General features: G+C 61.1%; 48 protein-coding genes, 1 tRNA gene and 2 rRNA genes. 26 read left to right on the top strand and 25 right to left on the bottom strand.

Features of this window, described 5'->3' with window-relative positions; translation table 11 throughout:
• Nucleotides 1-576: 576 nt before the first annotated feature.
• A complete protein-coding gene (locus AAC029_RS06595) occupies nt 577-1,344 on the top strand; it encodes an ABC transporter ATP-binding protein (RefSeq protein ID WP_339745380.1) in 768 nt (255 codons plus the stop codon).
• A gap of 889 nt (nt 1,345-2,233) precedes the next feature.
• Here AAC029_RS06595 and AAC029_RS06590 read toward each other — a convergent pair.
• The gene (locus tag AAC029_RS06590; RefSeq protein ID WP_339745377.1) at nt 2,234-2,956 is read right to left on the bottom strand and encodes a DUF2793 domain-containing protein; all 723 of its coding nucleotides are present in this window, start codon (nt 2,954-2,956) and stop codon (nt 2,234-2,236) included.
• A gap of 160 nt (nt 2,957-3,116) precedes the next feature.
• Between AAC029_RS06590 and AAC029_RS06585 the strand changes: the two genes are divergently transcribed.
• The 3 genes from AAC029_RS06585 to AAC029_RS06575 are packed head-to-tail and all read left to right on the top strand — an operon-like array spanning nt 3,117 to nt 7,221.
• Entirely contained in the window at nt 3,117-4,550 is a 1,434-nt protein-coding gene (locus AAC029_RS06585; RefSeq protein WP_339745374.1) for a methylmalonyl-CoA mutase family protein, read from the top strand.
• Entirely contained in the window at nt 4,547-6,700 is a 2,154-nt protein-coding gene (gene scpA / locus AAC029_RS06580; protein WP_339745371.1) for a methylmalonyl-CoA mutase, read from the top strand. Before AAC029_RS06585 ends, scpA begins: the two co-directional genes overlap by 4 nt.
• A 38-nt stretch (nt 6,701-6,738) precedes the next feature.
• Entirely contained in the window at nt 6,739-7,221 is a 483-nt protein-coding gene (locus tag AAC029_RS06575) for a hypothetical protein (protein ID WP_339745367.1), read from the top strand.
• A 29-nt stretch (nt 7,222-7,250) separates the two neighbouring features.
• Here AAC029_RS06575 and AAC029_RS06570 read toward each other — a convergent pair whose 3' ends face one another.
• The 3 genes from AAC029_RS06570 to AAC029_RS06560 form a co-directional block, all read right to left on the bottom strand.
• A complete protein-coding gene (locus AAC029_RS06570; RefSeq protein ID WP_339745364.1) occupies nt 7,251-7,808 on the bottom strand; it encodes a hypothetical protein in 558 nt (185 codons plus the stop codon).
• A gap of 3 nt (nt 7,809-7,811) precedes the next feature.
• Nucleotides 7,812-8,846, bottom strand: coding sequence for a hypothetical protein (locus AAC029_RS06565; RefSeq protein ID WP_339745362.1), 1,035 nt, complete (start codon nt 8,844-8,846; stop codon nt 7,812-7,814).
• Nucleotides 8,847-9,078: 232 nt separating this feature from the next.
• Nucleotides 9,079-11,598, bottom strand: a complete 2,520-nt coding sequence (locus tag AAC029_RS06560; protein WP_339745359.1) for a TonB-dependent receptor — start codon at nt 11,596-11,598, stop codon at nt 9,079-9,081.
• 269 nt (nt 11,599-11,867) lie between these two features.
• Here AAC029_RS06560 and AAC029_RS06555 point away from each other — a divergent pair, with 269 nt between their 5' ends.
• The gene (locus AAC029_RS06555; RefSeq protein ID WP_339745356.1) at nt 11,868-13,916 is read left to right on the top strand and encodes a S9 family peptidase; all 2,049 of its coding nucleotides are present in this window, start codon (nt 11,868-11,870) and stop codon (nt 13,914-13,916) included.
• A complete protein-coding gene (locus AAC029_RS06550; protein WP_339745354.1) occupies nt 13,913-14,845 on the top strand; it encodes a carbon-nitrogen hydrolase family protein in 933 nt (310 codons plus the stop codon). The genes AAC029_RS06555 and AAC029_RS06550 overlap by 4 nt, the downstream gene beginning before the upstream one ends.
• On the opposite strand, the gene AAC029_RS06545 is transcribed toward AAC029_RS06550, so the two are convergent.
• Both AAC029_RS06545 and AAC029_RS06540 read right to left on the bottom strand, forming a co-directional pair.
• Nucleotides 14,842-15,471 carry a glutathione S-transferase gene (locus tag AAC029_RS06545; RefSeq protein ID WP_339745351.1) on the bottom strand — a complete coding sequence of 210 codons (630 nt, stop codon included), beginning with the start codon at nt 15,469-15,471 and terminating at the stop codon, nt 14,842-14,844. The two genes, AAC029_RS06550 and AAC029_RS06545, sit on opposite strands and share 4 nt — an antisense overlap.
• A gap of 15 nt (nt 15,472-15,486) precedes the next feature.
• Nucleotides 15,487-17,244, bottom strand: coding sequence for an amidase (locus AAC029_RS06540; RefSeq protein ID WP_339745348.1), 1,758 nt, complete (start codon nt 17,242-17,244; stop codon nt 15,487-15,489).
• 181 nt (nt 17,245-17,425) lie between these two features.
• On the opposite strand from AAC029_RS06540, the gene AAC029_RS06535 reads away from it, so the two are divergent.
• The 4 genes from AAC029_RS06535 to AAC029_RS06520 all read left to right on the top strand — a co-directional run bounded on the left by AAC029_RS06535 (nt 17,426) and on the right by AAC029_RS06520 (nt 20,403).
• Entirely contained in the window at nt 17,426-18,340 is a 915-nt protein-coding gene (locus tag AAC029_RS06535; protein WP_339745345.1) for a hypothetical protein, read from the top strand.
• 60 nt (nt 18,341-18,400) lie between these two features.
• The gene (locus tag AAC029_RS06530) at nt 18,401-19,189 is read left to right on the top strand and encodes a hypothetical protein (RefSeq protein ID WP_339745342.1); all 789 of its coding nucleotides are present in this window, start codon (nt 18,401-18,403) and stop codon (nt 19,187-19,189) included.
• Nucleotides 19,190-19,333: 144 nt separating this feature from the next.
• Nucleotides 19,334-19,660 carry a hypothetical protein gene (locus tag AAC029_RS06525; RefSeq protein ID WP_339745339.1) on the top strand — a complete coding sequence of 109 codons (327 nt, stop codon included), beginning with the start codon at nt 19,334-19,336 and terminating at the stop codon, nt 19,658-19,660.
• 71 nt (nt 19,661-19,731) lie between these two features.
• Nucleotides 19,732-20,403 (top strand): glutathione S-transferase, encoded by a 672-nt coding sequence (locus AAC029_RS06520; protein WP_339745336.1) that lies wholly within the window; start codon nt 19,732-19,734, stop codon nt 20,401-20,403.
• A gap of 22 nt (nt 20,404-20,425) precedes the next feature.
• Here the strand turns inward: AAC029_RS06520 and AAC029_RS06515 are convergent, their stop codons facing one another.
• The 10 genes from AAC029_RS06515 to AAC029_RS06470 all read right to left on the bottom strand — a co-directional run bounded on the left by AAC029_RS06515 (nt 20,426) and on the right by AAC029_RS06470 (nt 35,050).
• The gene (locus tag AAC029_RS06515; RefSeq protein ID WP_339745334.1) at nt 20,426-21,679 is read right to left on the bottom strand and encodes an alpha/beta hydrolase-fold protein; all 1,254 of its coding nucleotides are present in this window, start codon (nt 21,677-21,679) and stop codon (nt 20,426-20,428) included.
• Between the two features lie 89 nt (nt 21,680-21,768).
• On the bottom strand, nt 21,769-23,481 hold the full coding sequence (locus AAC029_RS06510) for a hypothetical protein (RefSeq protein WP_339745332.1): 1,713 nt from the start codon (nt 23,479-23,481) through the stop codon (nt 21,769-21,771).
• Nucleotides 23,482-23,499: 18 nt separating this feature from the next.
• Entirely contained in the window at nt 23,500-25,695 is a 2,196-nt protein-coding gene (locus AAC029_RS06505) for a glycosyl transferase family protein (protein WP_339745330.1), read from the bottom strand.
• Between the two features lie 4 nt (nt 25,696-25,699).
• Nucleotides 25,700-26,902 (bottom strand): UDP-N-acetylglucosamine 2-epimerase (non-hydrolyzing), encoded by a 1,203-nt coding sequence (wecB, locus tag AAC029_RS06500; protein ID WP_339745328.1) that lies wholly within the window; start codon nt 26,900-26,902, stop codon nt 25,700-25,702.
• 190 nt (nt 26,903-27,092) lie between these two features.
• Entirely contained in the window at nt 27,093-27,833 is a 741-nt protein-coding gene (locus AAC029_RS06495; RefSeq protein WP_339745326.1) for a hypothetical protein, read from the bottom strand.
• Between the two features lie 28 nt (nt 27,834-27,861).
• On the bottom strand, nt 27,862-28,635 hold the full coding sequence (locus tag AAC029_RS06490) for a copper resistance protein B (protein WP_339745324.1): 774 nt from the start codon (nt 28,633-28,635) through the stop codon (nt 27,862-27,864).
• Nucleotides 28,622-30,598 (bottom strand): copper resistance system multicopper oxidase, encoded by a 1,977-nt coding sequence (locus AAC029_RS06485; protein ID WP_339745321.1) that lies wholly within the window; start codon nt 30,596-30,598, stop codon nt 28,622-28,624. The genes AAC029_RS06490 and AAC029_RS06485 overlap by 14 nt, the downstream gene beginning before the upstream one ends.
• 40 nt (nt 30,599-30,638) lie before the next feature.
• Nucleotides 30,639-33,002: a heavy metal translocating P-type ATPase gene (locus AAC029_RS06480; RefSeq protein ID WP_339745318.1), complete on the bottom strand. Its 2,364-nt coding sequence runs from the start codon at nt 33,000-33,002 to the stop codon at nt 30,639-30,641.
• A 70-nt stretch (nt 33,003-33,072) separates the two neighbouring features.
• Nucleotides 33,073-33,504, bottom strand: coding sequence for a Cu(I)-responsive transcriptional regulator (gene cueR / locus AAC029_RS06475; RefSeq protein ID WP_339745315.1), 432 nt, complete (start codon nt 33,502-33,504; stop codon nt 33,073-33,075).
• 103 nt (nt 33,505-33,607) lie between these two features.
• Nucleotides 33,608-35,050 (bottom strand): M20/M25/M40 family metallo-hydrolase, encoded by a 1,443-nt coding sequence (locus AAC029_RS06470; RefSeq protein ID WP_339745313.1) that lies wholly within the window; start codon nt 35,048-35,050, stop codon nt 33,608-33,610.
• 94 nt (nt 35,051-35,144) lie between these two features.
• Between AAC029_RS06470 and AAC029_RS06465 the strand changes: the two genes are divergently transcribed.
• Nucleotides 35,145-36,038 (top strand): pirin family protein, encoded by an 894-nt coding sequence (locus AAC029_RS06465; RefSeq protein WP_339745311.1) that lies wholly within the window; start codon nt 35,145-35,147, stop codon nt 36,036-36,038.
• Between the two features lie 26 nt (nt 36,039-36,064).
• Here the strand turns inward: AAC029_RS06465 and AAC029_RS06460 are convergent, their stop codons facing one another.
• Entirely contained in the window at nt 36,065-37,189 is a 1,125-nt protein-coding gene (locus AAC029_RS06460; RefSeq protein WP_339745308.1) for a DUF2891 domain-containing protein, read from the bottom strand.
• A gap of 231 nt (nt 37,190-37,420) precedes the next feature.
• On the opposite strand from AAC029_RS06460, the gene AAC029_RS06455 reads away from it, so the two are divergent.
• From AAC029_RS06455 to AAC029_RS06430, 6 genes are all read left to right on the top strand, one after another.
• The gene (locus tag AAC029_RS06455) at nt 37,421-39,046 is read left to right on the top strand and encodes a phosphoenolpyruvate carboxykinase (RefSeq protein WP_339745306.1); all 1,626 of its coding nucleotides are present in this window, start codon (nt 37,421-37,423) and stop codon (nt 39,044-39,046) included.
• A 213-nt stretch (nt 39,047-39,259) separates the two neighbouring features.
• Complete coding sequence (locus tag AAC029_RS06450; protein ID WP_339745303.1) at nt 39,260-39,427, top strand: hypothetical protein; 168 nt, start codon at nt 39,260-39,262, stop codon at nt 39,425-39,427.
• Between the two features lie 93 nt (nt 39,428-39,520).
• Nucleotides 39,521-41,299, top strand: coding sequence for a homoserine dehydrogenase (locus AAC029_RS06445; protein ID WP_339745300.1), 1,779 nt, complete (start codon nt 39,521-39,523; stop codon nt 41,297-41,299).
• On the top strand, nt 41,296-42,240 hold the full coding sequence (locus AAC029_RS06440; RefSeq protein ID WP_339745298.1) for a homoserine kinase: 945 nt from the start codon (nt 41,296-41,298) through the stop codon (nt 42,238-42,240). The genes AAC029_RS06445 and AAC029_RS06440 overlap by 4 nt, the downstream gene beginning before the upstream one ends.
• On the top strand, nt 42,240-43,532 hold the full coding sequence (thrC, locus tag AAC029_RS06435) for a threonine synthase (RefSeq protein WP_339745894.1): 1,293 nt from the start codon (nt 42,240-42,242) through the stop codon (nt 43,530-43,532). The genes AAC029_RS06440 and thrC overlap by 1 nt, the downstream gene beginning before the upstream one ends.
• A 76-nt stretch (nt 43,533-43,608) precedes the next feature.
• A complete protein-coding gene (locus AAC029_RS06430; RefSeq protein WP_339745295.1) occupies nt 43,609-44,109 on the top strand; it encodes a GNAT family N-acetyltransferase in 501 nt (166 codons plus the stop codon).
• A 24-nt stretch (nt 44,110-44,133) separates the two neighbouring features.
• Here AAC029_RS06430 and AAC029_RS06425 read toward each other — a convergent pair whose 3' ends face one another.
• Nucleotides 44,134-44,397, bottom strand: coding sequence for a DksA/TraR family C4-type zinc finger protein (locus tag AAC029_RS06425; RefSeq protein ID WP_339745891.1), 264 nt, complete (start codon nt 44,395-44,397; stop codon nt 44,134-44,136).
• A gap of 92 nt (nt 44,398-44,489) precedes the next feature.
• A complete protein-coding gene (locus AAC029_RS06420; protein ID WP_339745292.1) occupies nt 44,490-45,359 on the bottom strand; it encodes a LysR substrate-binding domain-containing protein in 870 nt (289 codons plus the stop codon).
• Nucleotides 45,360-45,531: 172 nt separating this feature from the next.
• On the opposite strand from AAC029_RS06420, the gene AAC029_RS06415 reads away from it, so the two are divergent.
• The 8 genes from AAC029_RS06415 (at nt 45,532) to AAC029_RS06380 (ending at nt 52,227) form a co-directional block, all read left to right on the top strand.
• On the top strand, nt 45,532-46,647 hold the full coding sequence (locus AAC029_RS06415) for an S-(hydroxymethyl)glutathione dehydrogenase/class III alcohol dehydrogenase (protein WP_339745889.1): 1,116 nt from the start codon (nt 45,532-45,534) through the stop codon (nt 46,645-46,647).
• A gap of 56 nt (nt 46,648-46,703) precedes the next feature.
• Nucleotides 46,704-47,537 carry an S-formylglutathione hydrolase gene (gene fghA / locus AAC029_RS06410; protein WP_339745887.1) on the top strand — a complete coding sequence of 278 codons (834 nt, stop codon included), beginning with the start codon at nt 46,704-46,706 and terminating at the stop codon, nt 47,535-47,537.
• A gap of 132 nt (nt 47,538-47,669) precedes the next feature.
• A complete protein-coding gene (locus AAC029_RS06405) occupies nt 47,670-47,951 on the top strand; it encodes a DUF202 domain-containing protein (RefSeq protein WP_339745289.1) in 282 nt (93 codons plus the stop codon).
• A gap of 284 nt (nt 47,952-48,235) precedes the next feature.
• On the top strand, nt 48,236-49,432 hold the full coding sequence (locus tag AAC029_RS06400; RefSeq protein ID WP_339745287.1) for a tyrosine-type recombinase/integrase: 1,197 nt from the start codon (nt 48,236-48,238) through the stop codon (nt 49,430-49,432).
• The gene (locus AAC029_RS06395; protein WP_339745284.1) at nt 49,425-50,159 is read left to right on the top strand and encodes a hypothetical protein; all 735 of its coding nucleotides are present in this window, start codon (nt 49,425-49,427) and stop codon (nt 50,157-50,159) included. The genes AAC029_RS06400 and AAC029_RS06395 overlap by 8 nt, the downstream gene beginning before the upstream one ends.
• Before the next feature lie 95 nt (nt 50,160-50,254).
• Nucleotides 50,255-50,491 carry a helix-turn-helix domain-containing protein gene (locus AAC029_RS06390; RefSeq protein WP_339745281.1) on the top strand — a complete coding sequence of 79 codons (237 nt, stop codon included), beginning with the start codon at nt 50,255-50,257 and terminating at the stop codon, nt 50,489-50,491.
• 180 nt (nt 50,492-50,671) lie between these two features.
• Entirely contained in the window at nt 50,672-51,028 is a 357-nt protein-coding gene (locus AAC029_RS06385) for a DUF736 domain-containing protein (protein ID WP_339745278.1), read from the top strand.
• A gap of 62 nt (nt 51,029-51,090) precedes the next feature.
• The gene (locus AAC029_RS06380) at nt 51,091-52,227 is read left to right on the top strand and encodes a hypothetical protein (RefSeq protein WP_339745275.1); all 1,137 of its coding nucleotides are present in this window, start codon (nt 51,091-51,093) and stop codon (nt 52,225-52,227) included.
• A 13-nt stretch (nt 52,228-52,240) separates the two neighbouring features.
• Here AAC029_RS06380 and AAC029_RS06375 read toward each other — a convergent pair whose 3' ends face one another.
• The 4 genes from AAC029_RS06375 to AAC029_RS06360 all read right to left on the bottom strand — a co-directional run bounded on the left by AAC029_RS06375 (nt 52,241) and on the right by AAC029_RS06360 (nt 55,640).
• Entirely contained in the window at nt 52,241-53,062 is an 822-nt protein-coding gene (locus tag AAC029_RS06375) for a hypothetical protein (RefSeq protein WP_339745272.1), read from the bottom strand.
• 226 nt (nt 53,063-53,288) lie between these two features.
• Nucleotides 53,289-53,963, bottom strand: coding sequence for an HNH endonuclease (locus tag AAC029_RS06370; protein ID WP_339745269.1), 675 nt, complete (start codon nt 53,961-53,963; stop codon nt 53,289-53,291).
• Entirely contained in the window at nt 53,960-55,255 is a 1,296-nt protein-coding gene (locus AAC029_RS06365; RefSeq protein WP_339745266.1) for an AAA family ATPase, read from the bottom strand. Before AAC029_RS06365 ends, AAC029_RS06370 begins: the two co-directional genes overlap by 4 nt.
• A gap of 308 nt (nt 55,256-55,563) precedes the next feature.
• Nucleotides 55,564-55,640: transfer RNA gene (locus tag AAC029_RS06360), tRNA-Met, on the bottom strand.
• 120 nt (nt 55,641-55,760) lie between these two features.
• On the opposite strand from AAC029_RS06360, the gene AAC029_RS06355 reads away from it, so the two are divergent.
• Complete coding sequence (locus tag AAC029_RS06355; RefSeq protein WP_339745263.1) at nt 55,761-57,008, top strand: 2OG-Fe(II) oxygenase; 1,248 nt, start codon at nt 55,761-55,763, stop codon at nt 57,006-57,008.
• A 141-nt stretch (nt 57,009-57,149) separates the two neighbouring features.
• Here the strand turns inward: AAC029_RS06355 and rrf are convergent.
• Nucleotides 57,150-57,264: ribosomal RNA gene (rrf, locus tag AAC029_RS06350) — 5S ribosomal RNA — on the bottom strand.
• Nucleotides 57,265-57,357: 93 nt separating this feature from the next.
• Nucleotides 57,358-57,671, bottom strand: a 23S ribosomal RNA gene (locus tag AAC029_RS06345); the annotation flags it as partial.

Here is a 57,671-nt window from a genome sequence, read left to right as displayed (position 1 = left end):
TGTTGTGTATGTGTCGTTAGGAATATCCATCTGGACATTTCTATCTACAGTCACCGCTGAAAGTCCAAACTACCTCGAAATGGGTCGGGATATTATGTTCACATATAATTTGCCATGGAGTCTTCAGATATTGAGGCGCATATTAGTGCAAATATATATATTGTTGATACACATGGGTGTTTTTCTCGTTGTTGCACTAATCGCCGGTGTGAACTTCACCCCCATCGCCCTGCTATCGGGTGTTGGACTACTCGTTTGCATAGTTTTTGCATACGGATTGGCATTGGGTTTTTCCTCGCTCGGGGTCCGCTATAGAGACCTAGCTCATGCGATCGCGTCAGTAATGGTCTTCTTGTTCTTGTTCACTCCTGTTTTTTGGACAGTTAGCTCTCTTGGCGAGTCACGGATGTCCGTTGCGTTGTTTAATCCAGTATATCATTTAATTGAAATTGTTCGGGCCCCGATAATCGCTCCTGGGACGGCAGGATTGAGTTGGATTGTGGCATGTTGTAGCACAGCGGCCTCACTGATTTGGGGAGTTTTGGTCTATGCGTCACGGCGTCGAGATCTAGCGGCATGGATGCAATGATGGGAATTATAGAGATTGAAAACGTTTCGCTGCAGTACCCTGTTCGTATCGGCGGGCGAGAGCGTTCGATTATGGCCGCAGCAGCGGCGACGGCCTCTTTTGGGCGGATAGCGGGGGACGTTAAGACTGTTCCTCAAATTGAAGCCGTGCGTGATCTGAATCTCTCAATCGCATCCGGGGAGAAAGTAGGCCTTATTGGCCGCAATGGATCGGGGAAGTCGACGGTTCTACGTGCCATCGCCGGTCATCTTTACCCTGCGTCTGGGAGAATGTCTGTCAACGGGGACGTTACAGCGTTGTTTTCACTTGCAGCCGGTGCGAATGGCGACAGAACAGGGCGTGATAACCTTAAGCTAATGGCAAGGTTGTTGAAAATAGCAGCTGCCGATCAAGGGGCTTTCGAGAAAGACGTATTTGAGTTTACAGAGTTGGGTGAGTTTTTTGATTTGCCCATTCGAACCTACTCTGCCGGTATGTTGATACGGTACCTATTTGCCGCCATGACATACTCAGTGTCGGAAATTCTGGTCGTCGATGAAATCATCGGCGCCGGAGACTCTTTCTTTTTCACAAAGGCAAAGGCCCGCGCAGAGCAAATATTCAAAAAGTCAAATGTCTTCGTAATGGCGACGCATTCTGAAGAAATACTGGTTGAAATGTGCGACCGGGCCATACATTTGCACCGGGGCAGGGTCGTCGACGATGGCAAACCTGCCGAGGTATGGAGAAGGTATGCGACGGGCGAGTGCAGTTAGCGGCCGGTCCGAAATTTGGACGAAACATCGGCCCCATTGTGGTTCGCCTCGCGCGTTGAGTCGGGGCTTGTCAGGATTTCGGATCGCCACTTTTGTAGGGATCAAAGTCTGACCCGAAACTCGTTCACCTCCGGAGACTGTTGATCTTGCCGTTGGCCGCAGCCAAATGCTGCTTTCTACACCGTCTGTGCTAAACCTCCCCTGCTTTGACACCAATGCTGACTGGCTTGGGTCGTTCGAACCGGTATCCATCTCATCTAGGAACACGTTGTTCATCGGCCGGCACAAGGGGTGCATATTGTAGATCACGTTCGCCATGATTTTGAGCGTGTTTTGTGCGACGTCGAGGCTCTCACGATCTTGCTGTGAGGCCGACTTGAGTTGCTGCTTCAACTCCTGCCGATGATCTATGAATGCCCGGTTGAAGTCCTCCCGCTTGGGACCGACAATGCCGCCGCCGGGTATGCGAATTGAGACGAGCCCCGTTTGCTGTTCGCCCGGTTCGAATGCCCTTGCGCTGACCACTTCTGGCGCCCTGCCGCTGAGCGAAGTTGCAGCGATGCAGTCGGCCAGCGTGAACCTGAGCGGGTTTTCAGCGGTCAGACGGTTAAGGTCAATCGTGGCCTGCGGTCCTTCACCATAGGCCGCGAGAACTGGAAACAGGTCGTCATCAGGCTTGACCTGCACCAAGGAGCTGGTGCGAGAGCGCAAGTTCTCAGCGGCGGATTTTACAGTCACCCAGAAAGAGGGCGTGCCGGTTGAGCTCGGAGTTGGCTCGTTGTTAACTCTCATAAGGTTGTTCGCTCGGGTCGTTCGTTGTCGCTGATTGTGTCGCAACTACCAGTCTCAAGGCTTCAGCCCGAATGAACAACCTTATGAGGGTTAACACTTAATCGGGCGCCTCCGGCATCCAGGCATGGATGGCCAGGCTCACCGTTCCGCCGGTGAAGCTGCCGCCATTGGCGGTCAGGACGATGGCGGTGTCGGCATAAAAGGCTGTCGGGCCAATGACACCGAGATTGCTGGCCCCTTCTGACACCCCCAGCGAACCACCGAACTTCGACGTCTCGCCGGCAATGCCGCAGTCGAAACTGGTTGCGCCGGTGATGGCTTCAGTGATGCGAACTGAGACGCAGAAGACGATTGAACGTGCCGGTATCATCACACTGGTGACAACACTGGCACCGGTCAGACCAGAGACGCTGTCAGCGATGAGGATGGCGCGGGTTTTGGCACCGCCGGGCGATTGGGCGAGGACGGTGTCGGCACCGGCCAGGATCCAGTTCGAACCGTCAAAGACAACATCGCGTGCCTCATCAAGCACATGCACGCGCCAGCCGGGCTTGGGCGCCATTTCGCTCCAGAAACCATCGCGATAAATCGCCAGCGAACCCACCGCCATCGCTGCCCAGTCATCACCGCTGGCGGCATCGGGGATCAGCCAGCCCTGCCCGTCTTCGGGATCGCCGGGCTGGGCAGCGAGCGTGCGGCTTTGTGCCTGCGCTTGCACCAGCGCATCGAGGCGCAACAGGCTCTCATTCACGGTGACATGTTTTTGCGCCTGGGCCGGCATCACCAGCGGCAGGTCGAGATTGGGTGTAGTCTCCGGCATTATCGGTCTCCATCGCTATTCGTTTCGATTGTGAGACCGGTCCCGGTGCTGTGGGACAGGCGATTTCGCTGTCCATGCCCGCCGCGCGGACTTGACGCGCGGGCCGCGCGCGCCTTTTCTCCGCCCGACACGATGATTGCCTTGCCGCGACAGGATTGCCATGACCGAGACTATCCGCGATTTCGCCGGGGATTTCCCCGCCCAGACGGCCGCCAGCTGGCGGGTCCTGGCCGAGAAAGCCCTGCGCGGCACCGATTTCGAAACCGCGGTCGATCGGCACACGATTGACGGCCTCAAGCGCGGCCCGGTTTTCTTTGATCGCCCTGCAGGCACAGGCGCGGTCGATGCGCTACCGCGCGACGCGAACCTGCCCTGGGGCATGCGCCAGTCCATCGTTGAGGCGAGCCCGGACGAAGCCAATGCCGCGGCGCTCGACGATTTGATCGGCGGTGTGTCGGAACTGGACTTGCGGCTGCAATCAACCGGGCAATTCGGACTCAAAGCCAATGAGATCGACCTGCTCGATGCGGCGCTAAAGGGCGTCGACCTCTCTCTCGCGCCCGTCTATCTCGACAGTCTCGATGGCCAAGGCCATCACGCGCATCTCCTGCTGACCCTGTTTGCCCGACGCCGTCTCGATGGTGAGCATTTGCAAGGCGGGCTCGGCCTGTCGCCCATCGAGCGCGCCGCACGGCAGGGCATCGCGCTGGACGATCAGTGCTTCCCCAAAGCGCGCGCCCTGACCGAGCTGGCCCAGGCAGCCTTCCCGCAGCTCAAAATCTTCCGCGCCGATGCGGCGCTGGCTTTCGAAGCCGGCGGCAGCGAAGTGCAGGAGCTTGCTGTGCTGGCCGCGTCGAGCGCGGCCTATATGCGGGTCATGCTGGAAGCGGGCCTCTCCGCCGACGCGGCGGCGCAGGCAATCGAGGCCCGGTTGGCGGCCGATACCGATATCCACCTGACCATCGCCAAACTGCGCGCCGCGCGGCGTATCTTCGCCCGTATCGCGCAGAGCTTTGGTGCCAGCGAGGCAGCGCAGCGGCTCTCACTGCAAGTCACGACGTCGGGCCGGATGATGAGTGCCAAGGATGCGTGGACCAATATGATCCGTACCGCCTGTGCCGGCTTTGCTGCCGCCGCCGGCGGTGCCGACACCATCACCATCCGCCCCTTCACCGACGCGATTGGCCGCCCGACCGGTCTGGGCCGCCGCGTCGCGCGCAACCTTCACATACTGCTCGCCGAGGAGAGCCATATCGGCAAGGTCACCGACCCGGCCGCCGGCAGCTATCTGCACGAGACTCTGAGTGACGAGTTGGCACAATCAGCTTGGGCCATGTTCCAGGAGATCGAGCGTCGCGGCGGGCTGGTCGAGACCTTCGCCAATGGCTGGCTGCAAGGCGAAATCGCGACCGTGCGCGATAAACGCCTGCAGCAGATCACCAGCGGCGATGACGTCATTCTCGGTGTCACCCAACACCCCGATCCGCACCCCAAACCAGCCGAGACCAATGGAGTATGGCCGGTGCTGAACGCACCGGACGGTGCCCTCACCGCCATTCGCCTGGCGACCCGTTTCGAGGGAGCGACATCATGAGTCATACACCCGATTTCACCACGCTCGACCTCGGCCCCGCCCTGCCTGCCTCCGCGGCGAAGGGCGAGGACTGGACGCCGGCGGAAGGCATCGCCATCCACACCGCCTACGGCCCGGCCGATAGCGACAGCCTCGACTTCATCCACACCGTCCCTGGTGCCGCCCCCTTCGTGCGCGGGCCCTACCCGACCATGTTCCTGCAGCGCCCCTGGACGATCCGGCAATATGCCGGTTTCTCGACGGCGGAAGATTCCAACGCCTTCTATCGCCGCAATCTCGCAGCCGGCCAGAAAGGCCTTTCGGTCGCCTTTGATCTGGCGACGCATCGCGGTTATGACAGTGACCACCCACGCGTCGCCGGCGATGTCGGCATGGCGGGCGTGGCGATTGATTCCATCTATGACATGCGCACCCTGTTCGACGGCATTCCGCTCGATCAGATGAGCGTCTCGATGACGATGAATGGCGCGGTTCTGCCGATCCTGGCGCTGTATATAGTCGCCGCCGAGGAACAGGGCGTGAAGCCGGAACAGCTCTCCGGCACGATTCAGAACGACATCCTCAAGGAGTTCATGGTCCGCAACACCTATATCTATCCTCCGCGCCCATCGATGCGGATCATCTCGGATATTTTCGACTACACCTCGACGCATATGCCGAAATACAATTCGATCTCGATCTCCGGCTATCACATGCAGGAGGCTGGCGCCCCGGCCGATCTCGAGCTCGCCTACACCATTGCCGACGGGCTGGAATATATCGCCACCGGCATTGAAGCGGGCATGGATGTCGACACTTTCGCGCCGCGCCTCTCCTTCTTCTTCGGCATTGGCATGAATGTCTTCATGGAGATCGCCAAGCTGCGCGCCGCGCGGCTTTTGTGGGCCAAGCTGGTGAAGGAACGCTTTGATCCGAAAAGCGAAAAATCGATCTGCCTGCGCACCCATTGCCAGACATCCGGTTGGTCGCTGACGGCGCAGGACGTGTTCAATAATGTCGGCCGCACGGCGCTGGAAGCCATCGCCGCCGTCGATGGCCACACCCAGTCCCTGCACACCAATTCGCTAGACGAGGCGCTGGCCCTGCCGACCGATTTCTCGGCCCGGATCGCGCGCAATACCCAGATCCTTCTGGCCAGCGAGGCCCATGCCTGCGACGCGATCGACCCCTGGGGTGGCAGTCATTATGTCGAACGCCTGACCCATGACCTCGCCGCGCGGGCAATGGATCACATCGCCGAGATCGACGCGCTCGGCGGGATGGCGAAAGCCATCGAGGCCGGCGTGCCGAAGCTTCGGATCGAAGAGGCCGCGGCGCGCACCCAGGCGCTGATCGATAGCGGCCAGCAGACCATCACCGGCATCAATAAATTCCTGCTCGAGGAAGACGAGGACGTGCCCGTCCTCAAGGTCGACAATTATCTGGTGCGCAAGCAGCAGATCGAAAAGCTCGAACGCCTGCGCCAGGAACGTGATCCCGCCAAGCTTGAAGCCGCGCTCGAGGCGCTGGCCGCCTCGGCCGCATCCGGGACAGGCAATCTGCTCGAACTGGCGGTCAATGCGGCGCGCGCCATGGCGACCGTTGGCGAGATCTCCGACGCGATGGAGCGCAGCTTCAAGCGCCATGTCGCCGAGATCAAGGCTGTGACCGGGATCTATGGCCCCGCAGCGGGCGATGACGACAAGGTCCGTCGGGCGCGCGATTGTGCCGCCCGCTTCCTCGACCTCAATGGCCGCAAACCGAAAATCCTGATCGCCAAGCTCGGCCAGGACGGCCATGACCGTGGCCAGAAAGTTGTCGCCTCGGCCTATGCCGATCTCGGCTGGGATGTGGTGATCGGACCGCTCTTCCAGACCCCGGAAGAAGCCGCCACCCTGGCCATCGCCGAAGAGGTCCATGCCGCCGCGGCCTCATCGCTGGCGGCCGGGCATCTCACCCTCGTACCGCAATTACGCGCCGCGCTGTCGGAACAGGGCCGCGATGATATCCTGGTGGTGGTCGGCGGGGTGATCCCGCCCGATGACGAGCCGGTACTGCGCCAGATGGGCGCTGCGGCGGTGTTTCCGCCCGGGACGGTGATCGCCGACAGTGCGTTGATCATGCTGGCGCGGATGGGTGTCGAGGAAGCGGTGGCTCAAGACGAGCAATGACTGTAGCTTGATGGGGCAAGGTATCTGGAGCCGCTGTCATGAAACGCATTCTTCCCCTGCTCGTCCTGCTTCCCGTGCTCGGATTCACCGCCTGCGCCAGCTCGGCCCCGACGCTCTACGCGCCCGCCCATGATGGCCGATACGGCTACTCCGAACGGCAAATCGAACGGGATCGCTTCATGATCCGCTTTGATGCCGGCTCAGACACCAGCGTCGAAGCGGCCCAGGACTTGGCCTTCCGGCGCGCGGCCGAATTCACACTGGAACAGGGTGCTGACTGGTTCGTGGTGGTGCGGACGGATCGCGAGGGCAATGACCGCAACCCGGTCAGCGTCGGAACTTCAGCGAGCTATTCCACCGGCTCGCGCGGATTCTCCAGCCGCGGCATCGGGCTCGGCCTGCGCTACGACACATCTGCGGGGCAAAAATCGGTGACTTTGGAAATCCTGATCCGCACCGGCACGGTGTCGGACGATGCCAATGCCTATGACGCCCGGAGCATTCTCGCACACGCGCGCTGACAAACCGGCCAGAGGCATCAAGCTGGATGTCAGGCCGTCAATTTGCGGGCTTGGCCGACCCAGTCATCGCGGACTATCCGTCCACGACCATTGATGCGGTCATCCCAGCTGGCGATCTCGGTCTCACCCCAAGCCGCGATCTGCGAGATGCGTGTCACGCCGGCCTGTTTCAGACTGGTTGCGGCCTTGGGGCCCAAGCCCTTGATCGCGGTCAAATCGTCTTCGACAACAGCGTCGACCGGCGCCGGGCTCTTCGGTGCGACGACCGGCTTCGCTTCAGCGGGCTTGGCCTTTGCCTTGGCAACAGGCTTGGCAGCAACCGGTTGAACCTTGTCCTCGGGCATATCGGCATGGCCGGTCTTGACCGCGGCAGCCGGCACCCGGTTGGCGGCAGTGGCGCGCGCTTCTGCTTCGCCGAGACGGCGCGCGAGATTGTCGTTCTCACGGCGCAAGGCAATGATGTCGGCGAGCGCCTTGTCGGTCTCGGCGCTACGCGCCTGGCCGCTCCAGACCTTCCATCCGGTCAGAATCCCGAACCCGAAGGCCGCCAAAATCAAAAACCCAATCTGCCAAACCAGCCAGAACATCCCTCAACCCTCAATCGATGAAACTGAAAATGTGATTGCCTGCTGCCGGTCATCGGCCAGCGCGACAATGATACGCGCTTCGTCCGCCGAGCCGCCAGCGAGCAGCGAGCGAACATGAGCCGCGCGTTGGCGCGCCAATTCCGCGCCGCCCTCGGCAATATTGATGGTCACAGAGAGCCGCGCATTAGTCGGGCAAGACGACAAGGTGCGACCAAGCCGACGCAAGGCGATTTCCGTCAGCGGACTGGCCGCAATGCCAGCCGTGTCGAAACGCAATTCATCAGTGCCCTGTGCGGCCCGAATGACCGCAGCGCAGGCCTGAATATCGGGGACATGCACGATCGCCGGGGCCCCGGCCGGAATCACGATCGAGGCGGCCCGGAAAGGCGCAGGCATCGTCAAAAGCGCGTCGGCGACCGAGCGGGCAATCTGTGGATTTTCCGCCTCGCCATACAGCCCACCCTGGGCGCCGTTGAGGACGATCGCACCGCGTTCGAGCCGGGCGAGCTGGCCGAGCAATCGCTTGGCCGCTTCTTCCCATTCCGCCGCCGGCGCGCCGCCTGGGATCAGGGTCAGATCGGAATCCGCGCCATTATGAAAGCTGGCCGTTGCGAACCGGGCGATGGCATCGCGGGCCGCGGCATCGGTCGCGTCGCCGCGGATCAGGACACGGCCATTGACCGCGACATCGGCGCGGAAAGAAAAGCCACGATCTGTCCGGGCATCCGTCGTGTCGTCGATCACCCGGGTGACGCCGCCAGCAATGCGTCCACCTGACCAGGTCGAGCTGGCAACCACATCAAGCGCGATTTCCCGCGCCGTATCATTCGGCGCCGCGCCAGTGAGCGTCGCTTCCTGGCCGCGAAAGTGGACGTGCGCCCACTCCATTTCGCGCCGGTCGAGCGCTGCACGCGCATTGTCTTCCAGCCGCACTTGCAGGCTTGAGACCGAGAATGGGCCGACCGAGATGGCAAGTGCCACGGTCAAGAGGACACCAGCCAAGGCAATGAGCAGAATTTTTCGGGCACGCAGGGTCATGGCAAAATCATCAATGTTCGAACCGGCAGGGAACCGAATCATATGAACCTTTTCAATCATGGTATCGCGGCCAATTCAGGGCAGGCACCCCAAAGCCAGGCCATGATTACAGATTGTGCAGCTTGCGCACAATGCAAGGCTTGAACATACCGCGCTGTGGCACCGCAACACTCGCAAAAGAAAGGGCCGGGCGATGCCGCCCGGCCCCTTCCTGCACAAGGCTGTAGATGGCCTAACGGCGGGCGCGGAGCGTCAGGCCCCATGTCCGTGGCGTACCGAGGAAGGCGTTAAAGGAACCCGGCTGGAAGGGTCCGTCAAAACCAACCTGGATATAATTCTCGTCCGTCAGATTACGGCCCCACAATTCCAGCGACCAGGATTCATCGGCGGAGCCGATGCCGACCCGGGCGTTGAACAGGGTATAGGCGCCCTGGACTTTCTCTGGATCAAGATCGGAACCGGTATTCTGTTCCGAGAGGTAGCGCGCATCAAGATGAGCCAACCACGTCATATCCTGCCCAAAGGTGCCGTTATAAGTCGCGGAACCCGAGGCATACCACTCCGGGGCCAGCGAGAAGTTCTGGCCCGACAGGCGATCAACATCAGGCGTGCCGGTCGGTGCGAATTCGTTATAGGTCGCATCGGCATAGGTGACACCGCCCTGCATGGTCAGGCCCGGCATCGATTCCGGCAACCACAACAATTCCATCTCGGCACCCTGGGTCGACGCGCCATCGATCGAGGTCACGAAGAAGGCGATACCGTTGAAGGTATTGAGCTGATAGGTGTCGAATTCGGACCTGAACAGATAAAAGTTGGCCAACAGCGTGTCATTGGCCCACTCGGTCTTGATACCGATTTCAAAGCTATCGACGGTCTCCGGATCAAACCGCGCCGGATAGGACGTCGGGTCAGCGAGCACGGACGTGAAGTTCACAGCGCTGTCACCGGCCTGGGTGAAACGATCCAGATTGAAACCGCCCGCCTTATAGCCGTGCGAATAGGTCCCATACATCAAGAGGTCGTCATTGAAGCGGTGCGACAGCGAAAGCAGGCCGGAGAATTCGTTCTCCTCAAGCGACTGCGTGTTGTCGATTCGCGAGAAAACGTCGCGCGAGAACGGCAGACAGGTGAAGGTTCCGAACTGCACGAGACTGGCGACCGGCACGCCCGAGCCGAGTGAGAACCCGCCCAGGATCGCCTGGCTCAGAGGAGTCGAAAAATCGAGTGCATCACCAAACACCGCTTCCCAGACATCACAAGCCGGAACATTGCTGTCAGCAAAGTCGAAGTTCGCAGTCTTCTCTGTCCTCGTGTGACGCAGACCGAATGTCAGATCCGTCGAATCGGTGAGGTGCCAGGTATTGTGCGTAAAGAGGCTAAAGCTCGTGCCGTCCTGGGTGAAGGTATCGCCGAGCGGATTGCCGCCCCCCAGTGGCGCACCGGCGCCCGGAGCGAGTGGGACATAGCCGGGAATGAAGGCGCCACCGAGACCGTTGGCGAGCAAATTGACCAGGCCGGGATTGCCACCCAGCAAGCCGAGATAGGCCGAGAAGTCGGAGCCCATCTGGATCGCGTCTGTGCGGACCAGGTCTTCGCTGGAATAGTAGGAACCGACCATCCAGTCGAAATTCTCGCTGGAGCCCGAGAAGCGTAGCTCGAAGGTCGTATTGCCGAAATCGAAGGCGTTGTTGCCAGCATCACGGAAGACGATATCGGCACCCGTGAAATCGGTGTCCTGGCCGGAATTCAGATTATAGGTCCGGTCGGACAGGATCGCCGTCATGTCGAAATTATCGAACTGCCAGTTCAACTCACCACTATATCCATGATCGATGATGTTCTGACCCGTGCCGCGATTGGACTGGATGACCCGGCTGAACGGATCCTCGCTACCCGGCATTGGCCGGCCACCTGGCACGAGCGCATTGATCGCTGCCGCTGTCGGGCCGGAGACGATGCTCGGGGCACCGCAACAATTCTCTTCACGCTTGGTGAGGTCACCAGTCAGCAGAAGGTTTACATTTTCGGTGAAATCAATCAGCAGCTGGCCGCGGAAGGTGTAGAAGTCCTGATCGCCGTCCTCGGTCTCGGTGCGTGGGCCGCCAAAGGTCTGGACGCTCTGGTAGCCGTCCCGCTCGCGGATACCGCCATACAGGCGCAGCGCCATGCTGTCATCAAGCGCACCGGTCATGCCACCGGACACACCCCAACCCGAGGCTTCACCGCCGATATAGTCGAGCTGGATGTGGGAACTGAAATCATATTCCGGCCGCTTGGTGACGACATTGATGATGCCCGCCGTGGTGTTGGCGCCGAACAGCGTGCCCTGTGGTCCACGCAGCACTTCGATGCGCTCGAGTTCACCCAGATCGTTGAAGCCAACGCCGTTGCGGGCCCGTGGCACACCGTCAATGACGATACCAACAGAGGATTCCAGACCGGGATTGTCGCCAACCGTACCAATGCCACGAATCCGTGCGGTCGTCACAAATTCGTTCGAAGTTGAGGTGACGTTGAGGCCGGGCGAAATGATCGCCAAATCCTTGAGATCGTGAACGCCAGCATTCAGCAGCAGCTCTTCATTGTAAGCGGTAACCGCAACGGGCACATCCTGGATGCCCTGTTCGCGCTTCTGCGCGGTGACAGTAATCACGTCCACGCTGCGGCTTTCCTGCGCCATAGCCTGCGCACTGGTCAGCGCAAAAATTGAGACTGCAGCGAACAGGATCGTTTTCTGGGTCGATGACATTACTTTAGCTCCCTCCCGAGCACCGGCGATTTTCCGCCAGCCGTTTTCAATGGCCGCTTTGCGCGTCCTGCCCAAACATTGCGTGATATCGCGCTTCAGGTGAAGCGAAAAAACGGACCCAATCGCCGATACCGATCCGAAATCGTACCGGAAACTCGAATTTCCCCGGAGTGTGGCCTGGCGGTCACATGCGCCCGGGTCGGATTACATCTTGGCCTGCGTGGAAAAACCGGGTCTGATGCGTGGGATATCTGTTGCGGGGGTGATTTGTGTTCAAGATTTTCTGGATAATGCTGGCCATCGCCAGTTCGAGCAGTGCGCTGGCCCAGTCGGAGACCCCGCTTCAGCCTCGCGACATCTTTGCCCTTGAGGCGGCCTCAGACCCGCAGATATCGCCGGACGGCCGCATGATCGCCTATGTCCGTCGCAGCAATGACATCGCCACCGATCAGACCCAATCCCATATCTGGCTGATCGCGAGCGATGGCAGCGACCACCGGCCGCTCGGCAATGGTGGCAATGAGGGACGTACGCCGCGCTGGTCGCCCGACAGCCAAGCGCTCGCCTACCTGCAGGCCGATGGCGAATATATTGGCATCTATGTTCATGCGCAGACCACCGGCAGCGATGTCGAGATTGCTCGTGTTCGTGGCGGCGTCTCCGGTTTGGCCTGGTCGCCTGACGGAACGCGGCTGGCCTGGGCCGGCTTTGTCGGCGAGCAGCGCGTTCAAGCCGCTGCCCTGCCGCCGCGCGAGGCCGATATGGAATGGGCCGCCAGCGCTATGGTCGAAGACCGGCTCGTCTTCCGCTTCGACGGCGTCGGTGACCTGCCACTTGGCCGTCAGCAAATATTCGTCGTCGATGCGACCGGTGGCACGCCGGTGCAACTCACCACCGATCCGCTTGGTGCCAGCAGCGATTTCGTCTGGTCGGTTGACGGCGATGCGATCCTGTTCTCCTCCGACCGCCGCGAGAACAGCGAAACGTTGGCGCCCGATCCGGAAATTTACCGGCTGGCTCTTACCGATTCCAGCCTGACGGCCCTGACCGACCGCGAAGGCCCCGACCTCGCGCCACGCCCCTCGCCCGATGGGAGCTTGCTTGCCTATCTCGGCTATGACGACCATCGCATGGGCTATGACAACGTGCTGCTCTATGTCGCCAATGCTGATGGTAGTGCACCACACGCCCTTTCCGCCTCGCTCGACCGCTCGGTCTCCAATCCGCAGTGGAATACCGCTGGCGACGCGCTCTACGTCCAGTTTGAAGACCAAGGCCAAACGGTGATCGCCTCAATCGACCTGGGCGGTCACATCGAACGCCTCGCCACGGGCCTCGGCCCCGAGACCCTCAGCCGGCCCTATGCGGGCGGCACGTTTACCGTTTCACGCGACGGCCGTATCGCAGCGACCGTCAGTACGGCGCAACGCCCGTCCGATGTGGCAACCGCCGCCGCAGGCGAATCCCTGCACAATCTGACACGTCTCAATGCCGACCTGCTCGCCGACCGCACGCTGTCGGATGCCGAAACCGTACACTGGAATTCTCCGGCCGACGGGCGCGAGATCGAGGGCTGGGTGCTGTATCCGCCCGGCTTCGATCCGCAGGTGCAGTATCCGATGATCCTCGAAATCCATGGTGGCCCCTTCGCCGCCTATGGACCGGTCTTCTCCGGTGAACTGCAATTGATGGCCGCAGCCGGCTATGTCGTGCTCTACGCCAATCCACGCGGCTCAACGAGCTATGGCTATGAATTCGCCAATCTGATCCACCATGCCTATCCCGGCCAAGACTATGACGATCTGATCGGCGGCGTGGAGATGATGGTCTCGCGCGGCTTCGTCGACCCTGATCGCCTGTTCGTCACCGGCGGCTCCGGCGGCGGCACACTGACCGCGTGGATCATCGGCTCGACGGATCGCTTTGCCGCCGCCGCCGTCGTCAAGCCGGTCATCAACTGGGCGAGCTTCGTGCTCTACTCCGATCTGCCGCAATTCTTCTATCGCTACTGGTTCGCCAGCGCGCCGTGGGAGGACCCGATGGAGTATTGGCGCCGGTCGCCGCTTTCCCGGGTTGGGAATGTCTCAACCCCGACTCTGGTGATGGTCGGCGGCGCCGATGTCCGCACCCCGCGCGCCGAGGCCGAGCAATATTACTCCGCCCTGCGCCTGCGCGGTGTCCCCTCACGTCTGGTGATCATCCCCGACGCCTTTCACGGCATAGCAAATTCAAGGCCGAGCCGGTTGTTGGGCAAGACGGCCGAAATCCTGCGCTGGTTCGACACCTATGATCCCGCCAGGGAGGCAGGCGTGGAATGACCGCACTCCGGCTCGCTGCCATCCAGGCTGCCCCGGTCCAGTTCGACAAGGCGGCGTCGGTTGAGAAGGCCTGTGGCCTGATCGCCGAAGCTGGGCGTCTGGGTGCCACGGTTGCGGCCTTCGGCGAAACCTGGCTGCCCGGCTACCCCTTCTTCATCGAAGCACCAGTCGGCGATCTCTGGTGGGAAGCCGCCGCCCTTTATCTCGAGAACGCCATCACTCTGCCGGGCCCGGAAACCGACGCATTGTGCGCTGCAGCCAGGGCTGCCGGCATTGATGTGGTGATCGGCATTGCCGAACTCGATCCGGCAACGCGCGGCAGCATCTATGCCAGCCTGGTGTTCATCAGTCGCGAGGGCACCATTCTCGGCCGCCACCGCAAGCTCAAGCCAACCCATCACGAGCGCTCGATCTGGGCCGATGGCGACGCGCAGGGTCTGCAGGTCTACGCACGTGAATATGGCCGTCTGTCAGGGCTCAATTGCTGGGAGCACAATATCGTGCTGCCCGGCTTTGCCCTGATTTCCCAGGGCACACAGATCCATGTCGCCGCCTGGCCGGGCCATGAACCGGCCAATGCGCCCAGCAATCCGGTCTGGTCGCGCCAGCTTCTGCTGTCGCGCGCCTTCGCCAGCCAGGCGGGTGCCTATGTCATCGCTGCCGCCGGGCTGCGCCTCGACGCGCACGTGCCCGAACGCTTCAAATCCCTGAATACATTCGAGCATACCGGCCAGAGCTTCATCATCGATCCGCGTGGTGAAGTGATTGCCGGGCCTGCCGAGGGCGAAACCATCCTGATCGCCGAGGCGGATCTGGCCGAAGTGCGCAAGGCCAAGCTGGCCTGCGATCCGGCCGGCCATTACGCCCGGCCGGACCTGTTCGAGCTCAAACTGCATGGCCAGACCATCTACCCACCCAAATCTGATTAGGCAGACACGCTCGGACGCTTGGAAATCGCCTCGCGCCAATTGGCCAGATGCACCAGTTCCGGTGCAGGCTTGAGCTTCACCCAAGCGGCGAAATCGACGAAGACATAACCCGCGATATCGGCGGCACTGAAACCATCGCCCGCCAGGTAATTCGCCTCGCCCAATCGCCGGTCCATGACGGTGAAGAAAGCTTCTGCCCGCTTGCGGCCTCGCTGGGCCAGGGCCGGGATTTGTTCATACTGATCCGGCCCGGGAATCGCGGCGCCTTTGAAGAATTCCGACGTGTTGCGCAGGGCTTCAGCGGCACCCATGAAGCCGTCCCACTCGACCCGTGCCAGCCATTCGGCGACCAGGGCCTTTTCCACCGGATCACGGCCCAGCAAAGACGGCTCCGGGCAGATTTCCTCCAGATAACGCGCGATCGAGGCGTTGTCGCACAACACCGTACCGTCATCGAGCGCCAGCGCCGGCACCGTGCAACGCGGATTGATCGAGCGGAAGGGCGCCTCGAACTGGGCTTTGGCGCCGAGATCAACTTGCACCGTTTCGATCTCGAGCCCCTTCTCGGCGATGAAGATGCGCGAGCGTCGCGGACTGGGTGCCGTCTTGCAGTCGTAGAATTTCATCGGAATTTCCGTTCTTTAGCTAAAATTCGGTGGCCGCTCACCGGAGACCGCAAGTCGCGCCTCCAGTTCGCGCCCCAGCGCGATGATCCGGCCTTCCTCGAACAGCGGTGCCCACAGGCTCGTCGTCTGCGGCACCCGGTGCATAGACGTATCGGAGCCGTCGCCGAAACTGCCCCGCGTTGGCCGCTCGGCAAATCCTGATCTGAAAGCCAGTTGCGGATGGCCGGTGAAATTGGTGATGACGAGCAGGGATGCGGCGAAATTCGGTGCGATCACTGCATCGAGCCCCTCGAACACCTCGTGCATCACTGCCATCACCTGGCGCCGGAAGCGGTCGACATTGATGAAATCAACCGCCGAGATGAAACGCGCCCGACGCCAAGTATTCGGCCAAGCATCGGGCTCCTGCCAGACCAGACTGTCATCCTGTCCACTCAAGGTCAGCTGTTCGAACGCCGCCGCCGATTCGGCTTCAACGACTGAAAACAGGGCGTCATAGGGTAAATCGGGCAGGCTGATCTCGACCAGTTCGACGCCGGCGTCACGGGCGGCCTGTAGTGCGGCGCGGTCGGCATCGCTGCCGCCCTCGAACCAGGCCGGGTTCCAGCCGACGCGCATGCCACGCACGCTGGCACCGGCATCGCAATCAAACCCCATCGGGATCGAGCCCGGATCGGCCGCATCCTCGCCATTGATCGCCGCCAGCACGAAGGCGGTATCCTCGACACCGCGGGCGATGGCGCCAATCTTGTCGAGCGACCAGCACAGCGCCATCGCGCCAGACCGCGAAACGCGGCCGAAGGTCGGACGCAATCCGGTCGCGCCGCAGCGGTTCGAGGGCGAGACAATCGAGCCGAGGGTTTCGGTACCGATACTGAATCCGACCAAGCCTGCCGCAGTCGCCGAGGCCGAGCCCGCGCTGGATCCCGACGAGCCCTCCTGGATATTCCACGGATTGCGCGTGATGCCGCCAAACCAGCGCTCACCATAGGCCAGCGCACCATTGGTTGTCTTGCCGAGCAGGACGGCCCCAGCCTCACGCAGGAGGGTCGTCACGTGCGCATCGTTCTCGGCAACGCGGTCACGCCAGGGCGTCGCGCCCCAAGTGGCGCGCACGCCGGCGACATCGATGATATCCTTCATGCCGTAGGGAATGCCATGCAACGGGCCGCGTGATTGGCCAGCAGCGGTTTCGCGGTCGCATTGATCAGCCTGACTACGAGCGATCTCGGGTGTCACGGTGATGAAGCATTCCAAGGTGGGTGCATGCCGGGCGATTCGGTCCAGGTAGATATCGGTCAGGCGGCGCGAACTCAGTGCCCCGCTGGCGATCCATTTCGAGAGTTTCCAGACCGGCGCATAGGCGATCGACACCGCGTCGGCAGGCAGGCCGCCCGCGCTGGCGTCCGATCGGCGCAACCCCTCACTCTGCTCGCGATAGGCTTGCCCGGGCAGGCGCGGATCGAAAACGCAGGCGGGAGCCAGCCCATTGGGCAGGTCCGCCGTGCGCAGGCGTGTCACCCGTTCGAGCCAGTCATCGATTTCGATCACCAGCTGCTGCCGCTCGGCATCGGTGTATTCAACCGCGAGCAGGCGTTCGGCGGCGCGCACATTGTCTGCCGAGATTGCGGCCGGCGATGTCTCGGGCGCTACCGGGGAATCGGGAGTGCTCACAGATTGGCGGGCAGCCGACGCTGCCGGAAATCCGGCGGCGACAGCGACGAGCGCGCTCCCCATCAAGAGATCGCGCCGCGAAGCGAGTGTATTGGCCAAAGCTCTTCCCCCTGTTTTGGACCCCCAAATCTGCTGCCTATTGCCGGTTCGGGCAAGAGCCATGCGGCGGACTTGCCTCAATTGATCCACAAATCGCCGGGATATGCCCAATTCGCTGCCACAATTCACAATTAACCCTAGGGTCAGCGTCGAACCGGCGCGACATAATGGAGGGGAGGCCATGCCCTTAGACAATCAAACGGATCCCGGCTTGCGGGGATTGACCGAACTGCCGTCGGATCTCGCGAATTTCCGCGATGTCCGCGCACCGTCGGAAATGATTCAACTCGGCCGTACGCTTGCTCTGGCGAGCGCGCGCCATCAAGACCTGCTGAAATTTCGCCGCACCTGGGGCGGCGCCGTTGAGGATCCTGAACTCGGTGCCGAGACGACCGTCAAGCCGATTGACCGCGCCGCGATCTATCCGACCTCCCATATCCTGCACTTTTCCGTGCTCGCCTCGCTGGTGCTGTTCGAAGGCTTGGCGAATGCGTATTTCTTCTCGACCGGTTCTGATCTCGGCCTGCTCGGTGGTTGGCTGCAAGCCATCACCGTCTCCTTCACCAATGTGATCGCGGCCTTTTTCCTGATCGGCTTTCTCGGCCTGCGTCACATGTCCAACCCGCACAAGCTGTGGCTGGCCGTGCCGGCCGCCATCGGCACCATCATTGCCGTCATTGCGCTCGGCCTGCTCAATCTGACGGCGGCCCATTTCCGCGATCTGCTTGAGCTCAACGCGGCAACGCTGGCCATGGGCGCGAGCGATGTCACCGGTCTGGTTCTGGCTCCGGTCAGCGCCGCTCTCGCCGACCCGTTCGGGATCGAGACGCTGGAAGCCCTGCTTTTGCTGGTACTTGGCGTGACCTTTGCCGTCATCGCCGCCTTCAAGGGCCGCACCTTCGACGATGCCATCCCTGGCTATGGTGGTGTGACCCGCCGGCTCGAAACAGCATCGGCTGCGCTCGAGAAAGCGCTTGAGTCTGGCTGGAAAGATGCCAAGAAGCTGAGCGAGCACGAATTGGAAAAACTTGTCGATGCCAAGGATTTGCTCGATGAAATCTGTCGCGATCTGGCGGGACCGAGCAACAGGCAGTAGGCTGCCAATTATGAATGGTCCGGGGCTGGGCCATAGCGCAGATATGCGACGGAGGGGGCCATGACCGGACGCGACGCACTTGGAATGTTCAATCTACTGATTGTGTTCGCCGTTTTGGCCGCAATCAGCTATGCCGCCTTCATCCTGAAGCCACCCGTCTATGACAGCCAGACGCTGTGTCTGGCTGGCACGGTGCCGCCGCACCGCGTGGTGGTGATCGACAAGACGGATCTGTATTCGCCGCAGCAGGCCGCCGCTATCGAGGCCTTGATCCTCAACCAGCGCGACCAACTCGCCGTCGGCGAACGCCTCTCGCTCTACGAGCTCAATGAGAGCGGGCAACTGCGCAATACCAACAGCTTCTCGCTGTGCAATCCGGGCGCTGGCGAGCAGGTCAATCCGCTCTACCGCAATCCCGACCGGGTGCAGGCGCGCTATGATGCCCTGTTCGCCGAGCCGCTTGATCGCGCCCTCGCCGACCTCGTCCTGCCCAAGGACGCGCCCAACAGCCCGATTATCGAAGCCCTCGCCCGGCTCGGCCAGGACCCCGGTTTCGACCGCACCGTGCCGGGACGCAATATCGTGCTGGTGTCGGACATGCTGCAAAATTCGGCCGTTTTCACCGTCTATCGCCGCCGGCTGGGCAATCTGGCCGACCGCGTTCCGGAGCCTGAAGTCGTCGCCGATGCGATTCGCGAAACCTATGGCGACAGCCTGCGCGGCGTCCGGCTCGATATCCGGCTGATCCCGCGTGGCAATTGGGAAGCCGAACAGCATGGCGCACTGATGCAGTATTGGGACGATGTCTTCGCCATGCTCGGCGTCCAAGCCAGCTGGCACGAGCTTTAGACCTTCCGTTCAACACAGGCAGTGCGAGCGGGTTTTCCACAAGCCAGCACGGCCACTCATAGCTTATGCGTATCGCGCCAGCACAATCGAACCCACTGTATATTGTGGCATCATGCCATCGACACGCAACTGGTAGAGGTTTCCATGGCCGCACCCGCCCTCTTGCACGATGCCGACTGGATATGGTCGCGCGAGCTGAATAATCCGGTTCTCGACGAGGATATTTTGAGCTTTTGTGCCCGGTCGCCGCATCTGGTCGAACTCGCCTTCACCCTTGCAGATCACGGCCACACCCATGTTGGCCATGTCGCGCGGTTGACCGAATTTACCCTCACCGACCTTGCCGATGGCGATCCCTCGCTGGCGCGCGACCTGCGGCTGCGTCTGCAGAAATGCGGTCTCGACACCGCCATGGTGCTGCAGGGCTGGAATGCGCCCGTGAATACGGGTGATGCCGAGCAATTCGACTAGCTGCCTGTTGCGTTTGAAACCAGCTGGCGTATTGCCTCTCACTGGTTTCGTTAAACGCCAGGGGCTGCCCGATGATTACTGTCCACCATCTCAACAATTCACGCTCGCAGCGCATTTTGTGGCTGCTCGAGGAACTCGGTCTCGAATACGAGATCAAGAAATACATGCGCGATCCCGCCACCATGCGAGCCCCCGCGGATCTCACCGCCATTCACCCGCTCGGCAAATCGCCCGTCATCACAGATGGCGATGTGACCGTCGCTGAATCCGGTGCCATCGTCGAATACCTGGTCGACACCTATGGCCCCGCCCTCAAGCCTGAAGCCGGGAGCGAAGCCTATCGGCGCTATGTCTACTGGCTGCATTTCTCCGAGGGCTCGCTGATGCCGCCCCTGTTGATGAAATTGCTGATGAACCAGATCAAGGCCGCGCCGGCGCCCTTCTTCGTCAAACCGATTGCCAAACAGATCGCCGGCCGCGTCGAGGAGCGCTTCATCGGCCCCGAGCTGGTCAAACTCTTCGCCTATATCGAGGCCGAGCTGACCGCGCATGAATGGTTTGCCGGTGACATGTTCAGCGGCGCCGACATCCAGATGAGCTTCCCGCTCGAAGCCGCCGCCGCACGCGGTGGACTGGACAAGTCACAGGTCAAGATCCAGGCCTATGTCGACCGCATCCATGCCCGCCCTGCCTATCAGCGTGCGCTGGAGCGTGGCGGCGAGTATGGGATTATTGGGGGCTAGTCTGGACAGGAGGGGCCGGGTGTCACTCCGGTGCGCGACCCCTGTCAGCGAAAAGCTCGGTGAGGTCTTGCACCAGCATCGCCGTCGGCAGCCCGGAACCATGACCGCCAGGCCGATAGGTTTCGCGCACCTGATAGCCGTGCTCCGCCAGCGTCCGCGCTGAAACCCGGGACGAGTACTGGAAACTCGCCTCGTAATAGCCCGCTGAAAAGCTAAAGCTGGCCGAGGCCTCGTCGGCCGGACCGATCTCTCTGAGAGGCCGCCAGCCCGGCGAGCTGGGCCAGGCGGTTGCGAAGACTTCCGGGTGCAGGAGGCCCGCCGAAAGGGCAAAGGCGCCGCCGCTGGAATGACCTTGCACAATCCTGTCACGCCGGTCGATCGACACCGAGAACTCCTGCTCGGCATAGCGCGTCAGCTCATTGGCAAAGAAGTCCATATGTTGCGAAAACCGGTCTTCCTCCGCGTAGAAGCCCTGCAAATAGTCGGCATTGCGCCAGTCCACGTCCGAGCCGGACCGGTCCTCGACAATGCCGCCCGCGCCCGAAAGCGCGCCGACCAGCACAATGGGCGGGATCAGGCCCGCATCGATCATCGGCTCGACGATACGCGCGTAATAGGCAACGACCGCCCCATCAGCCAGAAACACCGCCGGGTAGGCGCCGCCCTCGTGGTGACCTTCGGGGAGGTAGACTTCGACGCGCCGGGTTTCCTGCAGGGCATCGCTCCACACTTCGCGATCAATCACCTGCCCGGCGATATCCGGTTTCAAGGTGGGCGCGTCGGGGGCCGCCGATCCGCGCCAGAAAACGAGGTCGTCGTTGGAGAATGAAGGGCCGGTCAAACCAGGCGGTATGAACATCAGGATCGCCGAGTCGATTTCGCTTGCCCGGAATTGCGCCGCCCAGAGATCGCTATCGCCGATCCGCTCCAGATTGGCGCGAACATCCGGCCACGCCCCAACTGACTCCGCGTCGGAACGCGCAACCAGGGTCAGGGTCGACGGTCCTGTCAGAACGGCAAAGTTCCGCTCACCCAGAGCGGCTGCGACAGCCGCCGGGTCGAGGTCTGGAGCCGGCAACTGGCAAAGCATTTGCGCAATTTCCAGACGGAGCACCAGATCGGCGTCATCGCCGGGGTCAAATGCATCGAGCTCACTGCAATCGTGGACGTTATTGAGACTGAGTGTAGCCGCCTCCGGTGCGACTTCAGACGTCTCCGGGACGTCCGCGCACGCGCACAGGGACGCCGCCATCATAACCGCTGCCACTCGCTTCATCCGACGTCTCCAGCAAAGACGCGAGCTTGGCATCGGCTTCGGTCAAAAACAACCTGAAGCTTTATTGCCCTAGAATAAGCGAATTACCGCTAAAAGCTGAACACCATCCGGGCCACCAAGGCATCGCCGCCGCTTTCGACGTCGTACAGATACTCCACGTCGAAATCGACGCGGCGGCGATAAGCGTGGTGGTCATCGCCGTCGAACCAGTGTGAAACCGAGATGCCCGGCCCGGCTTCGAACCGATCTTGGCTGCCATATTGGTCGTCGGAATACTGGGCGACGGCGGTGACATAGGGCGTGACGGTCCAGCCCTCGGCGGTGCGGAAACGGCGGCCCTGGCGCACTTGCGCATAGGCGCCGAAATATTCGTTGTCGCCGGGGATATAGGCGAGATCGGCATAGACACTGGTGTAATTCCAGCTCGCGGCATCCGGCCGCCAATCATAGCCATTGGTCCAGCCATAGCTGGCGCGCAGCATCCAGTCATCGCGGGCATTATCCCCCAGCGCGACGAGGCGTTCGCCCGACAGGTTGAAATCGACCGCCTGGAACGGCTTCCAGCGGGCGCCGATCCCGAGCTGGGCGGTGTCGGTGTCGAGGCTGAATGTGCCCGGCTCCATATTGGCATAGCCGCGAGCGAAGGCGGTGATGCCGGTGCCGTTTTCGTAGAGCGCATCGGGACGCCATGTAAATTCGGCGCCGAGTGAGGAGGAACTGGCGCTGTCCTGCAAACCGCCCGACAGGCTGACGCCCTCATTGCGATAGCTGGTATAGGCAAAGCCGGAGGTGCGGCGTTCCAGCTCGGTGACTTCGCGGCGGACACGGTAGAGATGAGCTTCATCGCCGCCCTGCGCCTGCAGCAGATCAATCACACCGCTGAAGGCCGCAGCGGCCTCGGATTCCTGACCGGCATCCTTATAGGCATAGGCCTGATCTTCACGAATCCCGGCATTGCCGGGCTGCAGCGCGATGACTTGTCCGAATTGTCGAGCTGCCTCGGCATTTTCGCCAATCCCGCGCAGGGCATAGGCGAGCGAGAGACGGACATCGGTATTGGCGGGGTTCTGGGCCAAAACGGCGCGGAATTCGCTGATCGCGGCGCGCGGCTGATGGGCCGCTTGCAGCATCAGGCCATGGTCAAACCGGCGCCAACCCTGATCATCGATGGCGATGGCGCGCGCCATGTATTGCGCCGCCATCTCCGGCTGGCTCTCGCGCAGCACCTGGGCCTGTTCGTCATAATATTGCGCCAGCTGGGCACCTTCAAACTCACCCGGTCGGACCTGCCACAGACGCGCCTGGGCATCGCTGGTGCGGCCACTGAGTCGGGATGCCCGGGCGGCCTGCAATTTGTCGGAAGGTGCATCGCTGATCTGGGCGGCATAGTCCCAACCGATCAGAGAGCGGTCCCAATCGCCCTGCGCTTCGGCCTGATAGCCCAGTGATCGCAGCGCGAAAAGCTGCCCCTCGGTATCGAGCTGGGCGCGCCGGCGCACCACCTCCCACAAATCGCTGACGGCTCGCGCGCTATCGCCGGCCTCGATGGCGCAATTGGCCGCGTCGAGATAATCGCTGGCGCGGCCGAGCACCGAGCCGAGCTCTTCCCAGATCGGCATCGCCTCGCTGCACCGCCCCTGCGCATTGAGCTCGAAAGCCCGGTCACGCGCGGCGGCGATCTCTTCGGCGGTCAGATCGGCACCCGCCGTCGTCACCCAGCCAATGGCCGCCGCCGAAGCGCCGAGCAACATCGCGACACGGGTAAAGCGGCCGCGGCCTTTGGGTTTTGCTGTAGCAGACATGACAGGCTTCCTTTCCGCTCAGGGCGCCGGAGCGCCGGAAGCGAGTTCCGGTTGGCTGTCGGTGAGGATTTTCCAACCCGCATCCGACACTATGCCCGATTCCCGGGCGATTCTGATGAAATCAAACGGGGCCTCGCCCGCCGCGCTGACGCGGCGAATCCCCATCCAGATGGCGGCTATCTGGTCGTCATCGGCTAGGCCGAGCCGCTTGAGAATGCGGGCCGCGCGAAGATCCGGCTCCAGCGGTGCCCGATCCCAGGCGAAACGCAGACCGAAAGCGACATCGCTCGCAGGTGCGATCACAAACTCGATCGCCGGTTTGATCGCCGCCCTGAGTTCTGCTTCAGCTTCGGCACCAAGCGGTTCGATGAGCGCCAATTTGAGGCCGGTGCGCGAGATGTTGAGCGGGAATACCGAGAATTTGCGGGCCAGGTCGAGACGGATCGCATCACGGGCCTCGTCGGCGATCTGCAGCGGATCAAAAGCCTCGACCGGATAGCGCGAGATCTCGCTCCAGGCGGTGGCAATTTCCTCCTCGGTCGCATGACCGGCCTTGACCAGCACCCTCGCCAGTCCCAGGCCTTTGGCTGCGGCCTCGGCTTCGGCGGCGACCAGGGTGGCGTCATTGACGATGCCGTAGAATTTGAGCGCATCGCCGAGCGTATTGCCCTGGCCGCTGATCTCCGCCATCGAGGGATAGGCGTGCATCGTCTTGTCCCAGGTGATGCGCTCACCGGTCACCATATGGACCACGAAACGGCGTGCTGCCCGCATTGAGGCGAGAAAGCCGACATAATTGCCAACCACCATCCGAACGGGCGACAGGATGGCGTGTTTCAGCCCGTGCGCCGAGGCGGTGAAGATGACGCGATGAACCACACGATTGATCAGGAACAGGAAGTTGATCATCACCAGCGTCCAGACCCAGCTATGCGGGTCGATCAGCGGCGGCAAAGTCCCGACCGAGGGCACCAGCTTGGTGACGATCCAGTAGAGCGCCCACTGGAAGACGATGGCATAGGCCAGCATCCCGGTCGGCGCGGTCCAAATCGCCTTGCGATCGCGATACAGGAAATAGCGGTGTGAAAACGGGCCGATCCAGCCCAGCTGCTTCCAGCCGAGATAGGAAATCCCCAGCATCCAGCGCGATTTCTGTTTCACCGAAACCGACAGGCTGTCGGGGAAATATTCCCGCGTCCCAACCAGCTCGCGGCGGTAAAGCGTGCGCATTCCACTGCCATGGCGGCGCTTGATTTCACCCACCGGAACCTTGGCCCAAAAGCGCACAAATTCGGATTTCAGACCCGCTTGGAACAGGCGGTGACCGACATCATAGTCTTCCGTCAGGCTATCGGTATTGAAGGGCTGGTTGTCGCGCTCCTGGCACAATAGCTCGATACACCAGCGCGAGAACGACGTCGCGACACCGGCCGAGGGCACCAGCCGCGTCATCGCCGAGCGGGCGATCAGATCCTTGCCATGCCATTCGGCAAACTCGTCCATGTAATGACACGGGATCAGTTCATTCCATTTGCGCGGCATCGACAGCACCGGCAATTGCACCATGTCGGAGCGGTCGAGATAGGCATTGACCACTTTGAAGGAGAGCGGGTGGATGACGTCTTCGGAATCCTGCATCGCGAAGGCGTCGTAATGCACGCCGACCTTCTTTTCGTGGGCAAAGATGTTCTGGATCATCCAGTTGAGACAATCAGCCTTCGAAGTCGGTCCGGGATGACCAACCATGGCGCGCACGACCTGTTTGTGCTGGCGTGCGATGCGGTCGACTTCGGCGATTGTGTCGGGATCATTCGGGTAGCAGCCAACGAAAATATCGTAATTGCCGTATTCCAGCGAGCTGAGCGTATTCATCAGCATGCGCGCGATGACATCGCTCTCCTGCCAGGCCGGCACCATAATGGCGAAACGCTTTTCTGGCGCTTCCATGATCGTCTTGGTGCTGGGCACAAAGCGGAAGGGCCGCGTCAGGACGCGCTGACCCTGCAGCACCCAGAAATACAGGTCGAGAAAAGCGTCATCGGTCGAGGAGATGAAGATCGCGATGGCGGCATAGATCGTCGCCCAGCTCAGACCGGTCCAGTAGATGCGGGCTATCGTGGCGCCGTCCAGCCCCATCGCCCAGTCCATAATCGACAGCCAGGCGCCCGCGCCGAAAGTCTGGATTGCCGCTAATATTTCGCCCCAGCCCTCCATGCCATCAAGCTCCGACCTTGATGCGTCTCGCGTCCTGCACCGGCTGGGCGACCGGCTGCAAGCTATCAAGCGGAGCCCTGGATTGCGGCGCTTGCGGTTTGCTCCCGGCACCGAGGAAGCCGGAGACCAGCTGGGCAATGCGGCGACCCGCATGGCCATCGCCAAACGGGTTGGTGGCGCGTGACATGCGGCGCCAAGCACGCGGATTGTCGAGCAATTGGCGTGCATGGGCGAGGATGGTCTCGGTGCGCGATCCGACCAGCCGGGCGACACCAGCCTTGACCGCTTCGCCGCGCTCGGTCTTGTCGCGCAGCACCAGGACGGGAACGCCGAAGCTCGGCGCCTCTTCCTGCACGCCGCCGCTATCGGACAGGATCAGGTGGGCGCGCTTCATCACGGCGACAAAGGCGGGATAGGCCAAGGGTTCGACCAGCTCGATGCGGTCCTGATTGCCCAACAGTGCTTCGATTGGACCGCGAACGCGCGGATTGAGGTGAACCGGAATGACAAAGCGCAGATCGGGATAGCGATCACGCAGCAGCTTGACCGCCGTGCAGACGCCGGAGACACCGCCATCCCAATTCTCGCGCCGGTGGAGGGTCACCAGCACCAGGCGTTCATGGGGCAGCAGACGGTCGAGCGCCTGAGGTCGAATCTCCATCGAGCCGACCAATTGAACCGCATCGATCACCGTATTGCCGGTCATCCGGATCTTGCTGCTTGAGATATTTTCATCGGCGAGATGTTTGGCGGCCGCTCGGGTTGGCGCGAAGTGCAGATCGGCAATTGGCGAAATCAGTTTGCGAAACCCCTCTTCGGGGAAGGGGTGACGCATATCGCCCGAGCGCAAGCCGGCTTCGACATGGCCGACAGGAATATCATTGAGAAAGGCCGCCATCGCACCGGAAAAGGCCGAAGCGGTGTCGCCTTGCACGAGGACGAAGTCCGGGCGGCTGGCCGCGAACTGCTCGCCGAGATCGCGGATCAGCGCGCTCGTCAGACTGGTCAGTGCTTTGCCATTCCAGTCCAGATCAAGCCGGGCGTCAGGCGAGATACCGAAAACATGCATCGCTTGGTCGGCCAAGGACCCATGCTGCCCGGTGGCGATCCATTCGGGCGCCAGATTGGCCGTCTTCAGGAGTGCGGCGCGAACAGGCGCCAATTTGATGACTTCCGGCCGCGTGCCCGCAACGATTGAAACTTTCATGACCCCAGCCCCAGCTGCCCTGGCGCTCCGATGGGTGAAGCGCCGTTCTCATCCCCGGTTGTCCGGGAACAGGTCCTTTGTCGTTCAGGACTGGGGTCGAAAGCGCGCCGCCTTACGGCGATTTAAGGATCAATTAAGGTTATTTCGTCCGGCATGGGGCCAAGGCGGGGCGAGACCGGTCATCGGGCGTTCATGTTCGCCGCTTCGCCTGCTCTTGCTTGAGCGCCATGAGCAGGCTGCGCCGCATCTTGATAAACAAGAGCAGCAGGCCCGCAAACACGGTAACCAAGCTAAACAGGGCAAAGCCCTGGAGCCAGATCGTGTTGAAATTATCGCGGTCCTGATAGCCCATGATGTGGAGCATCCAGAAGAAGTCATAGATGCGCCAGACATCATTGCGCCGGCTGGTGAGCATGCCGGAATTGGCGCCGTAATACAGGCTGGTGCCGTCTGCATCGTCAAAATCGACACGCCAGGCCGGCAGTTCCGCACCACGGTATTCCGTCGTGAAGGCCTCAACATATTCCGCCGAACGCGCCGGCAGATCGCCGAGATGGAATTGCTCGGCCAGTGCAATCGCCGTCGCCTCGGAGATTGGCGTCAGGCTCTCACCGGTATGAGCGTCGATCAAATGACTGGCGCCGGCATAATCGGCGACCTGGTACACCGCACGTCCGGCCCAGGGCATCAATTCGACAGTCTTGACGACATCGGGGAGTGCCGCCGCTTCGGCGGCGACAGCCGGAGTAATCAGGTCGGCAAGATCGAGTTCGACGATCTGAACCGGCGCCACGTTCTGATCGCCATGCACGAAATCGATATCGAGCAGGCTCATCACCACCCCGCCCGTCACCCAGATCACAATCTGAATGCCGACGAACAGCGCCAGCCATTTATGGATCCGTGCGGTCCAACGCAAAACTGCGGTCATGAGAGCCCCTTTTTGACTTTAGCCGAAACTAAAACCAGAAACGGATGCCTGCGGCAATCACTCGATCACTGGTCGAATCGCCCCGCAGCCGGGCGAAATCGGCTGTACCCCCCTGCAAATCATGCCACTCAACCCCGATATAGGGTGCAAATTCGCGGCGAATTTCGTAGCGCAGCCGCAGGCCGACTTCCGTTGCCGTCAAGCCGGACCCCAGACCCTGTTCGGTGACATCGCCTGCGGCGAATTGCAGCTCGGCGCGCGGCTGCAGGATGAGGCGCTGTGTCAACAACAACTCGTAATCGGCGTCGATCCGCGCCGTCAGGTCGCCAGCATCGCTAACGAAAGCGGCGGCATTCACCTCGAACCAATATGGTGCCAACCCCTGCACCCCAAGCACGCCATAGCTGGTCGACGGACCGGCTCCAAAATCATGGCGCACGCCCATTTGCAGGTCGAAAAACGGCGCAATGGCACGACTGTAGAGGGCCTGAATCTCGGCGGTATCAAGCCGCGCCGCGTCGAAGGAATACTCGCCCTGGGTCTTGACCCAGAATTTGCGCTCATCTCCGCCAACCCAGCCCTGGGCGTCCCAGAGCAAAACATCGTCAGCCCCACCGCTAAGATGCTCAAACCGGTCGAACCGCATCATTGAGTGCACCGAGCTCATATTGTCGAGCACGCGCTGGCGCGCGGCAGCCATGCGCGCCGGGTCGGCATCGACCGGATTACCCTGACGGGCCTCGGCGGCAGGAAGGATCACCAAGGCGAGCAAGCTTGCGGCCAGAATATTAGATCTGATCATTATAGTCTCCATTGTCCGGGCGAACCGAGACGACTTGAAACATGCCGGCTTCCATATGGAACAGCAGATGGCAGTGAAAGGCCCACTCCCCCAGCGCATCCGCATTGATATCAACGGAGAGACGCTCGGCGGGTTTCACGACGATGGTGTGTTTGCGCGGCTTGTTGGAAGTCTCGCCATTGACGAGGTCGAAAAACATGCCGTGCAAATGGATTGGATGCGGCATCATCGTGTCATTGACCAGGGTCAGGCGGACGCGCTCATTGTGATGAAAGACAATCGGCTCGACGAGTGCGGAAAAGCCGACCCCGTCAAAGGACCACATATACCGCTCCATATTTGAGGTCAGATGCACTTCCACCTCGCGCCCAGCCGGGCGCTGGTCCGGATTGGGCTCCAGGCTTTTGAGTTGGGTGTAGACCAGTACGCGGTGCGGCACCTCGGCCAGACCGATCCCGCGCTCGCCGAGCCGGTTCGAGACCATCGCCGGGATCGCCGCCACACCGGGACCTGCCGGGTGGTCATGGCGTTGCGGACCGGTCGCGGCCATCACAGGCGCGGCGCCATGCCCCATGGCGGCGTGATCCATCGCCGGAGCTGGAGCCGGCATCGGCATTTCATGCCCCATCGCCGCATGGTCCATCGCCGGTGCGGGCATCGGCATGGCGTGGCCCATGGCGGCGTGATCCATCGCCGGTGCCGGCGCCGGCATGGCGTGGCCCATGGCGGCGTGGTCCATCGCCGGTGCCGGTGCGGGCGTGCCGTCTCCCATGGCAGCGTGATCCATCGGCGCGCCATCGCCGCCCATGGCGGAATGATCCATCCCCGCCATACCGCCCATGGCACTATGATCCATGCCCATATCGCGCATGCTCAGCAGAGGTCGTTCGCGCAAGGGCGGCACGGCCGCCTGCATGCCGGCGCGCGGTGCCAGCGTGGCGCGGACAAAACCTCCGCGGTCGATGCTCTCAGCCATGATGGTGTAGGCTTGATCGCCGGGCTCAACGATCACGTCATAGGTTTCCGCAACACCGATCTGAAACTCGTCAGTCTCGACCGGCTGGACGGGCAGCCCATCGGCCTCAACCACGGTCATCGGCAGGCCAGGGATACGCAGATTGAAGATTGTCATCGCGGAGGAGTTGATGATGCGCAACCGGACCCGCTCGCCGGGACGGAACAGGCCAGTCCAGTTGTCCTCAGGTCCATGCCCATTGATGAGATAGGTGTAGGCGGCGCCGGTGACATCGGCGATATCGGTCATGTTCATCCGCATTTGGGCCCACATCGTCCGTTGGGCAATTGCCTGATCGAGGCCTTCGCTGCGCGCATCGCGCCAGAAGTCCTGCACGGTGCGGCGCTGGAAATTGTAGACGTCGGAGACCTGTTTCAGCCGATTGAAGACCGCGTGAGCGCCCTCGAAGGTCCAGTCACCGAGCATCAGCACATATTCGCGGTCATACTGGATCGGGTCTTCGCCAGCCGGATCGATAATGATCGGCCCGTAATGGCCCATCTGCTCCTGCAGGCCGGAATGGGAGTGATACCAATACGTGCCCGACTGCTTGACCGGGAAGCGATACTGGAAGGTCTCGCCCGGCGCGATACCTGGAAAGGCCACGCCCGGCACGCCATCCATCTGGAAGGGCAGCAGAATACCGTGCCAGTGAATGGAGCTGTCCTCAGTGAGGCCATTGGTAACGTTGAGTGTGATGTCGTCACCCTCGCGCCAACGCAGCACCGGCGCCGGCAAATGCCCATTGATTGTTATCGCCCGGCTGCGACGACCATCAATCATCACCGGCGTACGGCCGACATTGAGGTCAAAGCGCGTCCCCGAGAGCGCGGGTAGGCCGGCGCTGGTCAGCGGCGCCGCGCTCTGCGCCCAAGCTGGCAACAGCGACGACGCTGCCGCATAACCGCCCACAGCGAGGGTGGTGTTGAGAAATTCACGACGATCCATCTGAGTCACCTTTTGAACAGAGTCCATTTTCATTCCGAATTCAAAGCTTGACGCTGCGCAGACGCAGGGCGTTGGAAATCACCGAGACCGAAGACAGGCTCATCGCTGCGGCTGCAAACATCGGCGAGATCAAAATGCCGAGGAAGGGGTAGAGAACGCCTGCTGCAACAGGCACCCCGGCCGCATTATACACCATCGCGAAAAACAGATTCTGCCGGATGTTGCGCATCGTCGCTTTCGCCAAATGGCGAGCGCGAACGATGCCGGTGAGGTCGCCCTTGACCAGGGTAATCCCGGCACTTTCGATCGCAACATCGGCTCCGGTGCCCATCGCGATCCCGACATCGGACCGCGCCAGTGCGGGAGCGTCATTGACCCCGTCACCAGCCATGGCGACGCGATGGCCGGCAGCCTGGAGATCTTCGATCAGCTTTGCCTTGTCGGCTGGCAGGACCCCAGCATGGAAGTCCTCGATGCCGAGTTGCGCCGCGACGGCTTTCGCCGTGCGCTCATTATCACCGGTCGCCATGATGACATGGATGCCGGCAGCGGCCAAATCCTTCAAGGCGGCCTGTGTCGTCTCCTTGATCGGATCGGCAACGCCGATGAAACCGGCGCAGACGCCGTCGACGGCCAAGAACATAACCGTCTCACCGTTATCGCGGCGCGCATCGGCGGCGGCCACAAGGGCGGCCGGGTCAACCCCGAGATCGCTCATCAGCGCCATATTGCCCAAAGCCAGAGCATGTCCGTCCACACGGCCGGTAATGCCCTTGCCTGTGACCGACTGGAAGTCCTCGACCGGCTGCAGGCTCAGCCCCTTGGCCTCCGCCCCTTTCAGGATCGCCTCGGCGAGCGGGTGCTCCGAACCACGCTCGAGCGCAGCGGCAAAACCCAGCACCCCGTCATCGGAATGACCGGACCCGCTTTGCACACCGACCAGTTTGGGCTTGCCCATCGTCAGCGTGCCTGTCTTGTCGACCAGTAGTGTGTCGACTTTCTCGAAGCGCTCCAGCGCCTCGGCGTCGCGGATCAAGACGCCCGCCTGGGCACCACGCCCGGCGGCGGTCATGATCGACATTGGCGTCGCCAGCCCCAGCGCACAGGGACAGGCAATGATCAGCACCGAGACGGCAGCGATAAGCGCATGCGCCATTGCTGGCGGCGGGGCCCATAACGACCAGCCGATGAAGGCAAGGGCGGCGATGACGATCACGACCGGGACGAACCAGCCAGCAACAATATCGGCGAATTTCTGGATCGGGGCGCGGCTGCGCTGGGCCTTGGCGACCATTTCCACGATCTGGCTGAGCACACTGTCGGCCCCGACGCGGCGCGCCTCGACCACCAGGCCGCCCGAGCCGTTGATCGTGGCACCGGTGACGCTGTCGCCTTCCACCTTTTCAACCGGCAGAGCTTCGCCGGTGAGCATGGATTCATCGACGGAGGAATTACCCGAGATGACCAACCCATCGACCGGGAGTTTTTCACCGGGGCGAACCCGCAAGCGATCGCCGACCATGACGCTTTCGAGCGCAACTTCTTCCTCGCTGCCGTCTTCGCGGATGATTCGCGCCGTCTTTGGCGCCAGATCGAGCAAGGCGCGGATCGCGGATCCGGTGCGTTCACGCGCACTCAGCTCCAGGATTTGGCCCAGCAGTACCAGCACGGTGATCACCGCACCCGCCTCGAAATAGACCGCGACATGGCCGCCCGCATCGCGGAACTCCGCCGGGAAGATTGTCGGGAACACCACGGCGATCAGGCTGTAAATATAGGCCGCGCTGACGCCCATCCCGATCAGGGTGAACATGTTGAGATGGCCCGTGCGCACCGATTGCACTGCGCGTACCATGAACGGCCAGCCAGCCCACAGGATGACCGGCGTTGCCAATACCAGCTCGAGCCACAAGGCCGTGGCCTCGCCGAAAAAGTCGCGCGCAAAGCTGAGTCCGACGAACGGTCCCATCGAGAGCAGGACCAGCGGAACGGTCAGCAGGCTGCCCCAGAAGAAGCGACGACGGAAATCGACCAGTTCCGGATTGGGACCTTCATCGCCTTGGGGCACGCCCATCGGTTCCAACGCCATGCCGCAAATCGGGCAAGTTCCCGGCCCGGTCTGGATGATTTCCGGGTGCATCGGGCAGGTGTATTGCGTGCCAGCAGGGACGTCGGAATCGGCCTGTCGGTGTGCGCCATCGACATAGTGTTGCGGATCAGCGACGAAGCGATCGTGGCAATGGGTCGAGCAGAAATGATAGGTGGTGCTGTCATGCTCGAATTGCGGTTTTCCGGCAGCCTTGTCCACGGTCATGCCGCAGACCGGGTCGGTGGCTGTTTCGCCGTGCGCAGGGTGAGTTCCAGCGCAGCAGGCGGCAGATTTATCGTGGTGATGGGTGGTCATGACCGGTGCCTTCTTCGAGTGATGACAACCGGTGTAATCCTTCCAGTCGCTGGAAGGTCAAGCGGTATTTTCAAACGACCGGCAAGGCCTTACCAGGAGCGGAACAGATCTCCGGCGCAAGTCCCGATAATTCATCCATGATCGGGCAGTCGGGCATGTCATCGCCATGGCAGGCGGAGGCCAGTTTCTGCAGCGTGGCGCGCATCGATTTCAGCTCGGAAATCTTGTCGCCGATCTGGCGAATATGTTGCTGGGCCAAGGCTTTGACCTCGCTGCTGGAGCGCGAGGCATCGCTGTCGAGCGAGAGCAGATGCCGACAGTCTTCGATCGAGAAACCCAGTGCCCGGGCGCGAGCCAGAAAGCCGAGCTTGTGCAGATCCGCTTCGCGATAATCGCGATAGCCATTCTCGGCCCGCAAGGGCGAAAGCAGGTCTATGCTCTCGTAATAGCGGATCGTTTTGGCCGGCAATCCGCTGAGTGATGCGGCGTCCTTGATGTTCATCCTGCGCCTCCTGACCGCACGTGTCGCAAACCTGCCGGCAGACCCCCGTTAGACTATCGGAGGTCTGCCGTTCAGTGACTACTTGCCTGGCGCTGTGTAGCGCCTATTGCTCGGCCGCGTTTTCCTCGACGTCAGACGCCTCGGCGGGCGTACGGAAGTCGACATCCATATTGGCCGCCAGATAGACGAGCGCAACATAGGCGGCGACATTTTGGGCCAGCGCGTCGGGATCGATCTTGTCGAGGGTGTCGTCCGGGGTGTGGTGCAGATTGAAATAATCCATCCCGTCCTGACTCAATCCGACCGTCGGCACGCCATTCATCGCCATCGGGATGATGTCCGGTCCACTCTCGCCGTCCTCATTGCCCCCGCGCAAAATGCCCAGCGGCGCCATGACGCGGCCAATGGCATCGATTGCCGGATTGGCCGCGGCGTCGACATTGGAGACGAATTGCCAGATGCGGCCGGCCCCGAAATCGGACTCAGTGGCCAGTACGTGATTGGGCAATTCGTCGGCATGTTGTTCGGCATAGGCGCGGGCGCCCAGCAGGCCGACTTCCTCGGCACCAAACATCACGACGCGGATGGTGCGACGCGGACGCTCGGGCAGACGGGCGATCAGTTCGGCGGCGGCAACCGAGATCGCGATCCCGGCCCCGTCATCAATGGCGCCCGTGCCGATATCCCAACTGTCGAGATGGCCACCAATCAGCACAATCTCGTCGGGCAATTCGCTGCCGACAATATCCATCACGACATTGCCGCTGGTGACTTCGCCATGCCAGCCGGCGGTTGAGCGGATATGCATCGCCAGTGGCGTGCCGTTCTCATGCAGGCGGCGCAGCTGGTCGGCATCGGGATTGGAGATCGCGATAACCGGAATGCGGGCCCATTCGCCGTCGCGCGAGCTGATCATGCCGGTATGCGGGTTGCGGTGATGGTCCGAGCCAACCGAGCGGACGACGATGGCGTCGGCACCGGCACGTTCAGCATGCTGCCAGCCAATGCGGCGGCGTTGATTGGCGGGGCCATAACCGGCACCGGTCTGGGTGGCGACAAGCGGGTCGCCATCGACGAAGGCGATCTTGCCCTCAAGCGATCCGTCAGCGACGGCCATCAGCGCGGCGACATTGCGGAAATAGACGACGTCGCTGTTGATCGCACCGAGGCGCGGCGAGCGGCCCGAGCCGCCCAGAGCCGCGCCGTGCAGCGCCAGATTATAGGGTGCGGTCATCGAAATTTCGAGTTCGCCGCGATCCCAGAACGGCATGGTGAAGTTTTCCACCGCGACGCGGTCGAAGTTCAGCGAATTACCCAGCGCCTCGCCCCAGGCACGGGCGCGCGCTTCCGCTTCGGACCCGGCCAGGCGCGGTCCGACTTCAGTCGTCAGCGACTCAACAACCGACCAGGCCAGATCGCTGTCGAGCGCCTGGTTGACCAGCACATCGGCCGTTGCGGCCTGTGCCGGCTCGATTTCGAACGTGTCCTGGGCGAACACGCCGCCCGTCAGCATCAAGGCTGCAGCAGCTGCGATAATTGATTTCATGAAGACCTCCCCACACATTGATGCTGGCATAATGAGTATTGAAACGCGCTGCGCAAGCGGTTGCCATCAGTCCAAGCCTGACGGAGGCATCACAATGACGGCCATAATCGAACGGAAAATTGAAGGTCGCACCCGCGATCTCGGCGGTTTCGAGGTCCGGCGCGTGCTGCCGGCGCCGCGCCAGCGCATGGTCGGCCCCTTCATCTTTTTCGACCAGATGGGGCCAGCGGCCTTTGAGCCGGGAACCGGGATTGATGTCCGCCCGCATCCGCATATCGGCCTGGCGACCGTGACTTATCTGTTCGATGGCGCCCTGCGCCACCAGGACAATCTGGGGGTTGATGCCGTCATCCGTCCCGGCGATGTCAACTGGATGACGGCCGGGCGCGGCGTTGTCCACTCCGAACGCACGCCGCCGCCGGAACGCGCCCGCGGCCATCGCATCCACGGCATCCAGACCTGGGTTGCCTTGCCGGCCGATCAGGAAGACGTCGCGCCAGCCTTTCACCATCATGGTGCCGCCAGCCTGCCGGAGTTCGAGCGCGGCGGTGTCCGCTTCCGCCTGATCCTCGGAACAGCCTGGGGGTTTGAGGCGCCGGTCGAGGTGTTCTCGCCAATTTTCTATCTGCACGCCAACATGCCCACCGGCACCGAAGCCAAACTCGATATCGAACACGATGAACGCGCCGTCTATCTCGTCAGCGGCGAGGTCGAGCTCGATGGCGAAATATTGCGGGCCGGCGAAATGGCCGTAATCACAGCCGGTAGCGCGCCGGTGTTGAGCGCCAATGAGTCCAGCATTGTGATGCTGTGCGGCGGCGCTTCCCTGGGCGAACGGCAGATCTTCTGGAATTTCGTCGCCAGCGATGCCGCCCGGCTCGATCAGGCCAAGCGCGACTGGACCGAGGCCGCAGCAGCCGACTTCCCGGCGGACGGGCGCTTCACCCTGCCCGCCACAGAAACCGAACACACACCTCTGCCGAAGTAATAGCTCCGCCTGACTATTCCGCCAGACTATTCTGGCAGGGCGCGCCAGGCCGGCGCTTCCAGCCCGCGCCGGGTCGTCAGATAGGTCGCGAAACTGGCCAGCCAGTGGCCGCCGGCATAGTCGGCACCATCAACCGAGCGGGTCCCGACCTCGGCATGGACCGCCGCTGCCGCCAGCAAGGCGGCACGGCGCGGATCGGTGTGCGGCAAGGCCGAAGCAATCCCCTCAAGCGCCCAGGCGCGGGACAGGTTGACCCCGTCGAGATGGACCAGCTTGCCATCGCTGGCGTCGAGCACGATGCCGGGCGTCAGCCAATCGGAGGCGCCGTCCAGCGGGATATCCGGCAGGAAGCCCTCAAGCCAGACCACATAGTCCGCCTCGGGCATGACGCGCCGCATCAGATCCGCTTCCATCAGGCAGGGTGAGAGAAAATCCTCTCCAGAGGGCTCATAGCTGATCGGGCAATTGCGATCCTCGGCGTGAAACTCAATCGCCTTGGTGACGATCAATCGCTCCAGTTCGACATCGCCGGCCTCGCGGGCCCAATCGAGGCCGAGCGCGAGGGCAAAGGCGGACTGATTGTGGGTTCCGATCCGGATCGGATACGCCAGATTGGGCAACCAGCTCCTGTATCGGTCTGAGACGGTCTGTTCGAGCGGCGCGATCGCGGCGCTCCAGCGGCGGGCGCGCGGATCGTCCCATTCGCGCAATTCAGCGCCAAGCTGGAGCAGCCAGGCCAGGCCATAGGGGCGCTCAAAGGCCGCGCGTCCATCGGCCTCGAAATACGCGATCTCACCGGCGATATGTTCCGGCGTCAGATTGGCATCGAGCGCCGCCGCCGCAGCCTGGGTCAGCTCGCTCTCGGGCATGGTGCGCAACAGGCGCACCAGCAGCCAATGGCCGTGAACCGAGGAGTGCCAATCGAAACAGCCATAAAAGGCCGGATGCAGACTGTGAGGTGGTTGCGCGTCGGCATCGGAGCTAAGCACATGGCTGATCTTGTTCGGGTATTCCCGTTGTACGCAATCGAGCGCCATCGTCATGAAGCGCGCTTCAAGATCAGGCATAGATTGCGCCTCGTCAGCTTGCGCCAGAGCGGTGCCAGCCATGATGGCCGCTGCCGCACAGGAGATTATTGTTTTCGATAACATAGCGGTTTCCGATTTCGATTTCGATTTCTTGCGTGCCTTTTTGGCTTTTCTGGATCAAGCTGATCTGGTACCGCCTCATTTCATGACGGTTCGCCGGAACTGGCAAGACACTTGCGTTGTCCGGAGAAGTTAACGCGTCGCGCCGACCATACGGACCTGATCCGTGGCACGCCGCAGGCGAAAAAGGGCGACCTCTCCGACAGATGAGAGGGCCATTGGGGGTTAGTAAATATGTCGACATCCGAGCGTCACGACGGCGGCCTTGCTGCCATGGGCATTCAGGCCAAGCAGATCCACCTCAACTGGAATGAAGCGCGGCTTTACCAGACCGCGATCCACCGCAATGAAGGCGAGATCGCCGAAGGCGGCGCCCTCGTCGTCAAGACCGGCATCCATACTGGCCGCTCGGCCAAGGACAAGTTCACGGTCCGCGATACCGAAACCGAAGACCAGGTCTGGTGGGACAGTAATGCCCAGATCGACCCGTCGCATTTCGACGCACTCTGGGATGATTTCCGCCAGCATATGACCGGCAAGGAATTGTTCGTGCAGCAGCTGTTTGGCGGCGCCGACAAGGACCATCGTCTGCCCGTTCGGGTCGTCAATGACCTCGCTTGGCACTCACTGTTCATCCGCCATTTGCTGCGCTTGCCGACCGAGGACGAGTATCAGAACTTCCAAGCCGAATTCACCATCATCAACCTGCCCGATTTCAAGGCCGACCCGGCGCGCCATGGCTGCCGCTCGGAGACCGTGATCGGTGTTGATTTCGCCCGCAAGCTGGTGCTGATCGGCGGCACGTCCTATGCCGGCGAGACCAAGAAATCCGTTTTCACCATTCTCAATTATCTGCTGCCGGCCAAAGGCGTGATGCCAATGCATTGCTCGGTCAATGTCGGCAAGGATGATGATGCGGCGATCTTCTTCGGCCTGTCCGGCACCGGCAAGACGACCCTGTCGGCCGATGCCAGCCGCACCCTGGTCGGTGATGATGAGCATGGCTGGTCACCCAATGGCCTGTTCAATTTCGAGGGCGGTTGCTACGCCAAGATGATCAAGCTCTCGGCCGAGGCCGAGCCGGAAATTCACGCCACCACCAAAATGTGGGGCACGGTGCTTGAAAACGTGGTGATGGATCCAATCACCCGCCAGCTCGATCTCGACGACGCCACCCTGGCGGAAAACAGCCGCGGCGCCTATCCGCTCAGCGCGATCCACAATGCCAGCGAGACCGGCACCTGCGGCCATCCAAAAAACCTGGTTATGCTGACCTGTGACGCTTTCGGCATCATGCCACCGATCGCCAAGCTGACCCCGGCCCAGGCGATGTATCACTTCCTCTCGGGCTATACCGCGAAAGTCGCCGGCACCGAAAAGGGCGTCACCGAACCGAGCGCCACCTTCTCGGCCTGTTTCGGCGCCCCCTTCATGCCGCGTCACCCAGCTGAATACGGTGCCCTGCTGCGCGAACTGATCGCGACCCACAATGTCGATTGCTGGCTGGTCAATACCGGGTGGACCGGCGGTGCCTATGGCACCGGCAAGCGGATGCCGATCAAGGCAACCCGCGCCCTGCTCAACGCGGCCCTGGACGGCTCCCTGAAGGAGGCCGCCTTCCGCGAGGACGCCAATTTCGGCTTCATGGTTCCGATTGCCGTCGATGGCGTCGATCCCGCGATCCTCGATCCGCGCTCGACCTGGCAGGACCAGGCCGCCTATGACGCCCAAGCCAGCAAGCTGGTCGGGATGTTCATCGAGAACTTCAAAACCTATGAGAACCACGTCGCGCCCTATGTCCGCGCAGCCGCGCCGCGCGCTGAAAAGGCGAAGAAGACACTGGAAACCGCCGCCGAATAGGCCAAGCCACAGCTTTTTCCAACGAGCCCCGGTCGGCCATCGACCGGGGCTTTTTGCTGCCTGGAGCTCCAGGGAAGCCGCAATCGATGCGCGTGACATTTTCGCTCGCTTGATGCGCCAAATGCAGCTTTGCAACAAAAACCGTTTGACCCATGGCGTTGATTGCGCCTTTCTTGCAAAAGAATTTCACCGCGCCTGATTTTGGGCACGGATTTGCCTGACCGGACCCTGATGACCCTCAATGCCGTAACCCGCCCTGACATGCTGCGCCGCACCGCTTGCGGCGATGGCGTCAACGCGTCTGCCGGTTCGATCATGTCCACTGCCATGACCATTACCATGACCACCTCGACGATGCGGGGGCAGGTTGGCGTGGACTAGCGGTTTTCAACATCCGCATGACACCCCGACCCGCTCCCCCAGGAAGCGGGTTTTTTCTTGCCTGAATTTCAGATCACCCAAAGGACCAGTCCAGTGAACTCTCCAGCCAGACCAGCACCCTTGCCCAAGCTCTGCGTTCTCAAATTCGGCAGTTCGGTGCTGCTCACCGCCGATGATTACGCGCGCGCCGCACATGAAATTTACCGCCACACCCGGGCCGGCGAAAAAGTCGTCGCTGTGGTCTCGGCACTCGACGGCGAAACCGATGCCCTGTTCGAGGTCGGTGATGTCGTCGGGCAGAGCGCAGATGACGCCATGCTGGCGCGATTGGTGCGCTGCGGCGAGTTGAAATCGGCGGCGTTGATGGGCTTGGCGCTGCAACGCGCCGGTGTCGCGGCTGCGGTGCTGGACCCTCATGAAATGGGGCTCAGAGCCGACGGTTCGGCGCTGGATGCCAATCTGACCGGGCTCGATGCCGACCGCGTGCGGGCGTATTTCCAGCGGGCTGATGTCGTGGTCGCGCCGGGCTTTTTCGGTGACGGGCGGGACGGACCGGTGACGCTCGGTCGCGGCGGCACGGATCTGACGGCCGTGATGTTTGCCCATTGGCTCGGAGCCAGCCGGGCGCGCCTGATCAAGGATGTCGACGGTGTCTATACCGATGACCCGGCCCGCGTGCCCGATGCGCAGCGCTTCGACCAGCTTGATTATGCCGAGGCGGCGCGGGTCAGCCGTGGCCTGGTGCAGGACAAGGCGATCCAGGCCGCCCAAGCGCTCGGCGTCGTGATCGAGGTTGCCGGGCTGGGTAAGGCCTTCGCAACGCGGATCGGCCCGGTGGCGCGCAAGCTCGGTGTCCGTCACGCCGCCAGACCCTTGCGGGTAGCCGTGCTCGGCCATGGCTCGGTCGGCGCCGGGGTGTGTGAACACTTGCTGGCCCATCCCGGCCGTTTCCAGCTCAACCCGGTTCTGGTGCGCGATGCCGACGCGCATGCGCGCAGCGGCCTGCAATTTACGACGGATGTGGCCGAAGCGCTGGACGGTGAGCCTGACATTGTCGTCGAGACGATGGGCGGCACCACGATCGCCCGCAGCCTCAGCCAGTCCGTCCTGCGCGACGGCATGCATCTGGTGACCGCCAACAAGGCAGTAATCGCGCTCGACTTTCAGCGCCTGCACGCGCTGGCGACCAAAGCGGGGCGGCAATTGCGCTATTCTGCAGCGGTCGGTGGTGGCGCGCCGATCCTGGAGACGCTCGACCGGGTGAACCAGACCGGCGCAGTCCTGTCGGTGGAGGGCGTGATGAACGGGACGTGCAATTTCATCCTCGGTCGGCTCGCCGAAGGGGCCCTGCTTGCGGATGCGATCGCCGAGGCCCAGGCGCTCGGCTTTGCCGAGGCCGATCCGCGCGGCGATATTGACGGCCATGATGCCGCCGACAAGCTCTCCATCATCATCCAGCACGCTTTTGGCGTCGCGCTCGATCCGCGCGAGATCGCCAAGGAGAGCCTCTCCCACCTGCCAGCACATCGTTTGCAGGCAGCGGCGGAGCAGAATCTGGTGTTCAAACAGGTCGCGTCTTGCACCGCCGGCAGCGATGGCCGCGTCGTCGCCAAGGTCGAATTGCGCGCCCTGCCACGGGACCATCGCCTGGCTCGGCTACGTAATGAAGAAAACGGATTTCTCGTTCAACTTCCCCATGAATCCCTCTATGTGCAGGGCAAGGGTGCCGGCCGCTGGCCGACTGCCGAGGCGGTGTTTGCTGATATCGTCGACATCCAGCGCCGCGTCGATTGCAGCCAAGCGGCCACGACCGGTTCGAAAGCCGGGCTGGCCGCGCAGACCACACGAATGCCGGGGAAAGAAATCGCATGACATCGGCTCCCAGTTCGGCCCGCGCTTCGGCGCCGGCCAGTATCGGCAATGTCGGCGTCGGCTTCGACGTGCTTGGCCTCGCCTTCGATGCCGTGCGTGACAGCGTCACCGCGCATCGGACGACTGAACCCGGCGTCCGGTTGGGCACGGTTTCCGGCCTGGTCGACAGCCTGCCAGCCGAAGTGGAGCGCAATTGCGCCCTCGCCGCTGCGAAGGCTGTGCTCGACGCGGCTGGCGCCCCATTCGGCGTCCGCATCGATATCGACAAGGGCGTGCCGCTGAGCGCCGGCATGGGCGGCTCGGCGGCCTCTGCGGTCGCGGCAGCCGGTGCGGTCAATGCTTTGCTGGTCACGCCGTTTGAGACGCTCGATCTTCTGCTGCCGGCGATGCAGGGCGAGCGGGTCTCGGCCGATCCACCGCCTTGGGACAATGTGATGGCCGCCCTGCTGGGCGGGCTGGTAATCGCGGCCCGGCTCGACCCGCCGCTGATCCGGCGCCTGCCTTTGCCGGCCGGCATTGCCTGCATCCTGTTTCATCCCGACCGCAAAATCGAGACCCAAGACGCCCGCAAACTCCTCTCCGACAGCATCGCCAAAGACATCGCCGTCGAGCATGCCCGCAACATCGCCAGCTTCGTGGCCGGTTGTGCCAGCCACGATCTCGAGCTGATCGCCGCCGGGCTGCGCGATGTCTTTATCGAGCCACAACGCCTGCCGCTCCTGCCCGAACTGACTTCGGTGCAAGCAGCCGCTCTCGCCGCCGGCGCGCTCGGCTGTTCCTTCTCCGGCTCGGGCCCGTCGGTGTTTGCCTGGGTTCCGGATGCGCAGGCAGAGGCTTGCCGCGCGGCGATGGCGGCCGCCTTTGCCGCAGCAGATTGTGCTGCGACGCCCTATCATGCGCCCCTGATCTCGGATGGTTTGCGGCTGGAGGCGGTGTCGTGATGTATCGCAGCACACGCGACGAGGCACCACTGGTCACTGCCGACCAGGCCCTGCGCGCTGGCGTCGCGCCGGATGGCGGGCTCTATCTGCCCGAGGCCCTGCCGCACTTCGAGCCGGGTGATTTCGCCAGCGACCCTGATCTCGGCACGCTGGCCCACCGCCTGCTGACGCCCTTCTTCGCCGGTTCACCATTGTCGGACGGGCTGGCGGGAATCTGCGCTTCGGCGTTTGATTTCTCTGTGCCGCTGGTGACGCCCGACCCGGATCAACCCGCCCTGCAGGTGCTGGAATTGTTTCACGGGCCGACCGGTGCCTTCAAGGATTTCGGTGCCCGCTTCCTGTTTCGCGCCTTCGATGTGATCGCCAGGGCCGATGACCCGATCACAGTCCTCGCGGCGACCTCGGGCGATACCGGCGGTGCAGTTGGTTGTGCCGCCGAGGGCGCGCGCCATGCCCGCGCGGTGATCCTGTTCCCGAAGGGACGGATATCGGCTTTCCAGGAAAGGCAGCTGTGCTGCTGGCGCGAACCGGTGACGGCTCTGCGGGTGAACGCTGATTTCGATGCCTGCCAGCGCCTCGTCAAAACCGCCTTCTCCGACACCGGCCTCAGCGCCCGCCATGGGCTGACTTCGGCCAATTCAATCAGTATCGGACGCCTGCTGCCGCAAATGGCCTATTGGGCCCAAGCCAGCCTTGAGGTCTTTAATCGCACCGGGACCAAGCCCGGCCTGATCATACCGACCGGCAATCTGGGCAATGGTTTTGCGGCCATGCTGGCGCGCGCCTGCGGTCTGCCAATCGGACCGATTGTGCTCGCGACCAACGCCAATGCGACCCTGTCCGACTGGTACGCCAGCGGCCAATACACAGCGCGCCAGTCGATCGCGACGCTGGCCAATGCGATGGATGTCGGCGCGCCGAGCAATTTCGAACGTTTGGTGGGCTTTGGCGAGCATCTGGTCGAGGATGTGGTGCGGGTCGATGACGCCGCCATCAGGGCGCGCATCGCGCAGACCTGGCAGCACAGCGGCTATATCGCCTGCCCGCACACAGCGACGGCGCTGGAGGCGCATGCGCGCATGGGCCAGCGCCAGCGCGAGAATCGGCCCTGGATCGCCGCCGCGACGGCGCATCCCTATAAATTCGCCGACGTCGTCGAGCCCCTGACCGGTCAGACCCTGTTCGCACCGCGCAACCTCGCGCAAGTGCTGGAACGGCCGGTGCATGTCACCGACATCGCGCCCAGTCTCGAAGCGTTGACGGCACAACTGGACGCCGGCTGCAGCGCGTGACCAGCGCCAGGCGGCTGCGAAAATTGACCCGCTGGGCCAAGCCTGTAGCATCCCGGCTCACCACAAAGGCCAGCTCTTGCTCCGAACCGCCATTCATCTGCGCAAACGCATCGATCCGGCCGCAGATTACGTGCCGCGCTGGCCGGTCGGGATCGAGGCCGCCACCTTCGACCCGCTGCACCATGGCCGTGCTGCGCGCGCTCTGCTCAATGACGCCTATGCACCGGGCGGCGGTGATGTGCTCGCCTTCGAGGACTGGTGGCCAGCCTTGAGCGCCGATCCGGAATACCGCCCCGATCTCTGCTTCGTCGCCCTGGACGCAGCCAGCGGCGAACTCGCCGGCTTCGCCCAATGTTGGAGCTTGGGCTATATCAAGGACATCGCCGTCGCGCCCGCCCGGCGCCGCCACGGTCTGGGCCGGGCACTGATGCAGAAGATTTTCCGCACCTTCCAGGCGCGCGGCATTTTCGAGGTCGACCTGAAAGTGGCCGCAGATAATCCGTCCGGGGCGGCGGGATTTTATGCAAGGTTGGGGATGGTGGAGGTGACAGATCACCCGGGACAGGGTCCAGTTTGAAACCGGTGCACGTCCCGCTTCCGCCTACCGCAGCTGGCTGTCCTTGCTGCCGCGGCGATTGACGCCGGAGGCGGCGCGTTGGCCGTCGCGCTCTGACTGGCAGAGAATACAGGTTTTGACGCCGGGAATGGCCAAGCGCCGGCGTTCGGGGATTTCATCGCCGCATTCGACACAGAATTCGGCACTCTCACCCGTCGGCAGCTTGCTGCGCGCGTGCATCACCTCATCCGAGATCGAGTCGTCGATCTGATCCTGTACCGCCCCGTCTCGGGTCCATCCGCCGGCCATCATTCTACCTCGGTCAAAACTCCAATCAGGCTTTGAGATGGGCCTTCAAACGGGGAAATCAAGCCAGCACGTTTGATCGCGGCGCGCCCGGTTCAACCGAGAGCTTCGCCAAGATGGTCAATCAGCAGGCGCACTTTGGGCGATAAATGACGGTTGTGGGGATAGATCGCCCAGATGCCATCATCGGGCGCGCGATAGGCGTCGAGCATGGAGACCAGCCGGCCGGAGCGCAGTTCGGCGTCGACATAATAATCGGGCAGCTGAATGATCCCGATGCCTTTGCGGGCAGCGTCGACCAGCGACGAGCCGCTATTGCAACGCAGGTTTCCGGTGACGCGGATATGGCGCACTTTGCCACCTTCCTGAAACCGCCAATTGCCGGCTGTACCTTGCAGGCAATTATGCCGGTCCAGCTCGGAAAGCGTATGTGGCGCGCCATGGACGGCCAGATAGCCCGGCGAGGCGCAAACATGATGCGCGCGGCTGGCCAAGCGCTTGGCCATCATGCTGCTGTCTTCGAGCTGACCCAGCCGGATCGCCAGATCATAACCTTCCGCGACCAGATCAAGCATTTGATTGGTCAGGTTTAAATTGACATCCAACACCGGATAGCGGGCGACAAAATCATTGACCAACGGAGCGATCCGGTTCTCGCCATAGGTGACGGGCGCGGTCAGATTGAGCCGGCCCTTGGGCGTCTGGTGCAGATCCGAGATCGCACGTTCAGCCTCGGCCAAGCCATCGAGCACCTGGCGGCAATGGATGTAATAAATCTGGCCGGTATCGGTGATCGTGACTTTTCGCGTCGTGCGATAGAAGAGTTTGACCGCCAGCCGCGCCTCGAGCGCCCCGACCTGGCGGCTGACCTGCGCCGTGGATATACCCAACCGCTTGGCGGCGGCGGTGAAGCTCTCGGCCTCCGCGACGGCGACGAATTCACTGACACCTTCCCAGTTGGACATCGACGCCTCGCTCATTGCCGGGCGCCACCTAATTGTTACCGTGACGCAATACTGAATTACAGAAAATCATGATTATGCCGGGTCAGGAATAGTGTAAACCCGTCCCATCATCCGCTGCACAAGCGGCACGCCAACCAATCTGAAGCAAAGCGAGACCGCGATGACCGACATGATCAAATCCAAGGCCGCTGTCGCTTGGGCCGTGAACCAACCGCTCTCGATTGAAGAAATCGACGTCATGCCGCCACAAGCCGGTGAAGTGCGCGTCCGCATCATCGCCACAGGCGTGTGCCATACCGACGCCTTCACCCTGTCGGGTGACGATCCGGAAGGCATCTTCCCCGTCGTACTCGGCCATGAAGGCGGCGGCATCGTTGAATCGATCGGCGAAGGCGTCACCAGTGTTGCCGTCGGCGACCATGTGATCCCGCTTTACACGCCGGAGTGCGGTGAGTGTAAGTTCTGCAAATCGGGCAAAACCAATCTGTGCCAGAAAATCCGCGAGACCCAGGGCAAGGGCCTGATGCCGGACGGCACGACGCGCTTCTTCAAGGATGGCAAGCCGATCTTCCATTATATGGGCTGCTCGACCTTCTCCGAATACACCGTCCTGCCGGAAATCTCGCTGGCGAAGATCAACCCGGAAGCACCGCTCAAAGAAGTCTGCCTGCTCGGCTGCGGCGTTACCACCGGGATGGGTGCAGTGATGAACACCGCCAAGGTCGAAGAAGGCGCCACCGTTGCCATTTTCGGCATGGGCGGAATTGGCCTGTCAGCCGTGATCGGCGCGACGATGGCCAAGGCCAGCCGGATCATTGTGATCGATATCAATGAGAGCAAGTTCGACCTCGCCCGCAAGCTCGGCGCGACCGACTTCATCAATCCGAAGAATTACGACCGGCCCATCCAGGACGTGATCGTTGAGCTGACCGATGGCGGCGTCGACTATTCGTTTGAATGCATCGGCAACGTCAATGTGATGCGCTCGGCGCTGGAATGTTGCCACAAGGGCTGGGGTGAATCGGTGATCATCGGCGTCGCCGGTGCCGGCCAAGAGATCTCGACCCGGCCCTTCCAGCTGGTCACCGGCCGCGTCTGGCGCGGCTCGGCTTTCGGCGGCGTCAAAGGCCGTTCCGAACTGCCTGATTATGTCGAGCGCTACATGAAGGGCGAATTCCAGCTCAATGACTTCATCACCCACACCATGGGCCTTGATGACATCAATGAAGCCTTCGAACTGATGCATGCCGGCAAGAGCATTCGCTCCGTCATTCACTTCGACAAATAGGCCCGCAAGACGGTCGCGCTGAAACGGCATTACCTTGGGAAGGGTGCAGCATGTCACTGGAAATTACGAGCTCAAACAAGAGCTTTGGCGGCTGGACCAAGCATTACAGCCATCATTCTTCGACGTTGAATTGCGATATGCGGTTCGCGATCTACCTGCCGCCACAGACCGCGAACGGACAAAAAGTCCCCGTCCTCTACTGGCTGTCCGGCCTGACCTGCACTGACGAGAACTTCATCCAGAAAGCCGGCGCCCAGCGCATCGCCGCCGAGCTTGGCGTCGCCATTATCGCCCCCGACACCAGCCCGCGCGGCAGTGATGTCGCCGATGATGAGGCTTATGATCTCGGCCAGGGCGCGGGATTTTATGTCAACGCGACCCAGGCACCGTGGAATCGTCATTACCAGATGTATGATTATGTGCTCCGCGAGCTGCCGGAGCTGGTCGAAGCCACCTTCCCGGTCAGCGACAAGCGCTCGATCTTTGGTCACTCGATGGGCGGGCACGGCGCTCTGGTCTTGGCGCTGCGCAACCCGGATCGTTTCCAATCCGTCTCGGCCTTCAGCCCGATCAGCAATCCGGTCAACGCACCTTGGGGACAAAAAGCCTTCAGCGCCTATCTCGGCAAAAGCCCCTCAAGCTGGGCCCAATACGATGCCAGCCTGTTGATGCGCAAAGCCACCGGCGCTGTTCCGGCGCTGGTCGACCAGGGCGAGGCAGACCAGTTCCTCGAAGAGCAATTGCAACCGGAAACGCTAGAAGCGGCGGCCAAGGCGAGTGGGTATCCGCTCCAGCTCAATCGCCGTGAAGGCTATGATCACAGCTATTATTTCATCGCGAGCTTCGTCGAGGAGCATGTGCGCTTCCACGCCAAGCATTTGAGCGCCTAGCGTCTGGCGGTCTCCTTCGGAGGGCGGTCATGGAAAACATCGGCGCGAGATGGTATTCACCGCAGCTGAGTGACGGTTCCGTGAACCAGGCGTATCGCTCATCGAAACTCCTGCCAGCCCCACAGGTCACTCATGACGAGCTTGAAACAAAAACGCGAAATAGACGGCGTTCAACTGGCGCTTCTGCGCACCGAACTCGCCAACCGAAGAACCCTGCTTTCCTACATCAAGACCGCGCTGGGCCTGGCTGTCACCGGCCTGGGCTTGCTGCATTTCACCGAGGCCCAATCGATCTATGCTTGGATCGGAGCGCTCCTGCTCGTGGTCGCAGTCCTGACAGTCGGGGTTGGCCTGATAGACTATCTACGAACCAAGGCCAAGATTCAGCGCGAGAAGCTCGACGCTGAGGTTTAGCGGGCTGCGCCTGGGAACATGACCCAACCCAAAAACAAAAAACCCGCCAGGTCATTGACCGGGCGGGCTTTTCTTTGGGTGCGGGGATAGGATTTGAACCTATGACCTTCAGGTTATGAGAGACAGTCCGGGCTTGTCACGCGTTGTCACGGGTCGACGCTGCAGCGCCATTTATCACACGTTTTCAATTATTTGCCTTGACCCTTGCGACTCCAGACGTCACCGTGCCGACACCGTGAAGCGCTGCCAACTGCTTCCAATATGCTTCCAAATCGGAATCGACCATGGGAAAAATCACGAAACGTTCCGTCGACGCGCTCACACCGAGCGAGCGGGATTATTTCTGCTGGGATGTGCAAATTCCCGGCTTTGGCGTGCGCGTGTCACCAAAAGGGCGAAAGACCTACACCGTGCAATATCGCATCGGCGGGCGAACCAAGCGGGTGAGCTTGGGCGTTCACGGCGTGATCACGCCGGACGAAGCGCGCGATCTGGCCCGGCAGACGCTGGGCGGCGTAGCGCATGGCCAAGACCCGTCCGGCCAGAAACGCCGCGACCGGCGCGCGCCGCACATGGGCGCTCTATGCGACCGCTTCATCGACGAATACGTCCCGGTGCGCTGCAAACCATCGACGCAGCGCGAATACAAGCGATGCTGCGATATCTTCATTCGCCCCAAGATCGGCATGATGCGAATTCAGGATATCACTCGGCCCGATGTTTCCGCGATCCATCACGAATTGCGTGACAAACCCTATCAGGCCAATCGCGTCCTTGGCGTGCTCTCCAAGATGTTCAATCTGGCGGAGGTCTGGGGGTTGCGACCAGACGGATCGAACCCGACGCGCCATGTCCAGAAATACAAAGAGATCAAACGCGAGCGCTATCTCGACCCTGATGAGATCGAGACGCTATGGCGCGTCCTCGATCAGGGCGTGCTCGACGGGACCGAAACGGTGCACGTCGCCAGCGCCTTCAAGCTCCTGCTCCTGACGGGCTGCCGTCTTTCAGAAATTCAAAAAGCCAAATGGTCATGGGTAAACCGAAATGTCCTTCTCCTGCCGGACGCCAAGACCGGCCCGCGCCGCGTCATGCTCAGCCAATCCGCGCTTGGCGTGCTGGCCGCCCTGCCCCGCCTGCCGGGCAACCCCTATCTCATTGCAGGCAAGGTCGACGGGCACTACGCGACCGACCTGCAAAAGCCGTGGCGACGCATCCGCAAATCGGCCGGCATCGACGAAGTTCGCATCCATGATCTGCGACACACCTACGCCTCGCTCGCAGCGGCGGCGGGACACTCCCTGCACACAATCGGCAAGCTGCTGGGCCATACCCAGGCACAGACAACTCACCGCTACGCCCACCTTGCCGATGCGGTCACCCGCAGCGCAGCGGATGATGTCGACGGGCTGATTAGTGGATTTACTGGCAATGCTCCGCAAAGCACCGTCTCGCCTCTGAGGGTCGTCGCCCATGAATGAAGCGCAATTTCAGTTTTCTTCTACAGAAGAATGGCTTCGGCTGGGCGTTATGCCGCAAGGCGAAGAGGCGCACCCGATGATCGACAAGGAGAGCGTTCTAATCCTTGCGGAGGAGTGCGCCATCCACGACCCAAACGATATCCACATATACTGGTTTCAGCTTGCTCGAGCGGCGCGCGACTACGAGCAATATGTCGGGGTAAAATTCAATGACCTCCCCAAAAAAATCGCTGATGAAACGGGTGACCTGCTCAAAAAGCTCGGAAAGCTGCACTCACAACTAAGCTCAACCAGTGAAGAAGCCTTCGCTCATTTCGAGAGCGCCGCGATCCAAATTCGAAACATTCAACTGGACGTGAGCGGAGTGGAAGCGCTTCCAATCCAGATTGCGGGCACTGACGAGCTTTCGAGAATTTCTTCGCCTCGCTCGATCAAGCATTTCACCAGCGAAGTCGCGGCAGTGATCGCGTTTCTAGAGCAGGCTCAAGAATTCGCCCAGCCCGCTAAAAGGGGCACTCCTCCGGCATTCGGGCTCAAACTCTTTGTCCGACGCATGCTCGGCTTTTGGCGGGATACGCTTGGCCGGTCGGTCACAGTTGATCACAACTGGGCTTACGCCACCTCTGACGCTAGCAACTTCATTGCTCAGTCACTCAAGCTCGTAGACGTCGTAAAGGATGAGAGCGTCAACAGCGCCGTCAGAGCTTGGAGGGCTGACAATAAATAGCACCAAAACTTTCTGAATTCCTGTCAGCGAGATCGTGTGCACATGGAGTCACAATGTGCTCAATAGGAGGCCGGTTCAAACAAAGGAGACCGGCTATGAAGAAACCCAAGACACCAGTTTTGACTGACGCAAACGCGCTCATCGATGAAGATGACGCGTCGAAATACCTCGCCATATCCCCCCGCACATTGCGCAATTGGCGCACTCGCGGCGGCGGCCCCCGTTTCGTGAAAATTTCTGCGCGTTGCATCCGCTATCGGATGCGGGACCTTCTTGAGTGGTCCGACAAGCGCACCCGCCGGTCGACCTCTGACCTCGGCATCCTCCGCTAACGAGTTTTTGCCCGCGTGCGGTTGACCGCAGCGCGCGGGATTTTTGGAGAGCACTGCTCCTCGAAAATGGGGTCAGGCTTCGGCCTGGCCCCTTCCGGGGGCGGCTCAGTTGCTCTCCAAAAACCAATGCGGTCTCGGCGCGAAGCGCGCCAACTCACCCCTCACTAAAAGGAATAAAGCATGTCCAGAATTGGAACTCTGAAACCGACCGGCCCACACGACTTCTGGTCCGATCTTCGCGGACAAGTCCGCACGCTCTCCTTCAAGGCGGACCTCCGCATTGAAGCGATCCGCGACCCGAATGCGCATCCCGACGCACCATCGCACCGCGTCTCAATGCGCGATCTTGAAGGTGAGCCGATGGAAATCGGCAGCGCGTGGTCGAAAACGATCAATCGCGGCTCCAACAGCGGAGACGTCTTCCTTTCCGTCACACTCGACGATCCGAGCTTTGCGCACCCGCTGAACTTCGCCGTCTTCAAGGAAGGCGAAATCGGCGTTGCCACATGGCGACGACGCCAAGAACAAGCCGCCTGACGCTCGGAAACCTAGAGGGGGGTCCCTGTATCACCCCCCTCTAGAAATACAGGACCCTGCCAATGACCAGTCCCGCCCTTCTCCACGCTGGCTTCGATGGTCTTGATCTGGCGTACAACACGCAGATCGGAACCGAGCTTCAATCGGCCTTGCTGCATGCCAAGGCACGCGCGGCAGAGGAGCGGCGCGCGCAAGCGGTGACGTTCGCCGGACACACCTTTCTCGTCGAGAGCCACGGCGGGAGCGGCGGCTATACCTTCTCGGTGAATACGGGCGAGCTGGGCGCGCTGTGGTGGTTCAAGGAGCCGCGCGCCGGGCGTGACCCTTGGGGCGTGCGCGTTTCATCCCGCGCCCTCCCCTTGGCCGTCCACGGCCTCGATGCGGTGAAAACCAAGCTCGATCAATTCCTCATCGATCTGGGAATGATCTTCGGTGAGGCCGACAGGCGCATTTCCCGAATTGATTACGCGCTCGATTTTCTTTTTCCGGATTATTCGATCGAACCGGATAATTTTGTTGCCCACTCACGCCGGGCAAAGGCGCTCGACGGCGAATTTTCCGCAGAAATGCGGGGAAATAAATTTAACGGCATTCGAATTGGAAAAATGCCGAATTCGCAAATTTGCATTTATGACAAACGCTTAGAGGTTATAGAAAAGAGAAAAACCTTTTGGTGGGATATTTGGGCCAAGGCTACGACACCACAGTCAGTTTTTTTGACCAATAGATCGCCGATTTGGCGTTTTGAGTTCCGGGCGGGCCGCGACGCTCTGGAAAAGGCCCTAGGGCGCCGAACGTGGGAAGCGTTTACGCGCGATCCTGCTTTTATTTTTCGAAAAATCGCCCATCAAACGCGGCTGGCAATTCCGCAAAAGGATTGCAACCGCGGTCGCTGGCCGAACGCAGCGGTCTGGAATGAGTGCCACAACGAGCTCGAGCGCATATCGATCGCACATGACCAGTCCGTCGACGTCGCTAAAATTCTAGCAGAATTGCGGGCTGCGAATTTACGGACCTTGGAAGCACAAACAGTGGGACTTATCCTGGCGCAAACCGCAGCATATGGACTGACGGAATCTGATATTCCCGCAGTCTTGGACCAGGTAGCACTCGACATCGCAGATAGAGCTATCAACAAGAAAGGTGGCGTCGAGGCACAGCTAGCAGAGCGCACGAAGGCGTGGAACACGCGATACTAGGCCACCCGGTCGCTTACTCCCCTGCAGGCTCGATTTCTGCCAGCCTTTCCATCAACAACGCGTTTAGCGCCGGCCCGTTCTGCCCAAAATGAATTTCGCGGTGCAAGGTGGGGTCAATCGCCGCGACCCAACGCGGGTGATCTGGCCCATCGTCCGCCAGCAGATGCGTGTGGTGAACCTCGAGGTAGGGCGCGCCCCTCCGAGTGATAAACGGTCCCGCCTCTCCGGAAAGCTCGCACACACCATTCGCACGCGCCAACACATAGTCGCGCACGGCCTTGCTGCGCTGTCGATAGGTCTGCGCGGCATCGGCAGGTTTTGAGCTGCGGCTGGGTGCGAGAGCCCCATAGGCTCGCTTTCTGAGCTCCGCGAGGTCCTGGCCGCCGACCTCCGGCTCATTGCCACCCGACGCAATAAATTCCATCGACGGTTGATTTTTTACTAGGTGGAAGCGGATGCACTCCCGATCGTCCCCATTACGATCAGGCCCCCGAAAACTCTCCCACGCTGAGCAGGTAAACATCCCGCGGTATCGGACCGGGCGGCCGTGCCCCAATGATTCAAATAGCATTAGTTGCTTTTCGTTCCGGGCATGATCGCGGATCGCGCGATTTCCCACACGGAACGTCATGTCTCCAACCTGACCCTCGCCAGTAAAGACAAACGTCTCGCTCCCCACCCAACCGTCCTTATAGCCGTACTGTTCCCCGCCAGCACCGGTGAACAAAAAGACCAGCGGGAAGTTTGCGGGCGTGGAGATGCCGCCCTGCCGTTGCCCGCCGTAGCGGGCGTGAATGTCATTTGCGCGGCTGTATTCACGGTCGATTATAAACACTACTGAACCCTCCTTCGGCGCTCACACACAACGCGACCCAACCGCCTCTTGATTTATCACAGCATATCCGACTCGGAGGATACTGTGGCGCGCACCGATCCCGCGACTTCGCACTCCTGTTCTCCAGGACCGCGATGGCGCAAGCGCAAGGCAATGAGAAATCAGCCGCGTCACGCGAACTCCACGGAAATCACTCGTCCGATTTGAGCGTTTCGGGACGATTCGCCTAGACCACAGCAGCCGGTTTTGCCCCTCGCCAGCACACCTCGAAAAATTTGCGCATGTACGTGACGTACTCGCAGTTGTCACTCAGGTACCGCTCACGAATATCGTTCAAAATAATATCCTTCATCGCTGCTGATGCCGCACTTTCGTAGGCCAACATCATGCCTCGGAGACTATCAATTCGATCTCGAATATCCTCGACCAGCTCTGGCCGATCCAGCGATAGCTTATCTATCGTAACGTACCCAATCGGACTATTTGGGAGCGGCACAATGCGTTCGGCAAAGAAAACAAAACATTCGCTTGGATCGGTTTCATAGGGATTGATTACATCCTCATCAACATTGCCATTATAGAAATCCGATTTATTTCCATTACATAAACGGCAAGCGAGCGTCAAATTGAGCCAATCAAATGATAGCTCGGGGCGCTTTGATTTCGGGATGATGTGCTCAATGTCACCGTGCTGAGAATGAAGGGCTTTTGTTTCGCAGTATGCACACTTTCCCAATGTTTCAGCGATCAACGCATCCTTTATCGCGGAATTTCGATAACGACTCTTTTGCGTAGGCGTCGGGTCATATCCCGCAGCCTTTGCATTCACCAACTCGTCTTTCCAACGCTCGGCGTTCAACGCCAATACCCCTGGAGGCGCCCCTTTTTGCAACTTCCTCATGACGGATCTCTAGACCTCTCGAATACTGCGGTCGGATACTCGGAGACAAGGCCCTCTGATTTGAGTTCGTCGTGCATTGCGTCCAGTGACGCCGAAGTAAGTTCCTTCCCTCGGTAACTCTCGACAATCTCTTTCGCTCGCTCACCCGCCCATTCGGGAATCGTCGCAGGAACCCCCAATACCTCTCTCAATATCTCAGATGCGGTGCCGGCTCGGTTAACCGTGTCCAAGTGCTCGCTACGAATTCTGCGACCAGAGAAAACGCCCGGGAGGTCGTCGGCGCCCCGGGTCGCTGTAGCCCCACCACGCTCTTCATATTCGCTATCAAGATATCGCAGCACGTATACAGACGAATCGCGCACAGAGGTCACGATAAACGGGCTGTGAGAGGCAACAATAAATTGAGCGGTCGGGAAAGCCTCCACCAGATCAGAAAGAAAAGTTCTCTGCATCGATGGGTGCAAATGATTCTCTGGTTCATCCATCGTGACCACAAACTTCTCAACAGCTTTTGACTGGAAGAATATTTGCCACGTGACTTCAATGATTTTCAGAATGCCGCCAGAACAAGCATCAATCAAAAAATTACCACTCACGGTATTCAAAACTATTTCGGTGTTATTAACGATCGAAATTCCAGTATATCCAAGATCCTTTGGCAACGTTTTTTTCAAAATTTCTTGAAATTCTTCAAAATACTCGCGATACAATTTCGTACCAACTCTAGGACCCGAATCATATCCAAACATAACAAAATACAATAGATGCATCTTAATTTGATCCAAAACACTATCTTGGCCCGGTCTAGTTCCGTTATTATAGTACTGTTGAAATATATGATTTATTCCTACCTGAACGCCGTCGATATTAATTGCATTCAAATTCAATATTTGCATTTTTTTATATGTTGAAATTGGTCGGTGAGAATCAATATGAATACCCGTAACATTCAACTGCTGACTCACTAATAACGAATAAGTCACGTCTGTCTCATTGGGAAGTGACAGCTTCGATACCTGATCGTTCGAATACGTAATTTCTCCAACTTCGCGCCCATCAATATTTGCATTCACACTTTTAAAAAGACTAAAAATTCTTTCAATAACGCCGGCCTTTGTTTGCCTGGGTGTGGAAAGCAAATTTCGCGAGTATCCGAAATGTCTAATTAAAATTGACAAGGCTGTGCTTTTTCCAGAGCCATTCGGCCCAGTAATAACTGTCAAGCGAGGATGAAATTTAATATCTAAGCTATCTATTTGACGCCAACCCTGCAACTTTAACCTCTTAAACATAATCTTTCCCACTTCCAGCTAAATTTGAGCGATCAGGTTGGCAATCCACGGGAGCGCCATGTTACTCGAGCACGTATTTTATACCAATACACCTCAAATGCTTGCCACACGTTGCGACCAGGTCACATTCAACGGCGACTATTGCGCGGAGGCCCGTGCCGTCACGCGCCTCGATGGCAACGAACTGACAGCGAGGCAAACCTGGCGAGAACTCCCCGCCTGCTTCCAATATGCTTCCAAATTTTCAAACGCCTCGAAAACCCAAAAACAAAAAACCCGCCAACTCATTGAGCTGGCGGGCCTTTTTATGGGTGCGGGGATAGGATTTGAACCTATGACCTTCAGGTTATGAGCCTGACGAGCTACCGGACTGCTCCACCCCGCATCAGGATGTCTGCCCAAGGTGACCCTCGGGAGAGGCGCGTATGTAGGCTGGCGCGGCGGGTGCGTCAAGGCGATAGCTGCGCTTTACGGATGGGTCGGAAAATGGCCTAAACTAGTGGGCATGACTGATGACCGGCAAACACCATCCGATCCGTTTGATCGCGCCCTGGCCGACTGGCATGGCGGCCGCCTTGAGGCGGCCTTGTCCGGCCTGAGGGCGGCGACGACGAGCGGCGATGCCGGCTGTGCGAGCCTGCTCTTACAGATGAGTGCGGATCCGTCAGCTCCGCTTGGTGCCAAGGTCGCAGCGAGCGAGGCGCTGTTGGCGGCGCCCGACGAACCTTCGATGCGCCGGCATGCGGCCTTCGTGCGCGCCAGCGGTTACGGCATGGCGGCCGATCCCGGCGCGGCCCTGACTCAGCGCATCGACCAGGCCCGAAGCGGCGATGCCCAGGCGATGGTCGAGATCGGCTTGCTTTCGGCTCTGACCGGCGATAGCACCGTGCGCGTCCGGCTGGAGGCTGCCGCAGAGGCTGGCAATGTGCCCGCGATGGCGGCGCTGTTGCGGCTGGCGATCGAGGCTGGGCGAGTGAGCCCGCTGGCACGCCGGCACGCCGCCGCTCTGGCTCGCTCGGGCCATCCGCTCGGCGCCTCCCTGGTGCCTGCGGCCAGCGCCCTGCCCGATGGACCGAACGCCGCCAATGGCCATGATCCGACGAGCTTGGCCTGGCCCGAGGCTGACGCCTTGCTCAATGCCGTCATGGCAACTCCGCAGGCAGCGCAGACGCTGCATGATCAACCCTCTGTGTCCCGCTGGTCGGGCTTCTTGCCGACGGTGCTGTGCGACTATCTCGCGGCGCAGGCGGCACCTTTGCTCAAGCCGGCACAGATCTTCGATGCCGCGACCGGCCAGACCCGGCCCGATCCCTACCGGAAATCGCTGACGGCAGCTCTGCCCGATGGGGCGATGGATCTGGTGTTGTGGGCGATCAAATTGCGCATGGCAGCGCTGGCTGGCAGCACGTTCGACCAGGGCGAACCCTTGGCGGTGCTGCTCTATCGGCCGGGCGAGCAATACCGGCCGCATGTCGATTACCTGACCGAGGACGGACATGCCGCCTCGGCCGATCTGGCGCGGCGTGGCCAGCGTGTCGCGACCTCGCTGGCGCGGCTAAATCAGGATTTCGCCGGCGGCGATACGGTATTTCCGCGCCTCGACGTGCGCTGGAGTGGCCCGACCGGCGATGCTTTGAGTTTCGCCAATACCGATGCGGCCGGCGCCGGCGATCCGATGAGTTTGCATGCCGGCGAACCGGTCAATTCGGGGATGAAATTGCTCGCCAGCCTGTGGTTGCGCGAACGGGCCTAAGCGAAGTTCGACCTTCCTGGACGTCGAATTTCCCATGACTTTTCTGAGATTTGTCCGGAATCAAGACACAAAAAAACCGCGCCGAAGCGCGGTTGATTTGTTTGAAATTGTGTGTGGAGGATCATGAAATCTAACGTGCAGACCGGGCGGCGTCCTACTCTCCCACACCTTGAGATGCAGTACCATCGGCGCTAAGGGTCTTAACGGTCGTGTTCGGGATGGGAACGGGTGCGATCCCCCTGCAATAACCACCCGGTCAGCGCGTTAGATTTCATGTTTTTGAAGAGACAATCCTGTTTATGAGGTGCTTGATGCACAGGCGAAGCAATCGCCGTGCATGAACATCGTTGAGATCAAGCCAATCGAGTTATTAGTACCAGTCAGCTTCATGCGTCACCGCACTTCCACATCTGGCCTATCAACGAGGTGGTCTTCCTCGACTCTCAAGGGAAAACTAGTTTTGAGGGAGGCTTCCCGCTTAGATGCATTCAGCGGTTATCCCGTCCGTATATAGCTACCCTGCTATGCTGCTGGCGCAACAACAGGTCCACCAGAGATACGTCCACCCCGGTCCTCTCGTACTAGGGGCAGCTCCTCTCAATTTTCCGACACCCACGGCAGATAGGGACCGAACTGTCTCACGACGTTCTAAACCCAGCTCAC

This window comes from uncultured Maricaulis sp. (genome assembly GCF_963975345.1).
In the GTDB taxonomy this organism is placed as follows: domain Bacteria; phylum Pseudomonadota; class Alphaproteobacteria; order Caulobacterales; family Maricaulaceae; genus Maricaulis.
This window is presented reverse-complemented; position numbering and strand designations above follow the sequence as displayed.

Excerpts from the sequence above, each read along its gene's own strand:
- AAC029_RS06595 (WP_339745380.1), top strand. The coding sequence starts at position 577 with ATGGATGCAATGATGGGAATTATAGAGATTGAAAACGTTTCGCTGCAG.
- AAC029_RS06590 (WP_339745377.1), bottom strand. The coding sequence starts at position 2,956 with ATGCCGGAGACTACACCCAATCTCGACCTGCCGCTGGTGATGCCGGCC.
- AAC029_RS06585 (WP_339745374.1), top strand. The coding sequence starts at position 3,117 with ATGACCGAGACTATCCGCGATTTCGCCGGGGATTTCCCCGCCCAGACG.
- scpA (WP_339745371.1), top strand. The coding sequence starts at position 4,547 with ATGAGTCATACACCCGATTTCACCACGCTCGACCTCGGCCCCGCCCTG.
- AAC029_RS06575 (WP_339745367.1), top strand. The coding sequence starts at position 6,739 with ATGAAACGCATTCTTCCCCTGCTCGTCCTGCTTCCCGTGCTCGGATTC.
- AAC029_RS06570 (WP_339745364.1), bottom strand. The coding sequence starts at position 7,808 with ATGTTCTGGCTGGTTTGGCAGATTGGGTTTTTGATTTTGGCGGCCTTC.
- AAC029_RS06565 (WP_339745362.1), bottom strand. The coding sequence starts at position 8,846 with ATGACCCTGCGTGCCCGAAAAATTCTGCTCATTGCCTTGGCTGGTGTC.
- AAC029_RS06560 (WP_339745359.1), bottom strand. The coding sequence starts at position 11,598 with ATGTCATCGACCCAGAAAACGATCCTGTTCGCTGCAGTCTCAATTTTT.
- AAC029_RS06550 (WP_339745354.1), top strand. The coding sequence starts at position 13,913 with ATGACCGCACTCCGGCTCGCTGCCATCCAGGCTGCCCCGGTCCAGTTC.
- AAC029_RS06545 (WP_339745351.1), bottom strand. The coding sequence starts at position 15,471 with ATGAAATTCTACGACTGCAAGACGGCACCCAGTCCGCGACGCTCGCGC.
- AAC029_RS06535 (WP_339745345.1), top strand. The coding sequence starts at position 17,426 with ATGCCCTTAGACAATCAAACGGATCCCGGCTTGCGGGGATTGACCGAA.
- AAC029_RS06530 (WP_339745342.1), top strand. The coding sequence starts at position 18,401 with ATGACCGGACGCGACGCACTTGGAATGTTCAATCTACTGATTGTGTTC.
- AAC029_RS06525 (WP_339745339.1), top strand. The coding sequence starts at position 19,334 with ATGGCCGCACCCGCCCTCTTGCACGATGCCGACTGGATATGGTCGCGC.
- AAC029_RS06520 (WP_339745336.1), top strand. The coding sequence starts at position 19,732 with ATGATTACTGTCCACCATCTCAACAATTCACGCTCGCAGCGCATTTTG.
- AAC029_RS06515 (WP_339745334.1), bottom strand. The coding sequence starts at position 21,679 with ATGAAGCGAGTGGCAGCGGTTATGATGGCGGCGTCCCTGTGCGCGTGC.
- AAC029_RS06510 (WP_339745332.1), bottom strand. The coding sequence starts at position 23,481 with ATGTCTGCTACAGCAAAACCCAAAGGCCGCGGCCGCTTTACCCGTGTC.
- AAC029_RS06505 (WP_339745330.1), bottom strand. The coding sequence starts at position 25,695 with ATGGAGGGCTGGGGCGAAATATTAGCGGCAATCCAGACTTTCGGCGCG.
- wecB (WP_339745328.1), bottom strand. The coding sequence starts at position 26,902 with ATGAAAGTTTCAATCGTTGCGGGCACGCGGCCGGAAGTCATCAAATTG.
- AAC029_RS06495 (WP_339745326.1), bottom strand. The coding sequence starts at position 27,833 with ATGACCGCAGTTTTGCGTTGGACCGCACGGATCCATAAATGGCTGGCG.
- AAC029_RS06490 (WP_339745324.1), bottom strand. The coding sequence starts at position 28,635 with ATGATCAGATCTAATATTCTGGCCGCAAGCTTGCTCGCCTTGGTGATC.
- AAC029_RS06485 (WP_339745321.1), bottom strand. The coding sequence starts at position 30,598 with ATGGATCGTCGTGAATTTCTCAACACCACCCTCGCTGTGGGCGGTTAT.
- AAC029_RS06480 (WP_339745318.1), bottom strand. The coding sequence starts at position 33,002 with ATGACCACCCATCACCACGATAAATCTGCCGCCTGCTGCGCTGGAACT.
- cueR (WP_339745315.1), bottom strand. The coding sequence starts at position 33,504 with ATGAACATCAAGGACGCCGCATCACTCAGCGGATTGCCGGCCAAAACG.
- AAC029_RS06470 (WP_339745313.1), bottom strand. The coding sequence starts at position 35,050 with ATGAAATCAATTATCGCAGCTGCTGCAGCCTTGATGCTGACGGGCGGC.
- AAC029_RS06465 (WP_339745311.1), top strand. The coding sequence starts at position 35,145 with ATGACGGCCATAATCGAACGGAAAATTGAAGGTCGCACCCGCGATCTC.
- AAC029_RS06460 (WP_339745308.1), bottom strand. The coding sequence starts at position 37,189 with ATGTTATCGAAAACAATAATCTCCTGTGCGGCAGCGGCCATCATGGCT.
- AAC029_RS06455 (WP_339745306.1), top strand. The coding sequence starts at position 37,421 with ATGTCGACATCCGAGCGTCACGACGGCGGCCTTGCTGCCATGGGCATT.
- AAC029_RS06440 (WP_339745298.1), top strand. The coding sequence starts at position 41,296 with ATGACATCGGCTCCCAGTTCGGCCCGCGCTTCGGCGCCGGCCAGTATC.
- thrC (WP_339745894.1), top strand. The coding sequence starts at position 42,240 with ATGTATCGCAGCACACGCGACGAGGCACCACTGGTCACTGCCGACCAG.
- AAC029_RS06425 (WP_339745891.1), bottom strand. The coding sequence starts at position 44,397 with ATGGCCGGCGGATGGACCCGAGACGGGGCGGTACAGGATCAGATCGAC.
- AAC029_RS06420 (WP_339745292.1), bottom strand. The coding sequence starts at position 45,359 with ATGTCCAACTGGGAAGGTGTCAGTGAATTCGTCGCCGTCGCGGAGGCC.
- AAC029_RS06405 (WP_339745289.1), top strand. The coding sequence starts at position 47,670 with ATGACGAGCTTGAAACAAAAACGCGAAATAGACGGCGTTCAACTGGCG.
- AAC029_RS06400 (WP_339745287.1), top strand. The coding sequence starts at position 48,236 with ATGGGAAAAATCACGAAACGTTCCGTCGACGCGCTCACACCGAGCGAG.
- AAC029_RS06395 (WP_339745284.1), top strand. The coding sequence starts at position 49,425 with ATGAATGAAGCGCAATTTCAGTTTTCTTCTACAGAAGAATGGCTTCGG.
- AAC029_RS06390 (WP_339745281.1), top strand. The coding sequence starts at position 50,255 with ATGAAGAAACCCAAGACACCAGTTTTGACTGACGCAAACGCGCTCATC.
- AAC029_RS06385 (WP_339745278.1), top strand. The coding sequence starts at position 50,672 with ATGTCCAGAATTGGAACTCTGAAACCGACCGGCCCACACGACTTCTGG.
- AAC029_RS06380 (WP_339745275.1), top strand. The coding sequence starts at position 51,091 with ATGACCAGTCCCGCCCTTCTCCACGCTGGCTTCGATGGTCTTGATCTG.
- AAC029_RS06370 (WP_339745269.1), bottom strand. The coding sequence starts at position 53,963 with ATGAGGAAGTTGCAAAAAGGGGCGCCTCCAGGGGTATTGGCGTTGAAC.
- AAC029_RS06365 (WP_339745266.1), bottom strand. The coding sequence starts at position 55,255 with ATGTTTAAGAGGTTAAAGTTGCAGGGTTGGCGTCAAATAGATAGCTTA.
- AAC029_RS06355 (WP_339745263.1), top strand. The coding sequence starts at position 55,761 with ATGACTGATGACCGGCAAACACCATCCGATCCGTTTGATCGCGCCCTG.